55 protein-coding genes (1 of these 55 running past the window's edge) are annotated in these 55145 nt (G+C 64.6%); 20 read left to right on the forward strand and 35 right to left on the reverse strand.

All coding sequences use genetic code 11. The features are described from left to right. The 3 genes from OSH12_RS00005 to OSH12_RS00015 all read right to left on the reverse strand — a co-directional run. On the reverse strand, positions 1–939 hold a 939-nt coding region (locus tag OSH12_RS00005), incomplete at its 3' end, for a hypothetical protein (RefSeq protein ID WP_266341452.1). A gap of 45 nt (positions 940–984) precedes the next feature. Next, entirely contained in the window at positions 985–2076 is a 1092-nt protein-coding gene (gene mutY, locus OSH12_RS00010; protein ID WP_266341453.1) for an A/G-specific adenine glycosylase, read from the reverse strand. Between the two features lie 7 nt (positions 2077–2083). After that, positions 2084–3724: an ABC-F family ATP-binding cassette domain-containing protein gene (locus OSH12_RS00015; protein WP_266341454.1), complete on the reverse strand. Its 1641-nt coding sequence runs from the start codon at positions 3722–3724 to the stop codon at positions 2084–2086. Positions 3725–3972: 248 nt separating this feature from the next. On the opposite strand from OSH12_RS00015, the gene OSH12_RS00020 reads away from it, so the two are divergent. Further along, positions 3973–4788 carry a class I SAM-dependent methyltransferase gene (locus OSH12_RS00020; protein WP_266341455.1) on the forward strand — a complete coding sequence of 272 codons (816 nt, stop codon included), beginning with the start codon at positions 3973–3975 and terminating at the stop codon, positions 4786–4788. On the opposite strand, the gene OSH12_RS00025 is transcribed toward OSH12_RS00020, so the two are convergent. After that, positions 4785–5708, reverse strand: a complete 924-nt coding sequence (locus OSH12_RS00025; RefSeq protein WP_266341456.1) for a LysR family transcriptional regulator — start codon at positions 5706–5708, stop codon at positions 4785–4787. The genes OSH12_RS00020 and OSH12_RS00025 overlap by 4 nt on opposite strands. 110 nt (positions 5709–5818) lie before the next feature. Between OSH12_RS00025 and OSH12_RS00030 the strand changes: the two genes are divergently transcribed. Then, positions 5819–6535, forward strand: coding sequence for an SDR family oxidoreductase (locus OSH12_RS00030; RefSeq protein ID WP_266341457.1), 717 nt, complete (start codon positions 5819–5821; stop codon positions 6533–6535). Between the two features lie 130 nt (positions 6536–6665). Continuing rightward, the gene (ppk2, locus tag OSH12_RS00035) at positions 6666–7580 is read left to right on the forward strand and encodes a polyphosphate kinase 2 (RefSeq protein WP_266341458.1); all 915 of its coding nucleotides are present in this window, start codon (positions 6666–6668) and stop codon (positions 7578–7580) included. 142 nt (positions 7581–7722) lie between these two features. On the opposite strand, the gene smc is transcribed toward ppk2, so the two are convergent. The 3 genes from smc to OSH12_RS00050 form a co-directional block, all read right to left on the reverse strand. Then, complete coding sequence (gene smc / locus OSH12_RS00040; RefSeq protein ID WP_266341459.1) at positions 7723–11184, reverse strand: chromosome segregation protein SMC; 3462 nt, start codon at positions 11182–11184, stop codon at positions 7723–7725. Between the two features lie 162 nt (positions 11185–11346). Then, positions 11347–11985, reverse strand: a complete 639-nt coding sequence (locus tag OSH12_RS00045; RefSeq protein ID WP_266341460.1) for a DsbA family protein — start codon at positions 11983–11985, stop codon at positions 11347–11349. Positions 11986–12120: 135 nt separating this feature from the next. Beyond that, on the reverse strand, positions 12121–12627 hold the full coding sequence (locus tag OSH12_RS00050; protein ID WP_266341461.1) for a DUF721 domain-containing protein: 507 nt from the start codon (positions 12625–12627) through the stop codon (positions 12121–12123). Positions 12628–12786: 159 nt separating this feature from the next. Here OSH12_RS00050 and OSH12_RS00055 point away from each other — a divergent pair, with 159 nt between their 5' ends. From OSH12_RS00055 to atpF, 5 genes are all read left to right on the forward strand, one after another. After that, positions 12787–13248: an AtpZ/AtpI family protein gene (locus tag OSH12_RS00055; protein WP_380224072.1), complete on the forward strand. Its 462-nt coding sequence runs from the start codon at positions 12787–12789 to the stop codon at positions 13246–13248. 58 nt (positions 13249–13306) lie between these two features. Further along, positions 13307–14059 (forward strand): F0F1 ATP synthase subunit A, encoded by a 753-nt coding sequence (locus OSH12_RS00060; RefSeq protein WP_266341462.1) that lies wholly within the window; start codon positions 13307–13309, stop codon positions 14057–14059. A gap of 64 nt (positions 14060–14123) precedes the next feature. Further along, positions 14124–14351, forward strand: coding sequence for a F0F1 ATP synthase subunit C (locus tag OSH12_RS00065; protein ID WP_266332970.1), 228 nt, complete (start codon positions 14124–14126; stop codon positions 14349–14351). A 92-nt stretch (positions 14352–14443) separates the two neighbouring features. Then, the gene (locus OSH12_RS00070) at positions 14444–15055 is read left to right on the forward strand and encodes a F0F1 ATP synthase subunit B (RefSeq protein ID WP_266341463.1); all 612 of its coding nucleotides are present in this window, start codon (positions 14444–14446) and stop codon (positions 15053–15055) included. Positions 15056–15067: 12 nt separating this feature from the next. Next, complete coding sequence (gene atpF / locus OSH12_RS00075) at positions 15068–15553, forward strand: F0F1 ATP synthase subunit B (protein ID WP_266341464.1); 486 nt, start codon at positions 15068–15070, stop codon at positions 15551–15553. Here the strand turns inward: atpF and OSH12_RS00080 are convergent. From OSH12_RS00080 to OSH12_RS00095, 4 genes are all read right to left on the reverse strand, one after another. Next, entirely contained in the window at positions 15546–16262 is a 717-nt protein-coding gene (locus OSH12_RS00080; protein ID WP_266341465.1) for a ribonuclease HII, read from the reverse strand. The two genes, atpF and OSH12_RS00080, sit on opposite strands and share 8 nt — an antisense overlap. A 138-nt stretch (positions 16263–16400) precedes the next feature. Beyond that, positions 16401–17186, reverse strand: coding sequence for a hypothetical protein (locus OSH12_RS00085; RefSeq protein WP_266341466.1), 786 nt, complete (start codon positions 17184–17186; stop codon positions 16401–16403). Between the two features lie 103 nt (positions 17187–17289). Continuing rightward, positions 17290–18045: an NYN domain-containing protein gene (locus tag OSH12_RS00090; protein ID WP_266341467.1), complete on the reverse strand. Its 756-nt coding sequence runs from the start codon at positions 18043–18045 to the stop codon at positions 17290–17292. 112 nt (positions 18046–18157) lie between these two features. Further along, positions 18158–19252 (reverse strand): PA0069 family radical SAM protein, encoded by a 1095-nt coding sequence (locus tag OSH12_RS00095; RefSeq protein ID WP_266342408.1) that lies wholly within the window; start codon positions 19250–19252, stop codon positions 18158–18160. A gap of 157 nt (positions 19253–19409) precedes the next feature. On the opposite strand from OSH12_RS00095, the gene OSH12_RS00100 reads away from it, so the two are divergent. After that, entirely contained in the window at positions 19410–20003 is a 594-nt protein-coding gene (locus tag OSH12_RS00100; RefSeq protein ID WP_266341468.1) for a glycosyltransferase, read from the forward strand. A 6-nt stretch (positions 20004–20009) separates the two neighbouring features. Here OSH12_RS00100 and moaB read toward each other — a convergent pair whose 3' ends face one another. The 4 genes from moaB to OSH12_RS00120 all read right to left on the reverse strand — a co-directional run bounded on the left by moaB (position 20010) and on the right by OSH12_RS00120 (position 24708). Then, on the reverse strand, positions 20010–20564 hold the full coding sequence (moaB, locus tag OSH12_RS00105; RefSeq protein ID WP_266341469.1) for a molybdenum cofactor biosynthesis protein B: 555 nt from the start codon (positions 20562–20564) through the stop codon (positions 20010–20012). Positions 20565–20633: 69 nt separating this feature from the next. Further along, on the reverse strand, positions 20634–21509 hold the full coding sequence (locus OSH12_RS00110) for a 4-(cytidine 5'-diphospho)-2-C-methyl-D-erythritol kinase (protein WP_266341470.1): 876 nt from the start codon (positions 21507–21509) through the stop codon (positions 20634–20636). A gap of 29 nt (positions 21510–21538) precedes the next feature. Then, positions 21539–23542, reverse strand: a complete 2004-nt coding sequence (locus OSH12_RS00115) for a tetratricopeptide repeat protein (protein WP_266341471.1) — start codon at positions 23540–23542, stop codon at positions 21539–21541. A 146-nt stretch (positions 23543–23688) separates the two neighbouring features. After that, positions 23689–24708 carry a polyprenyl synthetase family protein gene (locus tag OSH12_RS00120; RefSeq protein WP_266341472.1) on the reverse strand — a complete coding sequence of 340 codons (1020 nt, stop codon included), beginning with the start codon at positions 24706–24708 and terminating at the stop codon, positions 23689–23691. A 223-nt stretch (positions 24709–24931) separates the two neighbouring features. On the opposite strand from OSH12_RS00120, the gene OSH12_RS00125 reads away from it, so the two are divergent. From OSH12_RS00125 to OSH12_RS00140, 4 genes are all read left to right on the forward strand, one after another. Continuing rightward, positions 24932–25162, forward strand: coding sequence for a putative signal transducing protein (locus OSH12_RS00125; protein ID WP_266341473.1), 231 nt, complete (start codon positions 24932–24934; stop codon positions 25160–25162). A 4-nt stretch (positions 25163–25166) separates the two neighbouring features. Then, positions 25167–25997 carry a tRNA1(Val) (adenine(37)-N6)-methyltransferase gene (locus tag OSH12_RS00130; protein WP_266341474.1) on the forward strand — a complete coding sequence of 277 codons (831 nt, stop codon included), beginning with the start codon at positions 25167–25169 and terminating at the stop codon, positions 25995–25997. Positions 25998–26009: 12 nt separating this feature from the next. Further along, positions 26010–26882: a S49 family peptidase gene (locus OSH12_RS00135; protein ID WP_266341475.1), complete on the forward strand. Its 873-nt coding sequence runs from the start codon at positions 26010–26012 to the stop codon at positions 26880–26882. A 75-nt stretch (positions 26883–26957) separates the two neighbouring features. Further along, complete coding sequence (locus OSH12_RS00140) at positions 26958–27146, forward strand: hypothetical protein (RefSeq protein WP_266341476.1); 189 nt, start codon at positions 26958–26960, stop codon at positions 27144–27146. A 43-nt stretch (positions 27147–27189) separates the two neighbouring features. Here OSH12_RS00140 and OSH12_RS00145 read toward each other — a convergent pair whose 3' ends face one another. From OSH12_RS00145 to OSH12_RS00155, 3 genes are all read right to left on the reverse strand, one after another. After that, positions 27190–27690, reverse strand: a complete 501-nt coding sequence (locus tag OSH12_RS00145; RefSeq protein WP_266341477.1) for a hypothetical protein — start codon at positions 27688–27690, stop codon at positions 27190–27192. A gap of 868 nt (positions 27691–28558) precedes the next feature. Then, complete coding sequence (glyS, locus tag OSH12_RS00150; RefSeq protein WP_266341478.1) at positions 28559–30769, reverse strand: glycine--tRNA ligase subunit beta; 2211 nt, start codon at positions 30767–30769, stop codon at positions 28559–28561. Then, positions 30770–31654 carry a glycine--tRNA ligase subunit alpha gene (locus OSH12_RS00155; RefSeq protein WP_380224348.1) on the reverse strand — a complete coding sequence of 295 codons (885 nt, stop codon included), beginning with the start codon at positions 31652–31654 and terminating at the stop codon, positions 30770–30772. Between the two features lie 269 nt (positions 31655–31923). On the opposite strand from OSH12_RS00155, the gene acuI reads away from it, so the two are divergent. Then, positions 31924–32913 carry an acrylyl-CoA reductase (NADPH) gene (acuI, locus tag OSH12_RS00160; RefSeq protein WP_266341480.1) on the forward strand — a complete coding sequence of 330 codons (990 nt, stop codon included), beginning with the start codon at positions 31924–31926 and terminating at the stop codon, positions 32911–32913. A 259-nt stretch (positions 32914–33172) separates the two neighbouring features. Here acuI and OSH12_RS00165 read toward each other — a convergent pair whose 3' ends face one another. The 5 genes from OSH12_RS00165 to ygfZ all read right to left on the reverse strand — a co-directional run bounded on the left by OSH12_RS00165 (position 33173) and on the right by ygfZ (position 39643). Further along, positions 33173–34471 carry a cell wall hydrolase gene (locus tag OSH12_RS00165; protein ID WP_266341481.1) on the reverse strand — a complete coding sequence of 433 codons (1299 nt, stop codon included), beginning with the start codon at positions 34469–34471 and terminating at the stop codon, positions 33173–33175. Positions 34472–34597: 126 nt separating this feature from the next. Beyond that, positions 34598–37318 (reverse strand): pyruvate, phosphate dikinase, encoded by a 2721-nt coding sequence (gene ppdK, locus OSH12_RS00170; RefSeq protein WP_266341482.1) that lies wholly within the window; start codon positions 37316–37318, stop codon positions 34598–34600. 193 nt (positions 37319–37511) lie between these two features. Then, entirely contained in the window at positions 37512–38033 is a 522-nt protein-coding gene (locus OSH12_RS00175) for a tyrosine phosphatase family protein (protein ID WP_266341483.1), read from the reverse strand. Positions 38034–38141: 108 nt separating this feature from the next. After that, entirely contained in the window at positions 38142–38765 is a 624-nt protein-coding gene (locus tag OSH12_RS00180; protein ID WP_266341484.1) for an HD family hydrolase, read from the reverse strand. Further along, entirely contained in the window at positions 38762–39643 is an 882-nt protein-coding gene (ygfZ, locus tag OSH12_RS00185; protein WP_266341485.1) for a CAF17-like 4Fe-4S cluster assembly/insertion protein YgfZ, read from the reverse strand. The genes OSH12_RS00180 and ygfZ overlap by 4 nt, the downstream gene beginning before the upstream one ends. A gap of 116 nt (positions 39644–39759) precedes the next feature. Here ygfZ and OSH12_RS00190 point away from each other — a divergent pair, with 116 nt between their 5' ends. Then, a complete protein-coding gene (locus tag OSH12_RS00190) occupies positions 39760–41094 on the forward strand; it encodes a dihydroorotase (protein WP_266341486.1) in 1335 nt (444 codons plus the stop codon). Positions 41095–41230: 136 nt separating this feature from the next. Here OSH12_RS00190 and OSH12_RS00195 read toward each other — a convergent pair whose 3' ends face one another. From OSH12_RS00195 to OSH12_RS00220, 6 genes are all read right to left on the reverse strand, one after another. Next, on the reverse strand, positions 41231–41641 hold the full coding sequence (locus OSH12_RS00195; protein ID WP_266341487.1) for a VOC family protein: 411 nt from the start codon (positions 41639–41641) through the stop codon (positions 41231–41233). 73 nt (positions 41642–41714) lie between these two features. Beyond that, positions 41715–42398, reverse strand: coding sequence for a hypothetical protein (locus OSH12_RS00200; protein ID WP_266341488.1), 684 nt, complete (start codon positions 42396–42398; stop codon positions 41715–41717). Positions 42399–42566: 168 nt separating this feature from the next. Next, entirely contained in the window at positions 42567–42815 is a 249-nt protein-coding gene (locus OSH12_RS00205; protein WP_266333004.1) for a hypothetical protein, read from the reverse strand. Positions 42816–42963: 148 nt separating this feature from the next. Then, positions 42964–43392, reverse strand: a complete 429-nt coding sequence (locus OSH12_RS00210; protein WP_266341489.1) for a TIGR02301 family protein — start codon at positions 43390–43392, stop codon at positions 42964–42966. A gap of 109 nt (positions 43393–43501) precedes the next feature. Further along, the gene (locus OSH12_RS00215; protein ID WP_266341490.1) at positions 43502–43933 is read right to left on the reverse strand and encodes an NUDIX hydrolase; all 432 of its coding nucleotides are present in this window, start codon (positions 43931–43933) and stop codon (positions 43502–43504) included. Next, positions 43908–44387 carry a hypothetical protein gene (locus tag OSH12_RS00220; protein WP_266341491.1) on the reverse strand — a complete coding sequence of 160 codons (480 nt, stop codon included), beginning with the start codon at positions 44385–44387 and terminating at the stop codon, positions 43908–43910. The genes OSH12_RS00215 and OSH12_RS00220 overlap by 26 nt, the downstream gene beginning before the upstream one ends. 139 nt (positions 44388–44526) lie before the next feature. Here OSH12_RS00220 and OSH12_RS00225 point away from each other — a divergent pair, with 139 nt between their 5' ends. Together OSH12_RS00225 and OSH12_RS00230 are read left to right on the forward strand one after the other, a co-directional pair. Next, positions 44527–45270: an SOS response-associated peptidase gene (locus OSH12_RS00225; protein ID WP_266341492.1), complete on the forward strand. Its 744-nt coding sequence runs from the start codon at positions 44527–44529 to the stop codon at positions 45268–45270. 115 nt (positions 45271–45385) lie between these two features. Beyond that, a complete protein-coding gene (locus tag OSH12_RS00230; RefSeq protein ID WP_266342409.1) occupies positions 45386–45997 on the forward strand; it encodes a LysE/ArgO family amino acid transporter in 612 nt (203 codons plus the stop codon). A 173-nt stretch (positions 45998–46170) separates the two neighbouring features. Here OSH12_RS00230 and OSH12_RS00235 read toward each other — a convergent pair whose 3' ends face one another. Continuing rightward, positions 46171–46443, reverse strand: a complete 273-nt coding sequence (locus OSH12_RS00235; RefSeq protein WP_266341493.1) for a hypothetical protein — start codon at positions 46441–46443, stop codon at positions 46171–46173. A 149-nt stretch (positions 46444–46592) separates the two neighbouring features. Here OSH12_RS00235 and OSH12_RS00240 point away from each other — a divergent pair, with 149 nt between their 5' ends. Then, positions 46593–47411, forward strand: coding sequence for a DUF1499 domain-containing protein (locus OSH12_RS00240; protein WP_266341494.1), 819 nt, complete (start codon positions 46593–46595; stop codon positions 47409–47411). Here OSH12_RS00240 and OSH12_RS00245 read toward each other — a convergent pair whose 3' ends face one another. Further along, positions 47412–48320: an MBL fold metallo-hydrolase gene (locus tag OSH12_RS00245; protein ID WP_266341495.1), complete on the reverse strand. Its 909-nt coding sequence runs from the start codon at positions 48318–48320 to the stop codon at positions 47412–47414. 139 nt (positions 48321–48459) lie between these two features. Beyond that, positions 48460–49077, reverse strand: coding sequence for an NAD(P)H:quinone oxidoreductase type IV (gene wrbA, locus OSH12_RS00250; protein WP_266341496.1), 618 nt, complete (start codon positions 49075–49077; stop codon positions 48460–48462). A gap of 185 nt (positions 49078–49262) precedes the next feature. Here wrbA and OSH12_RS00255 point away from each other — a divergent pair, with 185 nt between their 5' ends. Further along, positions 49263–50186, forward strand: a complete 924-nt coding sequence (locus tag OSH12_RS00255; RefSeq protein ID WP_266341497.1) for an SMP-30/gluconolactonase/LRE family protein — start codon at positions 49263–49265, stop codon at positions 50184–50186. Positions 50187–50311: 125 nt separating this feature from the next. On the opposite strand, the gene OSH12_RS00260 is transcribed toward OSH12_RS00255, so the two are convergent. Together OSH12_RS00260 and OSH12_RS00265 are read right to left on the reverse strand one after the other, a co-directional pair. Next, the gene (locus OSH12_RS00260; protein WP_323180571.1) at positions 50312–50635 is read right to left on the reverse strand and encodes a GIY-YIG nuclease family protein; all 324 of its coding nucleotides are present in this window, start codon (positions 50633–50635) and stop codon (positions 50312–50314) included. 110 nt (positions 50636–50745) lie between these two features. Then, positions 50746–51171, reverse strand: a complete 426-nt coding sequence (locus OSH12_RS00265) for a MerR family transcriptional regulator (RefSeq protein ID WP_266341499.1) — start codon at positions 51169–51171, stop codon at positions 50746–50748. 98 nt (positions 51172–51269) lie between these two features. On the opposite strand from OSH12_RS00265, the gene OSH12_RS00270 reads away from it, so the two are divergent. Beyond that, a complete protein-coding gene (locus tag OSH12_RS00270; RefSeq protein WP_266341500.1) occupies positions 51270–53558 on the forward strand; it encodes a heavy metal translocating P-type ATPase in 2289 nt (762 codons plus the stop codon). 191 nt (positions 53559–53749) lie between these two features. Here OSH12_RS00270 and OSH12_RS00275 read toward each other — a convergent pair whose 3' ends face one another. Next, positions 53750–55145 carry the 3' portion of a S8 family peptidase gene (locus tag OSH12_RS00275; RefSeq protein WP_266341501.1) on the reverse strand. 137 nt of this gene lie beyond the right edge of the window, so 1396 of the gene's 1533 nt are visible here — the last part of the coding sequence; the start codon falls outside the window, past its right edge; its stop codon occupies positions 53750–53752.

Below are 55145 nucleotides of genomic sequence, written 5' to 3' on the forward strand. Positions count from 1 at the left end.
AACAACGGCCGGTGTGTCCCGCCGCAGGGCGAATGCCGTCCGCCGCTGATCCGCGACAACAACGGTCGGTGCGTACCGCCGCAGGGCGAGTGCCGTCCGCCGCTGATCCGCGACAACAATGGCCGGTGTGTCCCGCCGCAGGGCGAGTGCCGTCGACCGATGATCCGTGATGACAACGGTCGTTGCGTGACGCCGCCGGGAGTTCGTCCTTGCCCGCGTGGCCAGGAGCGGGCCGACAACGGACGCTGCCGCCCGATCGCTGCCGTGGAATGCGGCGATGGACAGATCCGCCGGGGCGGCCGCTGCATCGATGCGCCGGTGCGGCCAAATCCCGACACGCCGAACTGCCGCCGTGGTCAGCGCCTTGTAGACGGTGTCTGCGTCGACGCGCGTCGTCCGCCGGTGCAGGAGTGCGCCGAGGGGGCCGTCTTGCGTCGCGGCCGTTGTGTGCCGGTTCAGCCGGACAAGCCGGATCGTCCGGTGCGGCCGGCTCCGGTCGAATGCGGCGCGGATCAGCGCCTGCGCAATGGGCGCTGCGTCGACATCAACCGCAAGCCGCCACAGACGCAGGATTGCCCGGACGGGACGGTCTCGCGTCGGGGCCGCTGCGTGCCGGTGAAGGCCGAGCAGCCGGATCGGGTTCGCCCGGCGCCGGTCGAGTGCGGGCCAAATCAGCGCCTGCGCAATGGGCGCTGTGTCGACGCGCAGCCCCAGCGCCAGCGGGATAACCAGCCGCAGCGGGATAACAACCGCCAGCAGCGGGATAACCCGCCGCAAAGGGATGCGCAGCCGGAACGGAAGCGGCCGGACTGCCCCGAGGGGACCACTTTCCGGCGCGGCCAATGCGTGCAGAACCAGCCGCAGGGTGGCGGCGATAACCAGCGGCCGCTGAACCGCATGCGCGAGCAGCTGGAAAAACTTCAGCAGCAACAGCAGCAATAGGCTGGGGTTCGGACCTGAAGAATGACGGCCGGCATCCGGCCGTCATTTTCGTTTGCAGGTCGCTCCCGGCGCGGCGGCCTCGATCGCCTTTTTCATCACGCTGGGCAGCGCCTCATGCGGCAGGTCTGCCGAACTTGCCCACCAGGCATCGCCCGGCGCCGGATGCGTATCCGGCAGGCGGGCATGCCAGATGTCGAGCGTCAGCCGGAAATGGGTGAAGACATGGATGACGGGCGCGGCGACGCGCTGCCAGTCGGCGGCGAGCGGCGCCGCTTCCGGTCCCTGTACCGTCTTTGCGCCCTGGATCCAGTCGGAGCCCGGCACCTCGGTCATGCCGCCGAGCAGGCCGCGTTCGGGCCGCTTGCGAAGCAAGATGGCGCCATCGGCGCGGATGGCGACGAAGGCAGCGCCGGCGCGCTCCGGCCTATCGGCCTTCTGCGCCTTGCGTGGATAGAGCTCTTCCGTGCCGCGCGCATGGGCGACGCAGGCTGTCTCCCAAGGGCAGAGCGAACAGGCGGGTCGCTTCGGCGTGCAGAGCGTGGCGCCGAGATCCATCATCGCCTGTGCATAGTCGCCTGCGCGCTTCGATGGCGTCAGTTGCGCCTGCAGTGCGGATATTTCCTTTTTGGCCCCCGGCAGCGGAGTGTCGACGGCAAAAATCCGCGACAACACGCGCTCGACATTGCCATCGACGACGGCGGCCGGCTCGTCATGGGCAATCGCGGCGATGGCGGCCGACGTATAGGCGCCGATGCCGGGCAGTTCGCGCAGGCCAGCCGATGTTTCGGGAAAGCGGCCGCCATGGTCGCGCAAAACCGTATCGGCGCAGGCCTTCAGGTTTCGGGCGCGCGAATAATAGCCGAGCCCGGCCCAGGCCTTCATGACATCCTCGGTCGGCGCGGCCGCAAGGTCGGCCACCGTCGGCCAGCGCGCGAGGAAGGCCTCGAAATAGGGCTTCACCGTCGTCACATTGGTCTGCTGCAGCATGATTTCCGACAGCCAGACCCGATAGGGATCCGGCTTCACGCCGGCGCGGCGCTCGGCCGGCGGCGTCCGCCAAGGCAGGCGGCGGGCATGGCGGTCATACCAGGCGAGAAGGTCGGCGGGGCGGGGCGGGCTGACGGACGGAATCATGCGCGGATCATGGTTGAAACGCCGCCATCGCGCCAGCATCAGCGCTTTTGAGCGGGAAGGCGATCCGACGCTCGATCCCGACCGCGTCGAGAAAGTCCTCGTCATGGCTGGCAATCAGCAACGCGCCGTCGAAATCCCGCAGGGCCGCCTCTATCGCCGCGATCGAATCAAGGTCGAGATGGTTGGTCGGCTCGTCGAGGATGAGCAGGCCCGGTGGCGTCGTGCCGCCGAGCACGCAGGCGAGCCCCGCTCGCAGCATCTCGCCGCCCGAAAGCGCATGAACCGGCTTCAGTGCCGCCTGGTTGCGATAGAGAAAGCGCGCCAGCACGGCATGGGCATGGTTGAGGCTGGCATCCGGGTTGAGGCGGCGGAAATTTTCGACGATCGATAGCGACGGATCGAGGAAACCGACGCTCTGGTCGAGCATGGCGCTGGCAATCGGGCGCTGCACGGTTCCTCTGGTCGGCTCAATGTCGCCTGCTGCAAGCCGCAGCACTGTCGATTTTCCGGCGCCGTTCGCACCGACCAGCGCGATCCGTTCCGGGCCGCTGATGGTCAGGCTGAATTCCTGGATCAAGGCCGGGCGGTCGGGATAGGCGAACTCGACTCCTTCGAAAGCAAGCACGATCCGACCCGCCGGCAGGTTGGTCGACGGTAGGCGCAGCGCAAGAGTCTCGACGCGCTCGAATTCCGCCTCGGCGCCGGAAAGTGCCGTCGCTGCCTCCTGTCGTTGGCGCTCGGCGCGCTGGCCGATCGCCCCGGCCGTGCGTTCGCTTCGATCGCGTTTGGCGTCGAGCAGGATTTTCGGCTGGTCATTTTTCGCGCGGTTCTTCGCGCCGCGACCGTCGCGCTTCTGCTGGCGCTCGACACTGGCCTGGATTCGGCGCTCGGTCGCTTTCGCATCGTGCCGTGCGATCTCGAGATCGCGCGCGGCGGTCTCCCGCTCGGCCGTCTTGCGCTCGGCATAGAGGTCGTAATTGCCGCCATAGATCCGCGCGCCGAGCGTCGAAAGCTCGACGATGCGGTCCATGTCGCGCAGCAGCGTTCGGTCATGGCTGACGACGATCGCGCCCTTCCTCCAGCCGGCAAGGATGCGCGCCACGGCAGAGCGTCCTTCGGCGTCGAGATTGTTGGTGGGCTCGTCGAGCAGGATCAGGTCCGGCTCGGCCAGCAACAAGGCCGCCAGCCCAAGCCGGGTGCGTTGACCGCCGCTCAGGCTGTCTATGGCGCGGGCCAGATCCAGTCCGGCGAGATCGACGGCGGCAAGCGCTTCGGCGAGGCGCGCTTCCAGCGTCCAGTCGGCGTTCGAAAAATCCTCGGCCGTGCCGAGCCCGCGTTCCAATCGGTCGAGCCGTTCGAGATCGGCGGCTATGCCGAGCGCGTTGACGACGGCCTCGCCGGGCAAGGGTTGCACGACCTGCCGCAGCAGGCCGATCCGACCGGCGCGATCGACGGTTCCGCCAGAAGGCAGAGCTTCGCCGGTGATGATCTTCAGCAGGGTCGATTTGCCGACGCCGTTGCGGCCGACGAGGCCGGTGCGTTCTGGCCCGAAGGAAATGTCGATGTGATCGAGGAGAAGGCGGCCGTCGGGAGTTGCGAACGACACATCATGCAGGGCCACGAGCGACGTGGCGGAGCGAATAGACATGAGAAATACCAGGAAATGGAGCGGGGCGCGGATAGGCGCGCCAAAACAGGCGGGATACGGCGGTTACGCCGTCGCGGTGGCCTGCTGCTTCATTGTCCTGAACTCCTGTCCTGTCGGTTCGCGATACATAGTCAATTTGCGGGGGATCGCCAAGGGCGGATTGCATGGCCGCCAAGGTGAAGATGCAGGCGCATCTTGCCGCTTTGAAACGGCCTTCTATCTACCCTTGGAACCGTTGTGGGGTGATCATGGCCAGCGACGTTGCACGTTTCGTCGGCGATATTCCCGAACACTACGATCTAGGTCTCGGTCCGGTTATTTTCGCAGGCCATGCGGAAGACCTCGCCCAGCGCGTCGAGGTCCATAATCCGACACTGCTGCTGGAAATCGCGGCGGGGACGGGCATTCTATCAAGGCAGCTTCGCGATCGATTGCCGGCCAGCGTGCGGATGACGGTAACGGATCTGAATGCGCCGATGCTCGAAAGAGCGCAGACGAAATTCCGGCCCGGCGAGCAGGTCGAATTCCAGACCGCCGATGCCATGGTGCTGCCGTTCCGAGACAATTCCTTCGATGCGGTCGTCTGCCAGTTCGGCGTGATGTTTTTTCCGGACAAGGACCGCTGCAATCGCGAGGTTCTTCGCGTTCTGGAGCCCGGCGGTAGCTATCTCTTCAACACCTGGGGCTCGCACGCCGACAATCCGTACGGCCGGATTGCGCATGAGACTGTCGCCAGTTTCTTCCCCGATGACCCGCCGCAGTTCTACAAGGTGCCGTTTTCCTGCCCCGACCCGGAGCCGATCCGCGCGTCGCTGGCGGAGGCAGGTTTCGTCGACATCGAGACCGTCTTCGTCGAGCGGCAAGGCGTGATATCCGACGCACGCGCCTTTGCGCGCGGGCTGGTCTACGGCAATCCGGCCATCGCCGAGATCCGGGGGCGCGGCGGCGTTGATCCCGACAAGATTGTCGAACGGATCGCGACAGCGCTTCGCCATGAGTTCGGCCCTGATCCCGGCCATGCGCGTCTCAAGGCGCTGGTGTTCGAGGCCCGGAAGCCGGACTAGCCGGTCACGTCCCAGGGGGCGACGGGCAGGAATTTCTCCACCAGAGCATCGACCACCACCCGCAGCTTGAGCGGCAAGGGACGCTGTGCTGGCCAGAGCGCGTGGATCGGCAGGGCATCGCTGGAAACCTCCGGCAATACCGTTTCGAGCGTGCCGGCCCGCAGCGCCGTCGCCACCAGCCAGCCCGGCAGGCAGCCAATGCCATGGCCGGCAAGCACGGCATCGGCAACCGCGTCCGAACGGTCGAGCGCGAGCCGGGACGAGACGGGTATGGTCCGGACCTTGCCGGCATGGTCCGTCAGCCGCCAGCCTGATGGCAGGCCGCGCCGGCGTTCCGTGATGCAGGCATGTTGCGCCAGATCGTCGATCGTCCGCGGCCGGCCGGCCCGCGCCAGATAGGCGGGAGCGGCGCAAAGCTGCGTCGTCTGCGTGCCCAGCCGGCGTGCGATCAGGCCGGAGGCATCGTCGAGCGCGCCGATGCGGACGCCGAGATCGATGCCCTCGGCGGTCAGGTCGGCCACGCGGTTGGAGAAACCGATGTCGAGTTCCAGCCGGGGGTGCCGGGCGGAGAGGTCGAGCAGCAGCGGCAGGATCCATTGCCGGCCGAACAGCACGGGGATCTCAATCCGCAGCAGCCCGGCGGGCTCGTCGGACCGCGCGGCGAGATTGGCCTCGGCTCCATCCAGTTCGGCCAGCGCCAGCAGGCAGCTTTCGCGGAAACGAACGCCTTCGTCGGTCAGGCTCAGGCTGCGGGTGGTGCGGTGAAACAGCCGCGTGCCGAGCCGTGCCTCCAGCCGTGCAATGCTCTTGCCGACGGCCGAGCGCGTCAGGCCAAGCCGTTCGGCGGCGGCGGTAAAGCTGCCGGCCTCGGCAGTTTCGACAAAGGCCACGATGCCTTCAAAGCGCGATGCGGAGAACATGTCTCATCATTCGGGAACTTCAATCCCGAGTAAAGGGAATGCTAGCCTGCATACGATCGCGGGGTGCGCGAATAATCTGTCCGGATGCTTCGCTTCGAAAGGACAGCACCTTGGCATTTCAGGACAGGACGGTTGCGATCATTGGCGGCGGCTCCGGCTTCGGCCTTCGCGTCGCGCATGGCGTGATCGCCGGCGGTGGCTCCGTCGTCATCGGCGGGCGGTCGGAAACGCGGCTCGCGCAAGCGGCGGCGCAACTCGGCCCCTCGGCGCGCGCAAAGACCGTCGATCTGGAAGACCGGGCCTCGATCGCCGACTTTTTCGAGGCGGTGGGTTCGCTGGATCATCTCTTCGTTCCGGCCGCGACCTACAAGGTCGGGCCCATCACGGCGCTTTCTGACGAGGATGCCGAGAGCCCGTTCCGGACCAAGTTCTGGGGCCAATACCACGCGGTGAAGGCGGCCATCCCGCGGATTTCGCAGGATGGCTCGATCGTGTTGATGGCGGGTGCTGCCGGCGCGCGGCCGCTGAAGGGCGCTGCCGCCTATGCCGCCTGCAACAGCGCGATCGAATCGCTTGGACGCGCGCTGTCGCTGGAACTGGCGCCGGTTCGCATCAATACGGTGTCGCCGGGCACGATCGACGGCCATCTCTGGCGCAGCCGCCCGGCCGAGGTCTACGAGTCGGCCTTCGCCCACTATTCGACGCTCACCGCGCTGGGTCGTCCGGGTACCGAGGATGAGGTGGCTGAGACGGTGCTGTTCCTGATGCAGAGCAGCTACATCACCGGATCGACGCTCTATCCCGACGGCGGCTACGCGCTGCGCTGAGCGGCTTCGCGGGGCTCGAAAAACGTTGGCGGCGGCTGATGTCATCCGGTGCTGTCACAATGCCGAAGTGGCTGTCACAAAACTGAAGCATGGACCTGTTCCTGTCGCCGCAAACAACAGGATATTGCCCATGTCTGAACGCGATCTGGAACAGCTTGCCCGCATCAAGGCGGAAATCGCCGATAGCTTCGACGAGGAACTGGAACTCCAGATGGAGGAGGACAGGCTCGACGAGCTGGTTGCCGAGGGCATGTCGGCCCCGGCCGAGTCGACGGTCGACCGGAAGATCTATTTCCGCGAGTTGTTCCGCCTGCAGCACGAACTCGTCCGGCTGCAGGATTGGGTCCAGCACAACAAGCTCAAGGTCGTCGTGCTGTTCGAGGGCCGGGACTCGGCCGGCAAGGGCGGCGCGATCAAGCGCGTCACCCAGCGGCTCAATCCGCGTGTCTGCCGGACTGTCGCCCTGCCTGCGCCGACCGAACGCGAGCGCAATCAATGGTATTTCCAGCGCTATGTTCCCCATCTGCCTACGGCCGGCGAGATCGTGCTGTTCGATCGCAGCTGGTACAACCGCGCCGGCGTCGAGCGGGTCATGGGCTTCTGCACCAAGGACGAACTCGACGAGTTCTTCCGTTCCGTGCCGGAATTCGAGCGCATGCTGGTTCGCTCGGGCATCATCCTGATCAAGTACTGGTTCTCGATCACCGACGAGGAACAGGAATTCCGCTTCAAGATGCGGATCCACGACCCGCTGAAGCAGTGGAAGCTCTCGCCGATGGACATGGAGAGCCGCGTCCATTGGGAGGACTACACGAAGGCCAAGGAAGAAATGCTGGCGCGCACGCATACGGCGGATGCGCCCTGGTGGGTGGTGCAGGCGGTCGACAAGAAGAAGGCCCGCCTCAACTGCATCGCGCACCTGCTGAACCAGATTCCCTATGGCGACGTCCCGAAGCCGGAAATCGAACTGCCGGGCCGCGTGCGCCACGACGATTATATCCGTCATCCGGTTCCGGCCGAACTCTACGTGCCGGAAATCTATTGATCGCAGCGCATGCCGGCGCCACGGGCGCCGGCATCGGACCCTAGAGCCGTTCATCGTTTCACGGAAACGCTGGACGGCTCTAATTCCTTGTTGGATCGCGTTTTCTTCACGCGAACCGGAGCCCACTTCGCTCGAAAACGCTCTAGACGGCCTCGCGGAACTGCTCGGCCGTTTCGAGATCGACCGAGACCAACTGGCTGACGCCGCGCTCGCCCATCGTCACGCCGAACAGCCGGTTCATCCGCGCCATGGTGATCGGGTTGTGGGTGATGGTGACGAAGCGGGTGTCGGTCGTCCGCGCCATCTCGTCGAGCAGGTTGCAGAAGCGCTCCACATTGTGGTCGTCGAGCGGGGCATCGACCTCGTCGAGCACGCAGATTGGCGCGGGATTGGTCAGGAACACCGCGAAGATCAGCGCCATCGCCGTCAGCGCCTGCTCGCCGCCGGAAAGCAGCGTCATCGTCTGCGGCTTCTTGCCGGGCGGGCTGGCCATGATTTCGAGGCCGGCTTCCAGCGGATCGTCGGATTCGGTCAGCTGCAGTTCGGCAGCGCCGCCGCCGAAGAGATGGGTGAACAGCCGCTGGAAATGAGCGTTCACGACATCGAAGGCGGCGAGCAGGCGCTCGCGGCCCTCGCGGTTCAAACTGGCGATGCCTTGGCGGAGACGGCGAATCGCTTCGATCAGGTCGTCGCGGTCCTTGATCAGCGCCTCGCGCCGCCCTGCCACTTCGACCGCCTCGTCATCGGCGCGCAGATTGACGCCGCCCAGCTTTTCGCGCTCCTGCCGGAGGCGGTCGAGACGAGTCTCCAACTGGCCCAGGTCCGGCATGGGAGCCGAGGGATCGATCTCGGCGAGCTTCACCACTTCATGCGGTTCGCAATCGAGGATCTCGAGGATGCGCGCCTCGATCTCTAGGCGACGTTCCTGCACCGCCTTCAGCCGTTCCTCGCCGCGCCCGCGCTGTTCGCGTGCCTCGGAAAGGGCGGTCATCGCGTCCTGGGACGCCTTGTCGAAGCCGGCCAAGGCCTTCTCGCCTTCGCGCAGCGCGTCGGCGGCGTCGCGCTTGGCGGCTTCCGCCTTGGTGATTTCGGAAAGCAGCGCCCGCCGCTTCTGCTCGATCGCGGCCGGAGCGTCAGCAAGTCCGGTGCGCTCGGTCTCGATCTCCTTGCGGCGGCCGGCGAGAATGCGGCCCTGGCTCTCGGCATTGATCGCGCGTTCCTGCCAGTTCTTCCGTTCTACCGCCATCGCCTCGAGACGGCGCCTGCGCACCTCCGTTTCCCGCGCAAGACCGTCGGCGGCGGCGCGGGCTTCGGAAAGCGCGCCACGTTCTTCGGCGACGGTGCCGCGCAGGATCATGACTTCCTGCTGGGCTGCGAGCGGATCGGCTGTTGCGGCGAGGGCGGCTTCCGCCCCCACGCGGTGAGCTTCGGCCTCTTCGACCGTCGAGGCGACGCGCTGGCGGGATTCCTCGACCGCCGTGCGGCGGCTGGTCAGGCGGCCGGCGTCGCGCTCAACCTGCGCCAGACGGCTTCGCGCTTCATCCAGCGTGCGCTGGGCGGCGCGGCCGGTTTCGCGGACCATGCGCTCCTGTTCCTGCGCGGTACGGGCGGCAAGGGCTGCCTGCGCCAGCACGGCCTGATGTCGTTCCACCTCGCCTCGCGCGCCGATCGCGGCTTCCTCCAGTTCAGCGAGGCGGTTGCGGTTGGCAAGCCGCATGGCGGCCGCCGTCGGCGCCTCGGCTGTCGCTACAAAACCATCCCAGCGCCAGAGGTCGCCTTCGCGCGAAACGAGAAGCTGGCCGGTCTTCAGCAGCTTTTGCAGAACCGGGCCGTCATCGCGGGAAACCAGGCCGGTCTGCGCCAGCGCACGGCTGAGCAGATCCGGCGCCTTGACCTTGGCGCCAAGCGGCTCAGCTCCGGCGGGAAGGGCGGGGTCGTCGCCCAGCGCGAAAACGCCGCGCCAGTGCGCCGCCATCGCCGAATCGTCGGAAGCATCGAGCGAATCGCCAAAGGCAGCGGCCAGTGCTGCCTCAAAACCCTTGGCGACAGAAAGCGTGTCGAGAAGCGGCGGGCGCTTACCGCCAGGTGCGCCCGAGCCGAGGATTTTGGCCAGAGTCCGCGCTTCGGTCTCGATGCCGGAAAGCGCACGCTCAGCCTCAGCCAGCGGTGCGCGCGTCGCGGTCTCGTTCTCGCGGGCCTGGGCGGATTGCCGCTCGGCAGCTTGTGCCTTGGCGTCGGCGGCCGAAACCGCCGCCTCGCCGACGGCGACAGCTTCCTGAGCCGGTGCGACGCCGGGTAGCTCCGCGATCTGGCGAACCAGCGTTGCAAGCTCGCGATCGACCTCGGCAAGCTGGCTTCGCGCACGCTCGGTGCGTTCGCCCGCCTCGCGATTCGTGCGCTCCAGTTCCGATTTTCGCGCCGCGATCACGGCATGCGTCGCGGTCGCTTCGGCCAGCTTGCGCTCGGTATCGGCCAGTTTGACCTCGGCCAATCTGCGCGCTTCGTTGGCCAGGGACTGCTTGTCGGCCGCGTCCTTGTCCTCGTTGCGAATTCCTTGCTCTTCGGCGTCGAGCCGCGTCAGGATTTCCGCGTTTTCGCGCACCATGCGCTCCTCGCGCAGAATGTCTTCGTTGAGCTGGGCGAGGCGGCGGTCGAGATCGACCAGCCGTTCCTTCATCCGCTTTTCGTCCGTGTCGAGCGCCTCGCGGGCAAGCGTGAGGCGTTGCAACGCGGCAGCGGATCCAGCCTCGGCTTCGCGCAGGCCCGGCAGGCCGCTGGCGGCGACAGCCTGGTCGCGCGCGGCCTTGGCCTGCGCCTCGCTACGCGTCACGACCGTTTCTCCGGCAGCCTGGAGAGCGGCTTCGGCCTCGCGCATCTGCAGCGCGGCGGCCAGCATGCGCAGATAAAGGACCGTCGCCTCCGTCTTGCGGATGTCGGCGGAGAGATTGCGGTAGCGATTCGCCTGCCGGGCCTGACGCTTCAGCGCTTCCAGCTGGTTTTCCAGCTCCGAGAGCACGTCTTCCAGCCGCTCAAGGTTCTGCTCGGCAGCGCGCAGGCGAAGCTCGGCCTCATTGCGGCGGGAATACAGGCCGGAAATGCCGGCGGCTTCTTCCAGTACGGCGCGGCGGGCCTGCGGCTTGGCCGAAATCAGTTCGCCGATCCGCCCCTGTCCCACCATGGCGGGCGAGCGGGCGCCGGTCGACGCGTCGGCAAACAGCAGCTGGACGTCGCGGGCGCGCACATCCTTGCCGTTGATCTTGTAGACCGAACCCGATTCGCGCTCGATCCGGCGCGTCACTTCGAGAATGTCGGCGTCATTGAAGGCGGCCGGCGCCATCCGGTCGTGATTGTCGACGACAAGCGTGACTTCGGCGGTGTTGCGGGCAGGGCGCTTGCCGCTGCCGGCGAAGATGACGTCGTCCATCCCGGACGCGCGCATGTTCTTGTACGAGCTCTCGCCCATCACCCAGCGCAGCGCTTCGACGAGGTTGGATTTTCCACAGCCATTCGGCCCGACGACGCCGGTCAGCCCCGGCTCGATCAGGAAGTCAGTGCCTTCGACGAAGGATTTGAAGCCGTGGACGCGGAGCCGCGTGAATTTCATGACGCGGGACCGGACCTGGAGGGGAGGGACTGCAAGCGGAGAAACTGCATAGGAAAAACCCTCCCCTGGTGGGGAGGGCCAATAGTCAGGACAAGCGAAAGACCGATCTCGCGAAATCGCGGCTGCGGCTTCGCGGGTCGGGTTGCGATCCGGTGCTGCCGATCAACCGGCCAGCAGCTTGTCCATTTCCTCGATCGAGAGAGCACCCGGATGCCTGGCCCCGTTGATGAAGAAGGTCGGGGTGGAATTGACGCCGAATTCGTTCGCGCCGCGATCCTTCACCGCATTCACGCCATCGAGCAGAGCCTGATTCTTCAGGGTGAGCTCGAACGTCTCCTGCGTGAAACCAACCTGCTTGGACAGCTCGAGCAGCGCCGGAACGGGGTTCTCGACGAAAGCCCACTTTTCCTGCTGGTCGAACAGCAGGTCGACCATCGGGAAGAAATTATTGTTGGGGGCCGAGTGCGCCAGCATGATCGCGGCGGTCGCCAGCGGATCGAGCGGGAAGTCGCGGAGAATGAAGTGAACCTTGCCCGTGTCGATGTACTTCTCTTTGAAGGGCTTCCAGGTCGTGTCGTGGAAATGCTTGCAGTGCGAGCAGGTCAGCGACATGTACTCGACGACGGTGATGGGAGCCTTCGGGTCGCCCATCGTGTTGTCACCGAGCGGGCCGGGCTTCAGCAAGGCCGCGAGATCTACCGTGTCGGCGGCGTGGGCCGAGCGCGGCAGCATCGAAACGGCGCCGATGGCCAGCGAACCGGCCCCGACCTGACCGAGAAACTGTCTGCGATTGAACTTCAAGATCCTGCATCTCCTATTGCCCCGGCGCTCAATGGCGTCCGGACAGCGGAATGAATGACACGCCTGACGCGAAACCTACCACATCAAATATGGCGTTTCTCAGTTTGTTGATCGCCCGGCCACAGCCTGCGGTCGTCACGGCCGCCTGGCGGAACCGTAGACGCCGCGACCCAGCCGAGCCAGCGCCTCCCGCAAGCCGTCGCTCTCCACGGAGGCTACGGTGTCGGCGACGATCGCCTCGTCGGCCCGTGAGAGAGGCGGCGGGGCTGTGACCGCCTTGCGCGGCGCCGAGACGACGCCCTGGACGATCTTCAGCTGCGACACGGCGCCGAAGCCGAGGAAGCCGTTGATCCGGTCCAGCATCACGCTGGTTTCATGCTGCAGATAGATGGCCATGCCCGAATCGACCCGGATGACCAGCGTCGCGCCGGCCGGCGCCTTCGTCTGGTCTCGGCGTGGCCAGGTGATCTTTTCCGGCATCGTCGTCGTGGCATAGCGGGGACCGACGATGTCGGCCCAGGCCGAAATCAGGTCGGCGGTCGCGAATCCGCGCTTGGCGCAAATTGGCGCTATGACACTGCCGATCAGCGCTCCGATCGATCGGGCGCTGCGATTGCCCTTGGGGTTCGAATTGTCACTCATGGTTATCTTGTCGCACGATGGCGAGCCGCTGTGAACGTGCCGCCCGTCAGGGATTCGCTGATTCCGTCAAAATGTCTCAGTAGCGATTTGATTAAGTCAAATGATATCAATGGGTTGCGATCGCCTTCCGGCTTCTTGACACGGGTTGGAGGCGTCACTATGGTGCGCGCGGTTTCGGGGCGGAACAAGCTTTGTGAGGCTTTCTCGACACTTGGCAAGGATGACGCGATGAGCGACACAGGTTCGCCGGGTGACGGAGAGAAGATCAGGCGGATGGCCGAGGACGAAGCTGCGCTATCTGCAAGGTTGCGCGCGCTCGGTCAAAAGCTCGACAAGGTCCAGGAAGAAGCGAAAGCTGCTGAACGGGCCCAGCCGTCGAACGATGTCAATGCGCAGGGTATGCGTCTGGCGTTTCGTATCGTCGGCGAGTTCGTATCGGGCGTGTTGGTCGGTGCCGGTCTTGGCTGGCTGATCGACTACTGGCTGGGTACGGCTCCTTGGGGGATGATCGTGCTCTTGCTGCTCGGTTTCGTCGCAGGCGTTCTGAACGTGTTGCGCGCGGTCGGCAAAGTGGCGCCGCCAGAGGCTCGGCAGGTATCGAGCCGTGGCAAGAAGCAGTAGTTACCAATAGGGTCGCGGCACAGGCTGCGGTCAGACTCAGGCGAAGAAGGCGGGCTCGGTGGCTAACGATCCGATCCATCAGTTTCACGTTAAGGAATACTTCCCGCTCGGCACGTTCGGCGGAATGGAATTCCATTTCACCAATTCTGCCTTCGCCATGGGTGCGACGGTTGCGATTGTGGTGGGTTTTCTGACCCTCGCTACTGCGAAGCGGAGCCTGATTCCGGGTCGTCTGCAGTCGGTCGCGGAACTCGCTTATGAGTTTGTCGCCGGAACGCTTCGGTCGAGCGCCGGCAAGGAGGGGATGCGGTTCTTCCCCCTCGTGTTCTCGCTGTTCATGTTCATCCTGGTGGCGAACTTCTTCGGAATGTTCCCCTATTTCATGACGGCTACCAGTCAGATCATCGTGACATTCGCCCTCGCCATGACGGTCATGTTGACCGTCGTCGTCTATGGCTTCATGCGTCACGGCTTTGGTTTCCTCGGCCTTTTCGTGCCGAGCGGCGTTCCGATGGCGGTCGTTCCGCTGGTATCGGCGATCGAGGTCATCTCGTTCCTTTCCCGTCCGATCAGCCTTTCGGTTCGTCTCTTCGGCAACATGCTTGCCGGACATATCACGCTCAAGGTTTTTGCCGGCTTCGTCGCCAGCATGGCCTCGCTCGGCGCGCTTGGCGTCGGCGGAGCGATCCTGCCGCTGGTCATGACGGTCGGCCTGACGGCTCTCGAATTCCTGGTGGCGTTCCTCCAGGCCTACATCTTCACGGTCCTTACCTGCATGTATCTGAACGACGCCCTCCATCCCGGGCATTGATCAGCAGGTCGGCGAAGGTACACACGTTCTTCCAACCCGAAATTACGACTTCAAGGAGCATAAAATGGAAGCGGAAGCTGCAAAGTTCATCGGTGCTGGTCTTGCCTGCTTCGGCATGGCCGGAACGGCTCTCGCCCTCGGTAACATCTTCTCGAGCTACCTGACGGGCGCACTGCGCAATCCGTCGGCTGCTGACGGCCAGTTCGGCCGCCTCATCCTCGGCTTCGCCGTGACTGAAGCGCTCGGCATCTTCTCGCTGCTCGTCGCTCTGCTCCTGCTCTTCGTGGTCTGATCCCGTCAGGCCGCCTTCGGGCGGCCGGGTGAAGCCTCATGCGGCGGCCTCGTGCCGTCGCATGTGTTTTATATTACGATCTGGGGTCTTCGATGACTTGGTTCATCTCGCCTGCCCACGCCGAGGATGCCGCGCCCGCGTTGGCTCCTGCCGTCGTTTCGCCGGCGCCGACTGAGACACATACCGAGGTCGGGCACGAAGCAGGCGTGAAGGCACCTTTCCCGCCCTTCGACACGCAGAAGTACCCGTCGCAGATCTTTTGGTACGTAATCTGCTTCGGTCTGCTGTATCTCCTGATGAAGCGCTTCCTGGTGCCGCGTCTCAGCACCATCGTTGAGGGCCGCGCCACGCGGATCGCCAACGATGTGGAAGAAGCGCAGCGCCTTCGTGTCGAGTCCGACAAGGCTCTCGGCACCTATGAGAAGGCTCTGGCCGACGCTCGTTCCTCCGCCCATGCCATTGCACAGGCCGGAACGGACGAGGCGAAGGCTGCTGCTGTGAAGCAGCGCGCCGATATCGAGTCCTCGCTGACCGCGAAGCTCGATGCCGCTGAAGCGCGGATTGGCGAGATCAAGGCGAAGGCACTCGGCGACGTCGGCTCGATTGCCGAAGAAGCCGCTGCGGCCGTTGTCACGGCTCTGTCGGGTAATCAGCCGAGCGCGGATGAGGTGGCAGCTGCCGTCTCCGCCGTCTCGTCGAAGTAGGGGCACACGAGCATGTCTATTGATGCTTCCTTTTTTGCCCTTGTCGGCCTGATCCTTTTCTTCGTGCTGCTGGCATTTGTCGGCGTACACACGAGCATCGGCAAGGCACTCGATAAGCGCTCCGAGAGCATTGCCAAGGACCTCGACGACGCCAAGCGTCTCCGCGAGGAAGCGGCGGCTCTGCTCGCCGACTACCAGAAGCGGGCACAAGAGGCGGAAGCCGAGGCCCAGACCATCGTCGAGAAGGCACGCCGCGAAGCCGCGGCGCTGGCCGACGAGGCGAAGGTCCAGATGGAAGATTACGTCACGCGCCGCACCAAGATGGCCGAGGACAAGATCACCCAGGCCGAACATCAGGCTCTGCAGGAAGTGAAGGCGCTGTCTGCCGATGTCGCGATCGCAGCTGCGGAAAAGATCCTGGCGGCCAAGCTCAAGGGCACGGCCGGCGCTGATCTGGTTGCCTCGTCGATCGCCGACGTGAAGAACCGCCTCAACTAACGAGGAATTCCTCGTCGAAGCATTCAACGCCGTCGGCTCTGCCGGCGGCGTTTTCGTTTGTGAGGACAGCGCGGACGGGCGCGAAGCTCGTGCGGTGCAGCGGGCAGGCGCCGAGGCTCGTCAATGCAGCCATGTGCACGGCTGTCCCGTAGCCGACATGCCTCTCGAAGCCATAGTCGGGATAGTGAAGTGCCGCCCGCACCATCATCCGGTCGCGCGTCACCTTGGCGACGATCGAGGCAGCGGCGATGGATACCGAGCGTCCGTCGCCCTTGACGAAGGCCTCGCCCCGGCAGCCGAGGCCGGGCGGAACGTCGATGCCGTCGACGATGACATGATCCGCCACATGGGGCAGGCCATTCACCGCTCGCGCCATCGCCCAGAGCGTTGCCTGACGGATGTTGGTCGTATCGATACGAAGCACGGACGCCGCGACGACGGAGACATGGGCGGATGCCATGATCTGCTCGAATAGCGCTTCACGCGCCGCTGCAGACAGCTTCTTCGAATCGTTCAGTCCGTCCGGAATCTTCTTCGGATCGAGGATCACGGCGGCCGCGACCACAGGGCCGGCAAGCGGCCCGCGTCCGACTTCGTCGACGCCGGCAATGGCCTTGTGGCCAGCCCGGCGCAGGCGCCGCTCGATGGCGTCCGTGGGGACGGGCGGTAGCTCGAACAGGAGCTGCGATTCGGTTGTGCGACGTGCCATCCGGGCAAGTTCCTCGACGCGGCAACCGAATGCAAGCATGTGCCGCTGGCGCCGACGCCGCACTGTGTCAGGCAAACCAAAAAAAGGCGCCGGGTTGCCCCAGCGCCTGGATCTCGAAGCGTGCCTGAACGCTGGCCATCAGCCGGCCAGTTGGCGGAACTCGTTCTTCAGGAAGTTGCCGACCCGCTTGCCGCGGTTCCGCATTTTCTCGAAGGCGGTCTGGTCGACGAAGTAGGTGTGCAGGATGCTGTCGCGCGAGGTCGGCAGCACGCCGGTCGGGTCAACCGAATGCCAGGTGTTGTCGCCGACCGCGAACGCATAGCCATGGTTCGGGACGAAATCCATCTGCTTCACGCGAGTGAAGCCACCCTCGGGCTCTTTCGAGGAAAACACCGTCCCAACGCCGTTCAGCGCTTCATCGCGCGGCAGATAGAGCTGGACCGTGATGCCCTTCCAGCGCGTATCGGTGTGTTCGGGGATGCGGTAGCCGGACGTATCGCGGGTCAGCATCGGGATCGGGAAGAAATCGCTGGCCTTGTAGGCGGTGCCGAAGCGCCGCTTCAGGCCCGGCTCCAACCGCTCGACGAAGGCGTCACGGACGGGGACGGAGCAGAGCGCCGCGCCGATCATGTTCCAGAGTTCCTTGCGCCGCCCCTCAAGGTGACGCAGGTATTCCGGGAAAAGGTCGACCTTGACGCGGGTCGCGCTGCCGTCGTCGCGGATGTTGACATTGCCACGTCCTGCAAGGGCGCGGAAATGTCCGGCGGACGGCATCAGTTCCTGCATCTCGGCATAAATGTCGGCCGGGAAGATTCCGTCCAGGACGAGGTGATAGAAGGGATCGTCGTAGGCTTCGGCCGCGCGGATCGCCTGCGCGATGTGGCTGACCAGATAGTCGAGATCCGATTTGGTGGACTTGAGCACGGGCGCCCCGCTGCGATGGATATAATTGTGAGTATTTTACTCAGCAAAGCGCCACGCCGCAATGGCATCGGGGGCGCAGGTATCTCCCGATACGCGACGGCGGCTATTTGACCTTCAACCGGATCATCACAGCGCGCCCACCGGCCTGCAGGTCGACCCGACGCACTTCAACACCGGCAACCGTCTCCATCAGATCGACAAGCTTGCGGAAGCCGTAATTGCGCGGATCGAAGTCGGGCATGCGCTTGAACAGGATTTGCCCCACAGGGCCGAGATGCGCCCAGCCGTCGTCGCCGGAGACGTCCTCGATAGCGGCGAAAATTTCATCGCGGGGCAGGCGAGGGGCCGTCTTGGTCGGCTCCTTCGCAGCCTTGGCTGCCGGACTGCCGTTCTTTTCCTGCCGCTCTTCCGCCAGCAGCAGGTCGCAATAGAAGAAGCGGTCGCAGGCGGCGACATAGGGCTTGGTCGATTTTTGCTCGCCAAAGCCATAGACGACGAGGCCGTCTTCACGGATGCGGCTGGCAAGCGTCGTGAAATCGCTGTCGCTGGAGGCGATGCAGAAGCCGTCCAGGCCCTTTTCGTGCAGCATGTCCATCGCTTCGATGGCGAGTTTCATGTCGGTCGCGTTCTTGCCGACAGCGGCCGGCGGAACGTGGACGGGGGTGAGTGCATGGGAGTGCAGCAGGGGCTGCCACTGGTTCATCGCGCTGGAGGCGAAGTGACCGTAGACGCGCCGGATGACGATGCGGCCGATGGTCGAGGCCTCGCGAATGATGATCGGCAGGAAGTCTGCCCGAACATTGTCGGCGTCGATAAGCAAAGCGAGTTTTTGCGTTGCCCCGGGAACTTGATCCGCCAATTCTCACTCCGATCGTCGCGATGGCGGCGGCTGTCGGACTTCGACGCAGAGCGCCTGTCACCAGCGCGCCAGATGCCCTCTTCTTAGCACAGAAGCCCTTCTCCGGCGCAGCCTAGAACAGGCTGAGCTGAGCGGGCTGATGCACAGGCGGGGAAAACAGGTCGGTGCGAAGCTTCAGATGACGCCGGTTGAGTTCGAGGCGCTGCGCCGCGATCTCGAAACGGCGACCGATCTGCCAGGCATAGGGGCCTTCGCCCTTCTGCCGCTTGCCGAACTCCGCGTCATAATCCTTGCCACCGCGCATGGAACGCAGCACCGAAAGAACGTGGCGGAAGCGGTCGGGATGGTGCCGCAGCAGCCATTCCTTGAAGATCTCGCTGACTTCGAGCGGCAGGCGCAGCAGCACATAACCGGCCTCCGTCGCGCCGGCGGCGGCAGCGGCGTCGAGGATGCGCTCGATCTCCGAATCATTCAGCGCCGGAATGACCGGAGCGACCAGAACCCCTACGGGAATGCCGGCGTCGGCCAGGCCGCGCACCGCGTCGAGCCGCCGCCCGGGCGTCGCCGCCCTCGGCTCCATCTCGCGCGCCAGCTTGCGGTCGAGCGTGGTAATCGAAAGCGCAACCTTGGCCAGGCCTCGCTCCGCCATGCGGCCGAGAATATCGATGTCGCGCAGCACCAGCGCCGACTTCGTGACGATGCCTACCGGATGGTTGAACCGCTCCAGCACTTCGAGGAGATCGCGCATCATGCGGTGCTGGCGTTCGATCGGCTGGTAGGGATCCGTATTGGTACCGATGGCGATCGTGCGCGGCTTGTAGTTTGGATCCGACAGCTCTTTCTCGAGCAGCTTGGCGGCGTCGGGCTTGTAGAAGAGCTTCGATTCGAAATCGAGCCCCGGCGACAGACCCATATAGGCGTGGGTCGGACGAGCGAAGCAGTACGAGCAGCCATGCTCGCAACCCCGATACGGATTGATCGAACGGTCGAAGGCGATATCCGGCGACTCGTTGCGCGTGATGATCGTCTTCGCCTTCTCCGGCATCACTTCCGTCTTGAACGGCGGCAATTCGTCCAGCGTCTGCCAGCCATCGTCGAACGGCATCGACTGGAAGCGCTCAAAGCGCCCAGAGCTGTTGCTCTGGGCGCCTCGTCCGCGTCGACGGTCAGGATCAATCGACGCGGCAAGAGCCTTATCCGCCGGCATGAGCAGCGGGTCGAGATGCGGCGGAAGGGAGCGAGCGAGCGACATGAAACGACTCATACGCCCAAGTTGAGAACAAAACAAGAACGCTGCGCCTTGCGACGCAACGTCTCGGCGGATTCACCTCGCAGTTGCACAAAACTCGGCCTAAAGTCGCGGGATGATCAGCGTCATTCTTCCAACCCACAATGACGAATTGGTGCTGGCGCACGCGCTGGCGGCGCTTGTGCCGGCGGCTGCCGACGGCATGGTGCGGGAAGTGATCGTCGTCGACTGTGGGTCGACTGACGGCACGATCGCCGTGGCCGATGCGGCAGGTTGCCGGATCCTGGACGGCACGGGCGTGCGTGGCACGGACCTCGCGGCGGGAGCGGCCAAGGCACGATCCGACTGGCTGTTGTTCCTGTCGCCTGAAGTCATGCTCGAGCCGGGCTGGCAGCGCGAGGCGCGCGAGTTCATCGACCGGCTGGCCATGGCAGGAGGGGGAAACGACAGGGCGGCCGCGTTCCGGCACGCGAACGCCGGTTTCGGCTGGCGCGCGCGATTCTCGGAAGTCAAGGCGTCGGTCCGCTCACGCCTGTTGGCATCGCCCTCCTTGAAGGAGGGGCTGCTCGTACCGGCCGCGCTCTATCGCGCCGTGGGTGGTCACCGCCCGAAGCTCGGCAATATTGAAGGTGATCTTGCCCGTCGTATCGGCCGCGGTCGGCTATCGTTCCTGCGCGCCCGTGCCGTATCGCGCGGCGTCGTCGCCTGAGCCGCCTCAGGCCTTCAGCTTGCCGCGCTTCAGATGCTCGTCCAGGCGGGGCATGATCTCGACGAAATTGCAGGGCCGGCTGCGATAGTCGAATTGCACGCGGAGGATGCTATCCCAGGCATCCTTGCAGGCGCCCGGCGAACCCGGAATCGCGAAAATAAAGGTCGAGTTGGCGACGCCCGCCGTGGCGCGTGACTGAATCGTCGACGTGCCGATCTTGTCGTAGCTGATGCGATGGAAGATCGCGGAAAATCCGTCCATGCGCTTCTCAAACAGCGGCTCGACCGCCTCCGGCGTCACGTCGCGGCCGGTGAAGCCGGTGCCACCGGTGCTGATGATGACGTCAATCTCGGGATCGTCGATCCAGCAGGAGACGATGGTGCGGATCTCCTCGACGTCGTCAGGGACGATAGCGCGTTCGGACAGGATATGGCCGGCGGCCCCGATGCGGTCGGCGAGTGTCTTGCCGGACTGGTCGTTTTCCAGCGATCGCGTATCCGAGACCGTCAGGACGGCAAAGCGGACGGGAATGAAGGGAAGGCTTTCGTCGGTGGTGGCCATGGCCGAATCCTCATCATTCGCGCTGAAGCCAGACAGACATAACGCTCGGCGCGAGGCGAGGAAAGGGTGTCAGGCGCCCTCGGCCGTGGTGGCGACGACCCACCATTCGGGATGCTGGGCGGCAATGCGTTCTGCGGCGAGTTTTGCCATGGTGGCGTCTGCGAAAAGGCCGAACACGGTTGCGCCGGAGCCTGACATGCGCGCCAACAGGCAGCCAGTGGTCGCGTTCAGCGCCGCGAGTGCATCCGCGATCACGGGCAGCGCTCCGACGGCCCCGGCTTCAAGGTCGTTACGGGTCTGAATCAGCCACTCGGCCAGGGCGGCGGCATCAGCGAAGGCAAGCGGGAACTCGGGCAGGGGCAGGTTGTCTGCATGCTCGAGCCGCTTGAAAACGCTGGGCGTCGAGACGGCTACACCGGGGTTGACCAGCACCATCGGCAGCGTCGGGAAGTGGCGCAACGGTTCGATCCGTTCGCCAATGCCGGTCGCTCGCAAGGGGGTCGAGCGCAGGCACATTGGGACGTCGGCACCGAGGCGCGTCGCCATGGCCAACCGTGTGTCGGCGCCGGCGGAGGGCAGGGGGGCGATTGTGTCCAGTAAGCGGAGCGTCGCGGCTGCATCGGCGGATCCGCCGCCAATGCCGGAAGCGACAGGCAGGCGTTTGATCAGGCGAAGCGCCAGGCCGTCGATCCGGCCGCCCGCCGCCGCGTGAGCGCGGGCCGCGCGCAGCACGAGATTGTCGGAACCGCTATCTAACCCGGCCGCGAACGGCCCGACGATATCGAGTGTCGGCTCGGTGGTGTCGGGAGCCGCGATGGCCTCGATCGTGTCGCCAATGGCGGCGAACACAACAAGGCTGTCGAGCCGATGATATCCATCGGCGCGACGACCGGTGATGTGCAGCGCAAGGTTGATCTTCGCCGGAGCGAAGGCCGACCCGAGCAAGATGCCCGGATCCGCCCCGGACCCCGAGGTCATTGCGCCGTGTCGAACTGCGGAATGTCGATGACCAGGCCCGGAACGATGACGTTCGGGTTGGGCAGCTTGTCACGATTCGCTTCGATCAGGCGGCTGTAGAGCTCTCCGTCGCCATAGATCTCAAGCGCGATCTTCCAAAGACTATCGCCTGTGGTGATCGTGAAATGGCTGACATCCTTGGCGCCCGACTCGGCTGCCTTGGCAGCGCTGCCGGGCTTGGTCTCGTTCGGCTGGGTGGAGTCCACTTTCACCGGCGCGGATTTTTCCTCCGCTTCGACTTTGTCGAGGCCCTTGGCGAGCTTGGCAAGGATGCGTTCCTTATCGGCCGGCTCGGGATTGAGATCGCGGGCGTGGGCCCACTGGAACGTTGCCTCGAGCTTGCGTCCGACTTTCCAGTAGGCGTCGCCGAGGTGGTCGTTGATCGTCGCGTCATCGGCCTTCAGCGAGATGGCGCGCTCGAGATGGCCGACTGCCTCTTCGTACTTTTCCTGCTTGTAGTAAGCCCAGCCGAGGCTATCGACGATGTAGCCGTCGTTCGAGCGGAGCTCGACGGCCTTCTTGATCATGTCGGTGGCGCGTTCGAGATTGAGCCCGCGGTCAATCCAGCTATAGCCGAGATAGTTCAAGACCTGCGGCTCATCCGGCGCAATCTCCAGCGCCTTCAGGAAATCGACCTCGGCCTTCGACCATTGCTGGGCGCGCTCATAGGCGATGCCACGGAAATAGTAGATCAGCCAGTTGCGCGGATTGTCTTCGGTGATCGCGTCGATCGCCTTGGTGTAGAGCTTGGCGGATTCGGCGTAACGCTTGCCGGTGCGAGCGATCGTGGCGAGCGTCGTCAGGGCGTCGATATCGCGCGGATTGCTGGCGATCAGTCGCTTGAGGCGCTTGACGGCTTCGTCCGACTTGCCGGCGGCATCCAGACTCAGCGCGACCTGGAGGTCGGCATTGCGACGTAGCGGCGAAGCCTTGGGAACCTTGTCGAAAATCGGGATCGAGCGTTCGAAGCGCTGCGCGTTCTGCGTCAGGTCGCCGAGCGCCATGATCACCAGATCGTTCGTCGGCTGCAGGTAGTTTGCCAGCCGCAAATAGATGGTGGCGAGATCGGCGCCGCCGTTTTCGCCGCCGAGCGCCGAACCCAGCCCGTAGAGTACTTCGCCGGCGCCCTCCTGGGCGTTGCGGACGAGCGGCGCGGGCTTCTTGCCGGCGTTGACTTCTTTCTGAAGCGCGGCGACCAGGGGGTGGCCGACGCTGTTCTGCGTGAAGCGGTCGAGCGCCTGCTTCGCTTCGTCGATCTTGCCAGCTCTTGCCATCATCCGGGCGTAGGCCTCGGTGATGCGCAGCGAGCCGCCTTCGGCCTCATAGGCAGCGGTGATAGCCTTCAACGCCGCATCGGTGCGACCTGCATTTTCGTTGATCAGCGCGGCATTGAAGTTCTTGAACACCGAATACCATTCGGGGCCCTGCATCGTTTCGACGATCTTGAGGGCCGCGTCGGTCTGGCCCTGTCCTTGCGCTGCCCAGGCGGACAGCAGCCCTGACGAGATGTTGGCGAGGGGCCCACGGTCGCTCTTGCCGAGATGCTTGCTGGCATCGACGAAATTCTTGGTCTTCAGCGCCTTCACGCCCAGAACCAATTGGCCCATTCGCATGTCGGGATTTAGCTCGACAAGCTGCTCCGCCAGCGGAATGGCGCGATCGATGTGGCCGTTGGCGAGCAGCAGCGTGAACGTGCGCTCGATCAGAATCGGATTTTCCGGATCCTGGCTCAACGCTTCTTCGAACAGAGCCGTGGCCGAATCATAGTCCTGCGCGTTGACCGCGCTCAGGGCAGCCAGATAGCTGCCGGACAATGTCGGCATGGCGTCGTCGAGCAATTCATTGATCGACGTTTCGCCTGGGGTTGTCGCACCGGCGAGCAGGCTGGTGCTGGCGAGAAGGGCCAGACAGATCGCGGCCGTGCGAAGCGGTCGGGCGTAGGGAGCAAGCGTGCGGCGCATCGAAATCCTGTCTGATACCGAGTGTTGGTATAGAACCTCGATCCCGAGGCTGAACAAAGAGGATGGCGCTTTTAGGACCACCCGGCAAGCGAAGGCGCAGGGAGAGCCGACAGCGTAGCCGCCGCGCACCCTCTGCGCCACATCTGTCAGTGCGCGCGCTCGATGCAGAAGTCGATGACTTCCAGCAGGGCTGCTTTCCAGGCCGTGTTCGGGAAGGTCGCCAACGCGTCGCGGGCCACCGAGCCAAAATGACGCGCCCGTTCGATCGTCTCATCGATCGTGTCGTGCGAGCGAAGCAGCGCGATCGCCTTTTCGAGGTCTCCTTCGTTGATCTCGCCCTTTTCGAGCGTGCGCTGCCAGAAGGCGCGCTCGGCTTCGGAGCCGCGCCGGTAAGCGAGCACGACGGGGAGCGTGATCTTGCCTTCGTGAAAATCGTCGCCGACATTCTTGCCGAGATCGGCGGAATTGCCGCCGTAATCGAGCGCGTCGTCGATCAGCTGGAAGGCGAGGCCGAGATTGGTGCCATAGGAACGGAACGCAGCGCGGGCGTCGCGCCCCTTGTCGGCGATGATCGGGCCGACTTCGGCCGCGGCCGAGAACAGCGCCGCCGTCTTGGCCTTGATCACGGCGAGATACTCATCCTCGGTGGTCGCCATGTTCTTGGCGGCCGAGAGCTGCATAACTTCACCTTCGGCGATCACCGTGGCGGCAGTCGACAGCACGTCGAGCGCATCCATAGAGCCGACTTCCACCATCATGCGGAAGGCCTGGCCGAGCAGGAAATCGCCGACGAGGACGCTGGCCTGGTTGCCCCAGACCATGCGCGCCGTCTGCTTGCCGCGCCGGAGCTCGCTCTCATCCACCACGTCGTCATGCAGCAACGTCGCCGTATGCATGAACTCGACGCTGGCCGCCAGCTTCACATGCCCGTCGCCGTGATAGCCGGACATCCGCGCCGCGGCGAGCGTCAGCATCGGGCGCAGGCGTTTGCCGCCAGACGATATGAGATGCTGGGCGACCTCGGGGATCATCTCCACATCAGATCCGGCTTTCGACAGGATGATCTGGTTCACCAGATCCATGTCAGCCGATACTAGCGCGACGAGAGGCTCGATCCGGGCTGCGCCCTTCTTCTTGCTCTCGTCGAGCGGAACTACCAATCCCACGGGCAACGCTCCCGGTTCGCCTCTGTTTCGCCGGGGACAATAGGGGGGGAGAGAGATCGGAACAAGTGACACGATGGCTCGGGGATGCAACCAAGTTGCCGAGCGGGGCATTTATGCTGCATTGCGAGACAATCGAGGTCGCAGCACGCCTCATTGCCGCCGCGCCCGGCCGGCCTTAGGCTCGGCAGGGTGGGACATTGCCGACAACAGCCCTTGAGGGGACATGGAAGAACTCATCCGTACCAACGACATCGTCATGATTTCCTTCGTCGAGGCCCTTTTGAAGGATGCCGGCATTGAACATCTGGTGGTCGATCAGAACATGAGCGTCATGGAGGGCTCGCTTGGCGTGCTGCCCCGCCGTGTCCTAGTCCTGACCGAACAACTGGAAGAAGCCAGGACATTGCTGGTGGATGCAGGCGTCGGCGGCGAACTTCGGCCGGAGGCGCTCTAGCATCATGCTGGACACAGCGTTCGAGACAACGACGGATGCCTTCCTAGGCGGATTGGTGGAAGCCGTCCAGCCGGCGCGAGGGCATCATCGCTCGGGTCTCGATGCCATCATCTTGGCGGCAGCGCTGGGGCGTGGCGTTCGTGGCCGTGTTGTCGATATGGGCGCGGGAGCCGGCGTCGCGGGATTTTCGCTCGCCGCGCGCGCCAGAGCGGCGCATGTGGTGCTGGTAGAGCGCGAAGTTGAGCTTGTCGCCTGCGCCCGCGAGGCGCTCGCTCGACCTGGCAATGCGGATTTCGCGGACAGGGTCGATGTCGTTTGCGCGGATCTCCTGGCCGGGGAGGCTCGCAAGGCGGCAGGGTTGCTGCCGGGAAGCTTCGACCACGCGTTGATGAACCCGCCTTTTCACGACCGCGGCAGCGTCCGCGCCTCGCCGGATGATTTTCGGGCCCGCGCCCATGTGCTGGGCGATGGTGGTCTGGACGACTGGTTCCGCGCCGCCGCGGCACTCATCCGGCCACAGGGGACGCTCGCCGCGATTCTTCCGGCCGACAGGCTGCCGGCTGTTCTTACCGCCTGCGACGGTCGATTCGGCGGGTTGGCGGTCTTGCCGCTCCATCCCCGGGCCGAGGAGCCCGCCACGCGGGTTTTGGTGCGGGGCGTCAAGGGAAGCCGCGCCACGATGCGGCTCTTGCCGGGCCTGATCCTGCATGGCATGGCGGGCTCCGCCTTTCTGCCCGGTCTGGTCGCTATTCTGCGCGATGGCGCGTCGCTTGCCGATATTCACCCCGTCTGGTCCGACCCGCTCTGGGGCGAGGCCGCAATCAATCCCACCTGAAGGTTAGTCGCCGTGTTCCAGGATCTCAAAGCAACGATTTTGAAGCGGCTGCCGGCTCGTTTCCGCAAGGAAGAGGTCGTGGTGCCTGTCGTGCGTCTTGCCGGGGTGATCGGCGCCGTCTCGCAGTTTCGCGCCGGCATGACGCTGTCGAGCGTCGCACCGCAGCTGGAGCGGGCCTTTGCCATGAAGCAGGCGCCGGTCGTAGCGATCCTGATTAATTCGCCGGGCGGGTCGCCGGTGCAGTCGCACCTGATCTTCAAGCGGATCCGGGCTCTCGCCGAGGAGAACAAGAAGGACGTGATCGTCGCCGTCGAGGATGTCGCGGCCTCGGGCGGGTATCTGATCGCGCTGGCTGGCGACGTTATCATCGTCGACCAAAGCTCGGTCGTCGGTTCGATCGGCGTTGTCTCGGCCGGCTTCGGTTTCGAGAAGCTGATCGAAAAGATCGGCATCGAGCGTCGCGTCTATACGGCGGGAGAGAGCAAGGCGATGCTCGATCCGTTCAAGCCCGAGAAGGAAGCCGATATCCAGCACCTGAAGTCGCTGCAACGCGACGTGCATGACATGTTCATCGACCTGGTGCGGGCGCGCCGTGGCGAGCGGCTCTCCGATGATCCGACGCTTTTCTCCGGCGCATTCTGGTCCGGCACACGAGGACTGGAGCTGGGCTTGGTCGACCGAGTCGGCGACCTGCGTTCCTATTTGCGCGGTCGGCTCGGTGACAAGATGCGCATGGTTTTGGTTGCGCCGAAGCGCGGCGTCTTGGCGCGGTTCGGCGGTGGTGGCGCGGGAGGCCTTGCCTCCGCCGCTATTGCGTCCAATATGGTGGACAGTGCGGTCTCCACGCTGGAGGAACGCGCGCATTGGAGTCGCTTCGGGCTCTAGTCGCGGGCCGGGTTTTCCCGGCGGTTCTCCGGCACGTCGATCGAGCGAGCCTTGGGCTCGAGAGGGAAGGAATGGATGATGCCGCAGGTATTGATGTTCGCGCTTCTGGGCACTTTGGGCGTGGTCGCCGCCCGGACCTTCATGAAGACGCGCGAGCGCGTCGCGGTTCGGGTTCGGGAAGCCGAGCGCGCCATGGCAAATCGGCCGATGGCGACTCTGGTTCAGGATCCCGCGACCGGCATCTATCGCCCGCGCGACCTCTGACGGCTTCTGCCTTCCTGGTAGCGGGCGCGATTTCGCGCCCGACCTAGTCGACCTGGCGCATCGCGCTCCGGTGAATGGCGCATTGCCGTTCTGCCGCACGACGGACGTTGCGGTGAATTCCCTCGCAGCTTGATGGGGCCCGATAGTTCGGGTCGCTGTCATTCGGGCAAATGCAGGACATGGCCTGGGAAATGCAGCTGCCGGGCATGTTGGCGTAGCCAAATTCCCCGCAGCCAATCGACCGCATACCACCATCGCCACTGCCACCACCACCATTCGGGCCACCGGGAACGGTCGAGGACGGCGTGCGTGACGGCGCTGCCTGCTGAGCGACAGCCGGGGCGATGTCTGCAATGAAAAGAGATGCGACGGCGAAGGCCGCCAGCGAAATGGAAATGCGCTTGGTCATCATGGTGCTCCTCTGAGCTTGCCATCGATGACGACGCGATATCCGGACCGACATCGTGTCGGCCGCGCGCTTCATGCGTTCCCGTTCGGGATCCTGCGTCGGGATCGAAGTCCCGGCCGACGGCAGGTGCACCATCTGCCATTCCCTTACGGAGCTCTATGACCGGGGTCACATTTACGCGACCCCGGAAATTTCAGGCTTCAAGCTCAGTTCCGCCCTATTGGATCAGGCCTACCGGCGGCGGATTGCAATACCAGGGCGTGTTTGCGTAGCCATATTGAGAACAATCGTAGTTCGGCATGCTGCTGCTACTGCCGCCTCCAGTGCTGCTGAACAGGTTGAGCAATGGCGTGCGGACGGGCGGTGTCGGCGGGGTTGGACCGCCGCCGCCGCCGCCACCACCTCCGCCTCCGCCGCCCCCGCCACCACCTCCGCCGCCGCCGCTAGGAGGCCAGGAGCCGTGACCGTGGTCATGGCTGTGCCCATGCTCATGGCTGCCATTATTCGCCGACATACCATTTCCGGCGCCCCAGCCGCCATGTTCGGAGCCTCTACCGCCGCCATAACCTAGACCGCCACTGGAGCCCATGCCGCCGGGCCTGGAGAGGCCGCCCCCGCCGTAGCTTTTCGATGTGCTCCTTGAGGGGCCGTCATTCGCAAAAGCCGGCAGCACGGCGAGGGAAAAGACGGCAGCAAGAGCAAGCGAGACATATTTGGTTTGGTTCTGCATGATGGTGTGCTCCTTGAGCCCATGCCATCGGCAGCGACGTGCAACTCGAGAGACCTCACAGTCGCTCGCGCCTCGCATTTAACCTTGCAGTTCTTTTATTCGGGACAGGTAGCCCCAGCCGAGGGCATCCCACAAGGTTCGCGCTTTCGCGTCGGAGATTCAATCATCCCGAGTGTCAAAACGCTGTTACGTGGCGTGAACGAATTGCCACCTTTTGGAGAGGTTTGTTGCTGCCCTCCCCCTGGGCGGGGGAGGGCAGGTCGTTCCAAAAGATCAGCCGCTGACCTTGGAGAAATCGGCAACGGCCAGCGTGGCGCTGCGGATGGCGTTCAGCAGGCGAAGGCGATTTGTCCGAACATCCGCCTCTTCCGCATTGACCAGCACCTTCTCGAAGAAGGCATCGACCGGAACCCGCAGACGGGCGAGGGCGGCGATGGCGCCTTCGAAGTCTTCTCGGGCAACCGCTGCCTCGGCTTCTGCGCGGGCGCTGGCGATCGCCACATGCAGCGTGCGCTCTTCCGAAAGCTTGAGGTACGAGGCATCGACAATACCGTCGAAGCTGTCGCCCTTCTTTTCCTCGGCCTTCAGGATGTTGGCCGCACGGCGGTAGCCGGCGAGCAGGTTCTTGCCATCCTCGGTATCGAGGAATTTGCCCAGCGCCTCGACGCGACGGGCGATCAACTGCACGTCGTCCTGATTGCCGAGTGCGAAAACCGCATCGACGAGATCGTGACGGGCACCCTGATCGCGCAGCTGGACCTTGAGGCGATCGGCGAAGAAGGCGATCAGGTCGGCGATGATCTCGGGCGTCTTGGCGTCGAGATCGCGGCGCAACCGGCGGCCAAAGCTCTCCAGTGCGATATCGAGATCCTGTTCGCCATCGACGTCTTCGGTCGAAACCTTGCTCTGCGCGATCTCGTAGACCGTCAGCGCGTCGGCTTCCGTCTGGTCGTTGTAGCCTTCGATAGCCTTGGCGAGCGCCGTGTTCAGCGGCAGCTTGGCATCGATCGACAGCGCAACGCGGATGACGCCCAGGGCTGCGCGACGCAGCGCATAGGGGTCCTTGCTGCCGGTCGGCTTTTCGTCGATCGCCCAGAAGCCGGTGAGCGTGTCGAGCTTGTCGGCCAAAGCCACGGCGATGGCGACCGGATCGGTCGGCACGCGGTCGCCCGGTCCCTGCGGCTTGTAGTGATCCTCGATCGCGGCGGCGACCGAAGCATCCTCGCCCTGCGCGAGCGCGTAGTAGCGGCCCATCAGTCCCTGGACTTCCGGGAACTCGCCGACGACCTCGGTGACGAGATCGGTCTTGGCGAGCAGTGCTGCGCGCTTGGCCTTCTCGACATCGGCGCCGACCAGCGGTGCGATGGCGGCAGCCAGCTTCTGTAGGCGCAGGATGCGTTCCGACTGGGTGCCAAGCTTCTCGTGGAAGACGATCTGATCGAACTTCGGCAGCCGGTCTTCGAGGCGGGTTTTCAGGTCCGTGTCATAGAAGAACTTGGCGTCCGACAGGCGGGCGCGGATGACGCGGCCATTGCCGGCCGTGATCGCCTCGCCGCCGTCGATCGCCTCGATGTTCGAGATCAGCACGAAGCGGTTCGCGAGCTCAGTCGTGCCCGGCTTGCGGACGACGAAGCACTTCTGGTTGGCGCGGATGGTGGCGCGGATCACTTCCGGCGGGATCGAGAGGAATTCTTCCTCGAAGGTTCCAACCAGCACGACCGGCCATTCGACCAGGCCGGATACTTCTTCCAGCAGGCCTTCGTCCTCGACCAGCTCCAGCCCGAGCGCGAACACGCGGTCGCGCGCGTCATGCAGGATGACGTCCTTGCGGCGGTCGGCATCGAGGATGACGGAGGCGTTGTCGAGCTTGTCGATATAGTCGTCGAAGCGCTTCACCCGGATCGCGCTCGGCGCGATGAAGCGGTGGCCGTGGGTGATGTTGCTCGAACGGATGCCATCGACTTCGAAATCGATGACCTCAGGCTCTTCCGTCTCGGGACCGAAAGTGCAGACGATGCCCTGTAGCGGGCGCACCCATTGCAGCTTGCCGGTACCCCAATGCATCGACTTCGGCCAGGGGAACGAGCGGATGATGGCGGGGATCGCGGTGGCGATCACGTCCTTGGTGTCGCTGCCCGGCTTGTGGATATGGGCAACGTAGAAATCGCCCTTCTTGGGGTCCGAATGAATATGCGCCTGGTCAAGCGAGGTCAGCCCCGCGCCGCGCAAAAATCCCTGGATGGCGGCGTCGGGTGCGCCGACCTTCGGTCCCTTGCGATCCTCATGGGTCGCGGCCGAATGCGTCGGGATGCCGGTGACGGTCAAGGCAAGGCGGCGCGGCGTCGAGAACGCCTTGGCGCCCTCGTAATGCAGGCCGGCCTCGACCAGCGCGTCGGTGACGAGCTTCTTCAGGTCTTCCGCCGCCTTGCGCTGCATGCGGGCGGGGATTTCCTCGGAGAAGAGTTCAAGCAGAAGATCGGGCATTTATTCTTTTCCCCCGGCTGCGGTTTCCAGCCAGTCTGCACCGCAGGCCTTGGCCAGTTCGCGGACGCGCAGGATGTAGCTCTGGCGTTCGGTGACCGAGATCACGCCCCGCGCGTCGAGCAGGTTGAAGGCGTGGCCTGCCTTGAGGCACTGGTCATAGGCGGGCATGGTCATACCGCCGGCGGCGAGTAGCGCCAGGCATTCCCGCTCGCAGTCCGCGAAGCGGCGAAACAGCGTATCCGTGTCGGCGAATTCGAAATTGTGCCGCGAATATTCCTGCTCGGCCTGCTTGAAGACGTCGCCATAGGTGACCTTGTCGTCGCCTTCGCGGCCGTTGAAGTTCAGGTCATAGACGTTGTCGACGCCCTGCACATACATGGCCAGGCGCTCGAGGCCGTAGGTCAGCTCGCCCGAGACCGGATTGCACTCGATGCCGGCGACCTGCTGGAAATAGGTGAACTGCGACACTTCCATGCCGTCGCACCAGCATTCCCAGCCGAGGCCCCAGGCGCCGAGCGTCGGGTTTTCCCAATCGTCCTCGACAAAGCGCACGTCATGCAGCGCCATGTTGATGCCGATGGCGCGCAGCGAGTCGAGATAGAGCTCCTGCAGGTTCGGCGGGTTCGGCTTCAGGATGACCTGGAACTGATAATAGTGCTGCATCCGGTTCGGGTTCTCGCCATAGCGACCGTCCTTCGGCCGGCGGGACGGCTGCACATAGGCGGCTTTCCACGGCTTCGGACCGAGCGACCGCAGCATGGTCGAGGGATGCGAGGTACCTGCGCCGACTTCCATGTCGTAGGGCTGCAGGATCGCGCAGCCATAATCGGCCCAGAAGCGCTGCAGCGTCAGGATCAGGCCCTGGAAGGACCGGTCGGGGCGCATGTGGGGAGGAAGCGTGTCGAACACCGGCAAACCTTGAGAAAATCGAACGCGCGCATGATGCAACGCGAAGGCGGCGCACCCTAATCGCCCGGCGCCTGCCCGGTCAAGGAAGGGCAGGCCGCACAGAAGGTGGGTAGGTGGTGGGAAGGGGCGGACGCATGGATCTTTCCGACCGGCCGCCGCGTTCCAACCTTATCGAACCCGCCTCGACTTCCTATGATTGGGAAGGTGATTTTCATCCCGGCCGAAACACCTGCAGGAGAATTCGCATGCCCGGCTTCAAGGCCGTCCTGATCCAGAAGGACGAGAACGGAACCCAGTCCGTCGGCTTTGCCGCGCTGGCCGACTCGGACCTGATGGAAGGCGACGTCACCGTTCGCATCGAGCGATCGACGGTCAATTACAAGGACGGGTTGGCGATCACCGGCCGGGCGCCGGTTGTGCGCCGCTTCCCGATGGTGCCAGGCGTCGACGGGGTCGGCATCGTCGAGCAATCGGCAGCGCCGGGCTTCAAGCCGGGTGACCGGGTTTTGCTGAACGGGTGGGGCGTTGGCGAACTGCATCTCGGCGCCTGGGCGGAACGCGCGCGCTGGAAGGGCGACTGGTTGATTTCGTTGCCGTCGGGCTTTTCGCCCGACGAAGGCATGGCGATCGGCACCGCCGGCTACACGGCGATGATGGCTGTGATGGCGCTCGAGCGTCACGGCATCCACCCGTCCTCGGGACCGATCCTCGTCACGGGCGCCGCCGGCGGCGTTGGCTCAGTCGCTGTCGCCCTTCTGGCCGGCCTTGGCTACCACGTCGTCGCCTCGACCGGCAGGCCGGAAGAGGAGGACTATCTGAAGGGTATCGGCGCCAGCGAGATCATCGAACGCTCGGAGTTGGACGGTCCCGGCAAGCCGCTTGCTCGCGAGCGCTGGATCGGAGCGATCGATGTCGTCGGCGGCCAGACGCTCGCCAATCTCCTCTCGCAGATCCGATATGACGGCGCGGTGGCGGCTTGCGGACTGGCCGGAGGCCTGGCGTTTCCGGCAACGGTCGCGCCGTTCATCCTGCGCGGCGTGACGCTTTACGGCATCGATTCCGTCTACGTGCCGAAGCCGATCCGCATTGCGGCCTGGGAACGGCTGGACCGGGATCTTGACCGGGCGAAGCTCGCCGCGATGACGAAGCGAATCCCGTTCGACGACGTGCTCGACGCAGCGAGGCAGATCGTCGAGGGCAAGGTGCGGGGTCGGCTGGTGGTCGAGATCGGGTAGGCGAGGTGCGGTCGGGCCGTCTGGGACTAGACTCTCGATTGCCCCACGCTCACCGTCATCCCTCGCAAGCAGGGATCCACCTTTAGACCCGTTGTGGCCGGCAAGTTCTCCTGGCCATGATCCACGTGTGAAATGGAAGTCTGGGGGGGGAAAGACCTCGGCTGCATGGATCCCTGCTTTCGCAGGGATGACGCTGGAGGTATGGCTGGCCCGATGGCTTTCCGGCGCGCGGCCCTGTCAGGACCGACGCCTCTCCGCCTCAGATCCAGCCGCCGCCATAGGTCTTGTAGAAAATGTGGTGGCCGACCTTCTGCATCTTCTTCATCGTCCGGGCCCAGCGCGGCTTCACGTAATTGGCGTGATAATGCGTCGAGGAACCGACATCGGCGTTCCACCAATTGTCTTCGTTAAGCACGCGCTTCGCCAGCATCTGCGCCCGCGTCCAGGATGTGGCGTCGGTGATGCGGTCGGGGATGCCGTCGCAGGCAAACGAGAACTGGCAGGCGTTGCGCATGTTCTTGTTCTGGTAAACGACGCCGCAGACCGTGTTCGGATAGGCCGGGTTCTTCAGGCGGTTGATGACGACCTGGGCGACAGCCAGTTCGCCCTTCATCGATTCCCCGCGCGCCTCGAAGTAGATCGCCGTCGCAAGGCACTTCTGCTCGGTGGCAGAACGCGCATTGTTCGGGATCTTGTTCATCACCCAGGCATGATCCGGCTTGCCGTCCTTGCCGATCGCCATCGGCCGGTTCAGGAGCGCCGTGAAGGGCGCGCTGAGCGCCTTGTCCTGATCGGGATTGGCGTAGGCCGAGATAACGGCACTGCCGGTCGGGGCGGAGAGGGCCGCTGCGCTATCCGGCTCGTTCGCTTTGCCACGGCCATTGCTCAACAAATTGCGGCGCGGCAGCGGCGCGATCGAAGCGAGCGCGACGACCGGCTTCGCGACTTCCGCAGCCTTCGAGGCATCGAGGCTTGTGGCGCTGGACGCGTATTGCAGCGGTTGGTCGGGCTTGGCGACATCGTGCGCCATCAGGAACGCCGTCTTCGGAAGAGCGTTGGCGTTGCTGAACACGCTGTCGAGATCGGCTGTCTTGAGAACACCGGCCTTGAAGCGGGCAGCGGCCGTCTTGACCGGCTCGGGCTTGCGCTGCGCGACGGTGATGTTCTGCTTGATGCTGCGATTGACAACCGGCGGCGTGAAGTCAGGCGCCGATACCGGCCCTCGCGCCGCGACGTCGAGCGTGGGTTCGATCAGGATGCCGTCGCTGATGGCGTTGCCGGCCACCAGCCGCGCGCTGGGCGGCGGGGAAAGGAAGGTCGGCTGATAGGCTTCGCCGGACGGCGTGGGCTTCAGCCGCGCCAGCCAGCGCTGCGAAACCGGAAGATCCTTGCCATAGAGGCTGGCAACGTCCTGCAACGCCACGGTGGTGGAGGAAAGCGCGAGAACGCCGCTCGCCAAAATGCCGGAAAGCAGCGCGAGACGACGGACGGACAGACGCGGCCGACGGCGCTTCAGCACGAACTGCGCATCGCTGCCCGAATGGGCGCGGGGGGACATTCCTGACGTCGGACGCCGATTGGATCCAGCCATGAGGTACGCAACTCCACGCGCACGGAACAAAACTGACCAGTGTGGTTCGCTGGTCACTTGGCTGGAATCTGCGGCATTAACCTTGAAACTCGGTTAACGAGCCGTTGGGTCGGTGACGGGAGTTCGAAGCGGGAAGGAAAAATCGGCTCGGTCTCTGTTTTGCAAGGCGGCCTGAGCGGCCGCGAGGCGGGCGACAGGCACCCGGAACGGGGAACACGAGACGTAATCAAGGTTAATTTCGGCGAAAAAGTGGATCGAGGCGGGGTCGCCGCCGTGCTCGCCGCACACACCGAGCTTCAAATCCGGCCGCGTCGCCCGCCCGCGATCGCAAGCGATCCGGATCAATTCGCCGACACCCTCGCGGTCGATCGAGGCGAAAGGATCGTGCGGGAGAATGCCCTTGGCGAGATAGGTGTTCAGGTAAGTCGCCGCGTCGTCACGCGAAATTCCAAAAGTCGTCTGCGTGAGATCATTGGTGCCGAACGAAAAGAACGTCGCGCTCTTCGCCAGTTCGCCGGCGGCAAGCGCTGCGCGCGGCAGCTCGATCATCGTGCCCAACTGATAGCTCGGCGCCCGGCCGTGAATCTTGCGAACGAGCGATTCTGCCGCACGTATGTGGCTGTTGACCAGATCGAGTTCCGACTTGCTGGCGATCAGCGGCACCATGATTTCGAGATCGACCGGCGTCCCCGTCTGGTCGGCGACGTCGAGCGCCGCCTCCAGGATGGCGCGCGCCTGCATCTCGACGATCTCGGGGAAGGAGATGGCCAGCCGCACACCGCGATGACCGAGCATTGGGTTCGCTTCTGAAAGAGCGTGGGTGCTGGCTCGGATCTTCGCCGGCGAAATCCCCATCACGGAAGCAAGTTCGGCGATCTCCGCTTCGCCCTTTGGCAGGAATTCATGCAGCGGCGGATCGAGCAGGCGGATCGTCACCGGCAGGCCCGACATGATCTCGAACAGCGACGCGAAATCGCTGCGCTGCATCGGAAGCAGTTTAGCCAGTGCCTCGGCGCGGGTGGAGCGGGTCTCGGCCAAGATCATCTCGCGCACGGCGACGATGCGGCGTGCGTCAAAGAACATGTGCTCGGTGCGGCAAAGGCCGATGCCTTCGGCGCCAAAGCCGCGCGCGGCGCGCGCATCGGACGGCGTGTCGACATTGGTGCGGATCTTCAGGACGCGGAACGTGTCGGCCCATTCCATCAACTCGGCGAAGGCGCCGGAAAGTTCCGGCTCGCGCAGCGGCACCGCGCCCAGCAGCACCTGGCCGGTGCCGCCATCGATGGTGATGGTGTCGCCACGATGGATCGTGCGGCCGCCGGCCGACATCGTGCCGGCGTGGAAATCGACGCGGATGGTGCCGGCGCCGGAAACGCAGGGCTTGCCCATGCCGCGCGCCACCACCGCCGCGTGGCTGGTCATGCCGCCGCGCGTCGTCAGGATGCCACGTGCCGCATGCATGCCGTGCACGTCTTCCGGGCTGGTCTCTACCCGTACCAGGATTACCTTGCGGCCCTGGGTGCGGGCGATCTCGGCCTCTTCCGAGGTGAACACGACCGTGCCGCTGGCAGCACCCGGCGATGCCGGAAGCCCGCGGGCAAAAATGTCGCCGCCCGATTCGGGATCGATGGTCGGGTGCAGGAGCTGTTCGAGCGTGCGCGGCTCGATCCGGGCGACGGCTTCGGCGCGCGTGATCAACCCTTCATGCGCCATGTCGACGGCAGTCTTGAGCGCGGCGTGGATGGTGCGCTTGGCGGGGCGAGCCTGCAGCATCCAGAGCCGGCCGCGCTCCACCGTGAATTCAAGGTCCAGCACGTCGCGATGGTGCTTTTCGAGCGCGTCGCAGACGGCGCGAAACTCCGCGAACACCGCCGGCATGGCGGTTTCCATCGATGGCAGTTCGGAGCCGGTTTCGCAGCGCGCGAATTCGGTCAGGTCCTGCGGCGTGCGCATGCCGGAGACGACATCCTCGCCCTGTGCGTTGGGCAAGTATTCGCCCCACAGGATCTTCTCGCCCGTCGAGGGGTGGCGGGTGAAGGCGACACCCGTCGCCGAGGTCTCGCCGAGATTGCCGAACACCATGGCTTGGACGGTAACGGCGGTGCCGCCACCATCGGGCAAGCTATTGATGCGTCGGTAGGCTTTGGCGCGCGGGTTGTTCCACGAGCGGATGACGGCCGAGATCGCACCCCAGAGCTGTTCGTGCGGCGTCTGGGGGAAGGGGGCTTCCAGTTCTTCAGCGACCAGCGCCTTGAACAGGTCGCATACCGCCTGCCAATCGCCGGCATCCAGATCGGTATCGAGTGTGAAGCCGCGCTCGAGCTTGTAGTCCTCAAGCCTCTCCTCGAACACGGAATGATCGAGGCCAAGCACGACGTCGCCATACATCTGGATGAAACGGCGATAGCTGTCGAAGGCAAAGCGGCGATCGTCCGAGACCTGCGCCAGCCCTTCGACCGTCTCGTCGTTGAGGCCGAGATTGAGGACGGTGTCCATCATGCCGGGCATCGACACGGCGGCGCCGGAACGCACGGAAACGAGTAGCGGGTGCTCTGCGTCGCCAAATTGATGGCCGGCGACCTTGGCTATGCCGTCGAGGGCGGCGGCAACCTGGCGTTCGAGTTCGGCCGGAAAGGCGCCCTCGGTCGCGAGAAAATGGCGGCAGATTTCGGTCGAGATGGTGAAGCCCGGCGGCACGGGCAGGCCGAGCGCACTCATCTCGGCGAGGCCGGCACCCTTGGCGCCAAGGATCTCCTTCAGCGCGCCGTCGCCCTCGGCGCGGCCTCCCCCAAAGGTGTAGACCCATTTCGTCATGACGCACGCTCCTGCGACAGGCGGCATCGACCGTCGCACCTCTAGCTAGATCAAGCTCTTAGTGCGCTGCAACACGAAAATATTGGAATATCGACAAGCATGGGTGGTGCGTCGATTGGCGCGCACCCGATGGCGAGCGCGTGCCAATCCATCCAAGGGATGCGGGAGAGTACAGGGAGCCCCCCGCCGCCCCTTATCGCGCAACGTCGAGGTCGAGCGAGAAGGGGTGGCCCTCGAACGCGTCGCGACCGCGGCCGATCGCCTCGATGGCGCTGACCATGCGGCCACGACGACCAAGGACTTCATCGGCAAACCGAACCAGCCGCAGGTTCGGCGTCGCGGAAGGCGAGCCGGCGCGGATCAACTGGGCGATCTCGGCCTCGTCGCGTTCGGGACGTAGTGCGCAGACCGTGATGAAGGCGGCGGCGGTCGAGCGGCTGATACCGGCGAAGCAGTGGATGACGATCGGCTTCTCCGGCTTCCAGGCTTCAACGAAATCGAGCAGGGCGGTGACATGCTCTTGCGCCGGCGGCGTCATGCCTTCCATCGGCTCCAGGATGTCGTTGAAGGCGAGGAAGAGGTGGCGATCCTCGGGAATGGCGACGGGGCGTTCGACCGGCGTGCCGGCATTGATCAGGGTCACGAGATGGCTGGCGCCGGTCTGGGCGACGGTGGCGCCGATACGGGTGAGCGAGCAGACATGAATACGGGACATCGTTGTTCTCCTTGCACCGTCTCGGTGTGTGTTTCGTCGGTGCGGGCGACAGGCCCATCAGGCCGTGCTGGCATATCGGATGGTATGTAGTGGCTCACGTCCGCCGGGTCACGCCGAAACGGTCTCGCCCGCGAGCGCATCGGCGAGCGCTGTGAAGCGTTCGAGAAACTTGCGCTGCGCCTCGGCCGTCGGCCAGGGATCGAGCGGCAGTTGTTCCTTGTGCACGCCGCGCGGTCGGCCGAAGAATTTGGCCGCTTCGGTCGCGGTGAAGCCGGCGAGCTCCGTCGCTTCAAAATAGGCGGCCACCCGGTCCGCCGCCTTGATCGCATCGGTAAGCGCGATCGGACGGTCTGCGGGCAGGCCGAAGCGCAGATGGATCGCTGCCTGTAGCCTCGCCTCGACCACCTTGTATTCGCCGCCGACCAACGCCTTGAACGGCGAGATCATGTCGCCGACGACATATTCCGGAGCGTCATGCAGCAGGGCTGCCAGCCGTCCGGCAGCCGAGAGCGTCGGATCGGCAATACCCGCTATCTGCTCGACCAGCACGGAATGCTGCGCTACCGAAAAGGCATGCGCGCCGCTGGTCTGGCCGTTCCACCGAGCGACGCGGGCAAGCCCATGCGCGATGTCGCTGATCTCGATGTCGAATGGCGACGGGTCGGCGAGGTCGAGCCGGCGACCGGAGAGCATGCGCTGCCAGACGCGCGGCGGGGCCGACCTGGCGCTCATGCGTCGTCCCCGGCATCTTTCGGCCAGTCGAATTTCGCGAAGGACGGCAGCGTGATGGTGAGCGGGACGCCACCTGCCGTCACCGGCGTGCCCTGGTCGAGCGCGCGCTTGGCCCGGTCGAGCCGGATCAGCCCAATGCCGGCGCTTCCTGCCGTGCCGCCCACGGTGCCGAGCGGCTTGCCGTCGGCCTCGATCGGCGTGCCGACCGCGGGCAGGGCGCTTTCACCGGCAATGGCGACGGCGCGACGACGGGCCGTGCCACGATGCTCCATGCGCGAGACGATCTCCTGGCCGACATAGCAGCCCTTGCGGAAATCGAGCCCGCCGAGATCGTCCATGTCGACATCATGGGGAAACGCGTCGCCGAACGGGAAGTCCCGTCCGCCTTCGGGCACCGTCAGGCCTGTGCGCCAGGCGTGATAATCCGCCTCGGTCGCTGCCTCATAGCCCGAGGTGTCCAGCGGCGAATCGACCGGTACGATCGCGCGAAATCCGAGCGCGGCCAGGCGCGGATCGCGCGCGACAGCGCCCGAGAGATTCGGAACGGTCTCGCTGCCCCAGAAGGCGACGATCTGATCGCTCTCGCTTCGATTGGCGATCTCGACCTTGGCGCGCAGCCGATAGAGCGTCATCCGCTTCTGGAAGTCGGCCACCAGCCCGCGCGGCAGATCAAAAAGAAAGCCGCCTTCCGTTGCCAGCACGATGAAGTCGAACAGGATCTTGCCCTGCGGCGACAGCAGCGCGCCAAATCCCGCACCGCTCGAAACCACGCGACCCATGTCGGTCGTGATGATATTCTGCAGGAACGTCTCGGCCTCCGGGCCGCCGATGAAGATGGAGCCTCGGTCGGCAAGGCTGGCATATGACCCATTACTCATAGACATGGTTCCCATGCATAGGACGCGCTTGTGAAGTTCGTCCGCCTTCCTTAATCCGAAGCCAGCATTCCGTCTTCATGCTTCGACGGATTGTGCGGACATTGGGGAGGGCGGCCATGTCGGATACCTACGAGTTTCTCTTTCGGAACGGAACGGTCGTCAATCAGGACGGCACCGGGACGCTCGACATCGCGGTTCGGGACGGTCGGATCGCCGCCATTGGCGATGTCGATCCGCGCCGCGCCGGCAAGGTGATCGATTGTACTAGCCTGCATATATTGCCTGGAGTCGTCGATACCCAGGTTCATTTTCGCGAGCCGGGCGCCGAGCAGAAGGAAGATCTCGAAACCGGATCGCGCGGCGCTGTTCTGGGCGGCGTGACCGGCGTCTTCGAGATGCCGAACACCAACCCGACGACGACGACCGCCGCAGCGCTGGCCGACAAGGTTTCGCGCGCCCATCACCGCATGCATTGCGATTTTGCCTTCTGGGTCGGCGGCACGCGCGAAAATGTCGACGACATTCCGGAACTGGAGCGTCTGCCGGGTGCCGCAGGCATCAAGGTGTTCATCGGCTCCTCGACCGGCAATCTGCTTGTGGCCGACGATGACGGCATTGCCGCCATCCTCTCCAAGACCCGTCGCCGTGCTGCCTTCCATTCCGAAGACGAGATGCGCCTCGAATCGCGAAAGTCGTTTCGCGTCGAGGGAGATCCGTCGTCGCATCCGATCTGGCGCGATGAAATCGCTGCCATGCAGGCGACGGAGCGGCTCGTGGCGATTGCCCGTCGTACCGGCGCGCGCATCCACGTTCTTCACATCTCGACCGCCGAAGAGATCGACTTCCTGGCGCTGCACAAGGATGTCGCCACCGCCGAGGCGACGCCGCATCACCTGACGCTGTCGTCCGATGACTATGCAAAGCTCGGAACGCTCTTGCAGATGAACCCGCCGATCCGCGATGCCCGCCATCGCACGGGTGTCTGGAAGGGTGTCTCGCAGGGCGTCATCGATGTGCTCGGCTCCGACCACGCGCCGCATACGCTGGAAGAAAAGGCCAAGCCCTATCCGGCCTCGCCCTCCGGCATGACTGGCGTGCAGACGCTGGTGCCGATCATGCTGGATCACGTCAACAACGGTCGCCTGACGCTGGAGCGCCTCGTCGATTTGACCTCGGCGGGTCCCGCCCGGATCTTCGGCATGGCGCGCAAGGGCCGTATCGCCGTGGGCTATGACGCGGACCTCACCATCGTCGACATGAAGCGGCGCGAGACGATCACCAACAAATGGATCGCATCGCGCGCCGGCTGGACCCCCTATGACGGCAAGCGCGTCATCGGCTGGCCGGTCGGAACAGTTGTGCGCGGTCGCCGCGTGATGTGGGAAGGCGAGATCACCGAACCTTCGACCGGCGAAGCGATCCAGTTCCTCGAGACGCTGCGTCCGGTCTGATAGATCGCAAGGCATCATCGGGCGGTAGCTCCCTGCCAACTCGCGGCGCTTCCGCCCGATCTCCATGTCCTGTTTTCAAGCCCGGAGCCATGGTCCGCGAGTTTCGACGCTCGCGCCTTGGAACCCGACTTCCGGATCAGATCGCCTCGATCACCACGGATTCCGCCGAACGCCTGGCGGGGCCGTGGTTGACGGCTTCAATATTGTTTCCGGCAGGGTCGATCAGAAAAGCGGCGTAGTAGTTCGGGTGATAGTCGCGCGGGCCGGGGGCGCCATTATCGCGTCCGCCTGCCGCGAGCCCCGCCGCGTGGAACGCGTCCACAGTCGACGGATCCTTGGCCTGGAAGGCGATATGGCAACGTCCGGTCGTCTGCGTGCCTTGGCTGACCATGAAGTCGTCGGCGTAGAGGAAGCTCTCTCCGTAGACGACAGGAATGCCCAGCGTTCCAAAAACCGCCTCGTAAAAGCGGCGGTTCGCCTCGTAGTCGCTGACGACAAACTGAATGTGATCGATGAGCCGTCCGCGATGGAACTGCATATTGTCCATGATGTTCCCTCCGTTATGAAGAGAACAAAGCATGAACCGATGTGGTGGTCAATCGGGCAGCAGCAGGGTCCGTTCAGTCGCCGGCTTCGAAGTGGGTCCAGGTGCCGTCCGGCGCGATGCCGACGCGATAGAACATGTAGGCGCCGAAGTTCTTCATCTCTTCAAAGTCGGATGAGGTCAGAATGCGGAACAGTTCGACCATCTGCGGCGGCGTCAGCGCGTTGATCGGGTAGCGCGCGAAATAGGGCCAGACATAGGATTCCTGCGGCGTGCCGATATCGACATGCACATAGCCGGCATCCAGCACCTCGCTCAGGATCGCAAGGATCTCACGGCCTTCGGGATCGCCTGACAGCGACTTCAGAAAGGCGATCGGATCCTGGTCCTGATCCTCGTCAGCGCCGAGGTTCGGCGGTGACTTGTTGGCATCGATGATCGGCTTCAGTTGCGTGATGTCGCCGGTCTTGGCGGCTTCAAGCAGCTTTTCGCGCAACTGTCTGACAGGTTCGGGCAGCTTCGAGACGTCATACTCGATGACGGGCAGGGGCTCGTCGGGCGAGATCTTGGCGGCGGGCTTGACGTTCGCGGGCTGTACGTCGGCGGAATCGTCGGCGCCGTCGTCTTCGGGGTCCGGTGGAATCGTGATGCTCATTGTCGGCACGGATTTCGTCTCGCCGGCGACGAGCGCATGCGACGGGCTCGTCCCGATCATCATCATCGCGATAGCGATTGCCGCGATTGTCCAGCGATCGAGCATGCCTGTCTCCTACCTGCGTTTGTCAGTCATACCCGACAGGCCGGAAACGGCCAAGCCACGGTGTCCTGCGATCCGGCGTCTGAAGTCCGGCGTGCGCCAGACATGATAAAGCCCCGCCGGCGTCACCGCCGCGGGGCTTCGGCTTGAAATGACGTTGCCGCCAGTCTGCTATTGAATCGTACGCTGCAGCGTGAATTCGCCGCGACGGACGCGGTCCGGCAGCGAAACGGCGAGATCCGCGACGGCATCCTCGCCATAGGTGTCGATCAGGTCCGACAGAGCAGCGAACAGCGCAGCGTGCGCGAGAATGTCCGGCTCGATGCCTTCGGCGATCGCCTCATCCCAGGCTTCCGTCAGATAGGCGAGGGCCGCACGCTTCTGTTCGGCAATCTCGATCTCGTCGGGATCGTGTTCCATGGGGTCGCCTGCTTTCCGCATCATGAATGGGCAGAAATCGAATCGCCCTCATCCGCAGGGTAGCACGAGCGGCGGGAACCGGGCCGAGATCCTGAAGGGGAGGTTAAGATGTCGATAACAATTCGCTGCGACTGGTTAACACAGGTGATCAGCGACCGTAGCGCGCCGTGATGTCGCGGGTCAGCTTCGTTCCTTCCGCCATGTAGCGGTCGACTGCCGTAAGAGCCGCCGGGGTGCAGCTTCGATATATTGTCGCGAAACTTGAATAGCCGCGGTTGAACTGCGAGACGATCCGCGCCCGGCGCTCGGGCGTCGGGTCTTCGGCGGTGAGGATCTGGTCCATCTGGTCGCGCCAGACACTGGGCTCCTCCGCGCCGCAAAGCGGCCGGAGATAGTGTAGCGCGCCGAGAATTTCCGAAAGTCGCTGGAGTTGCTGTTCGTAGGGTGGATCGGCGGCGCCTGTGCCGGCACCGGCGCCAGCAGTTGCCTGGGCAAGAGCCGCGAGAGGCGAGGCAGCCAGCAGCAGCGCCAGCGAGATCCCCGCCATCCGTCCAGAAATGCGTCTTGGCTTGGTCACGCCGATCCTGCTTGCCGTTTTGCCCGTTCGACCGGGAGATCGGACGGGATCATGATTTGCCCGGCGTCGCGCCGCAAGGTGAACCGGCGTCGCGGCGACGAATACGCGGTCAAGTCGGCGCAGAGAGCGCGACGATGCGCTTCAACCCTGGCGTTGTTTTCACAGAGTCGATGCCGTCCAGGGTGAACCAGCCGAAGGCGTCCGCATCGGAGGATGCGACCGGCGTGCCTGTCGCTTCCGCCGTGAAGACGATGATGACGAAATGACCGCGCACCGTGCCGTCTTCTGCCCGATCGATCGCATCCAGTGTTTCGACGAGGCGAGGGGACGCGATGACGAGCCCTGTTTCTTCCATCAGTTCGCGGGCTGCCGCTTCGGCCAAGGTTTCGCCGCGTTCGACCCGACCGCCGGGCAGGGACCAGGCGCCGCGCCAGGGATCATGCCCGCGCTGGATCAGCAAGACCTTGTCATCGCGCCAGACGGCTACGCTGACGCCGAGAACCGGCCCTGCCGGATCAGGCTGTGCGGGCAAGGCGGTCATGGCGGGCAAGGCGGTCATGGGGGGCAAGGCGGTCATGGGGGGCAAGAGGGTCGCGGTGGGCAAGCGTGTCATGCGGTTCGTTCGAAGCGGGAGATTGCATCGCCGGTCCCGAATGCGCGATGGCGTCGCGCGCCTCGGCGATGACGGGTCGGATCTCTTTCATGGCCAGGGAAGCGATTGGCCAGAGCAGGTCGAGCTTTCCGGTTCGCACCGCCTCGCGGACGGCGTCCTGCGCCGCGGCGGCCTTCCGGTCAAGCAGCGTCGCCAGTCGATCGAGCCGCACGCGGTCGCTATGACCGGCGGCGGTCGCGAGCACATGCCTCTGGTGTTCCGGCCTCCAGGCCAGAACGCCGTCGACGAGGTCGAGCCGGTGCGGCAATGTCTCGAGAAGCAGCGCCAGATCCTCGGCGTGATTCAGATAATTGCTTTCCGGCGGCGCCGGCCCGAACTGCATGCGTGTCTCCCAGGATGCGATAGCGGCACGCGACATCGCAAATACGCGGCGAGAAAATGATACGATGCTGATCGTTAGCGGTGCTTCCTTACGAAGTCTTTACCAAAGCGCCGCGGCGGCCTGAGTTGGAGAAATTTGGATGTGTGGACGCTACGCCCTCGCGGTGCAGCCGGAGGATGTCGAAGCCGAATTCTCGATGATCCGCATCGAGTGGTTTCCTCCGCGCTACAACATTGCGCCGACGCAGCCGATCCTGATCGTGCGCGGCGAAAGAGGGCAGCGGCGGCCGGCGCTGGTGCGGTGGGGGCTGATCCCGTCATGGACCAAAGACATGGCCGCCATGCCGCTCCTGTTCAATGCCCGCTCGGAAACGGCGGCCGAAAAGCCGGCCTTTCGCGGTGCCTATCGCCATCGGCGGTGCCTGATTCCGGCGACGGGCTTTTATGAATGGCGCAAGGACGCCAACGGCCGGAAGCAGCCCTTCTATCTGCAGCCAGCCAGCGGCGGCGTCATCGCCTTTGCCGGGCTCTGGGACGAGTGGGCTGACGACAAGGGCAACATCATCGATACGGCGACGATCCTGACGACCGCCGCCAATCGCGAGCTGGCGCCGATCCATGAGCGGATGCCGGTGGTGGTCCGCCGGGAGCAATATGATCTTTGGCTCGGTCTCGACGCCGAAAGAGACGCGAATGCCGGGCAGGTGCTGTTGCCGCCACCGGATGGCACCTTCGAGCCGATCCCGATCGGCGCCGGCGTCAACAGCTTTCGCAATGATGATCCGGCAATCCAGGCGCGCGCGGTCCTGGACGTCGTGCCGGAGGCTTCCAGTAAGAAGAAGTCGGAAAAGCCAGTCGATAGCGGGCAGCTCAAACTATTCTGACCACGACAAGAGGCGGGCGGCCGGGTTTCTAGCGTGACGACGAGGGCGTCGTCGCCTAAAGCTTCCCGGAAGTCCCGCCGCATCCCGTCTGCCCGAAAGCCTGCCAATGACCGAAATTCTCCAGCCTGCCATCGAGGGCTTTCTTCTTGGCGGGAGTTTGATCGTCGCCATCGGGGCGCAGAACGCTTTTGTGCTTCGGCAGGGTTTGGCGCGACGTCATGTCTTTCCGATCGCGACCTTCTGCTTCCTGGCGGATGCTCTGCTGATCGCGGCCGGCGTCGGCGGCCTGGGCTCGCTGGTTCAGGCGATGCCGCGCCTTCTGTTCATCGTGACGCTGGCCGGGGCGGCGTTCCTGACCGTCTACGGTGCGATGGCGATCCGGCGCGCCTCCCAGATCGAGGGGCTCTCGGTAGTCGGCGCGGCGGAATCACGGCTCGGACCGGCGTTGGCAACGGTCGCTGCGCTCACCTTCCTCAATCCGCATGTCTATCTCGACACCGTCGTGCTGCTCGGTTCGCTGTCGGCGCGGCATGCGGGGGAGGCGCGGCTCGCCTTCGGGCTCGGCGCGATGATGGCGTCCTGCGTCTGGTTCTATGCGCTGGGCTATGGCGCCCGGCTGCTGGCGCCGCTGTTTGCCCGGCCTATCGCCTGGCAGATCCTCGACATCGTGATCGGCCTGGTGATGTTTTCGATCGCCGCGTCGCTGCTTTGGCAGGCGTTTGGGTAACGCCGGCCAGCTCGCCATATCCCGTCGTGGTATCGCGCGGCCGCCCGGCAACAGGCAAGGCAGCCACTATCGAGCGATCCGGCCACACCGGAGTCGCAAAGACCACGCCACAGCGTTGCCGCTGTTGATTTTCGAAAAGATTCGGCGAGACAACCTTCAGGTCGTCTCGGAGATCAATCCCGATCGCTGGGTGTCAGAGCAGCATGCATCTGGTCAGACTTCTGCTGTTCCAGCTTCTTTTTCTGCAGGATCGCCGCGACGATCTCGGGGTTGCCGAGTTCGCCATACTTGGCCTGCAGGTCTTGATCCATCTCGCGTTGAGCTTTGGATCGGAAGGGGGGGTGCTTCAAAGTGGTCATGACAGTCTCGAAATCCTGAGCGTTTCCGCCGGATGCCGTACCGATCTTTGCCGGCTGGCACCCGAGGATGCGCGTATGAAATTCCATTATGGCGGATTCGTGGTTTATAAAATGGTTAAAGAGCCACGCCTGAGGACAATGATTGTTAAAGGAGTTTGCAGGATAGGAATGCCCGCTGGCTGCGCTAGACTTGTCGTCCCAAGTTCCCGGAAGCAGCGTGGCTGCGGAGAGACAGCATGACCGCGCGCCCTTTCGAGCGTCAGGCCAGGACCGCTCGGTGGTCATTGCGCCTCGCGCTGCTCCCGATCCCCCTCCTGATCGTCGCCGCGGTTATGCATCGCTATGGGCAGATCGACACCGCGCCGCTCTTCATCGTGATCGCCATTGCCTGGGCGCTCGCCCTGGCGGCGTTGGTGCTGGGTGGGCTGGCGATGCACGCCATCTGGAAGGACGGGCTGCTCGGCTTCGCGCCGGCTCTGACCGGTTCGCTGCTGGCCATCGCCACGCTCGCCATGCCGGGGCTCGTGGTGGAAGAGATGATCCGTCTACCGCGCCTCGCCGATATTTCAACCGATACGATCGATTCGCCGGTCCTCGGCCTTGTGGCGCCGAACGCGCTGGCCGCCCGAGATCCACTCGATAACACCGAGCAGGCCGCGGCCTATCCCGATATCCTGCCGCGCCACTATCCGCTGTCGCCGGAACGGGTTTTTGACGCGGCAATGGCGCTGGTCGTTTCGCGGGGATGGGTGGTCGGGTCTGTGACGTCGCCGGACCTGGAAAACACCGATGCGTCCATCGAGGCCGTCGCCAGGACGCTGGTCCTTGCCTTGCCGGTCGATGTCGCGATCCGCATCCTGGCCGATGATGACGGCTCGCTGGTCGACATGCGCTCGGCATCGCGGATCGGTGCGCATGACCTGGGCGATAATGCCCGCCGAATCCGCTCGTTTTTCCGTGATCTGGACGCGGCGCTGCAGGGCGTTACCGAGCCGGCGGAAGCTGACGAATCCGACCTGCCGCCCTTGCCGCCGGCTTCACCCCGACCGCGCTGATCACACCGGCTCGAAGATGCCGTCCAATGTGACGCCATTTGGCGCGCGTAGCCTTTCCCGCGCGACCAGATCTTCCAGATGCGCAAGCACGGAGAGCGCGGCGGCGCCATGCAGCGCCTTTGGCGTTTCGCGGTAGATGGCGGCGACGACCTCGGCGATCGTCCGGTCGCCACGACCGATGCGGTGGACGATAGCCACCTCGCGCATGCGCCGATGCGCCTTCAACCCGCGAACGAAGGCGGGTGCGTCCTCGACCGGACCGCCATGGCCGGGCAGGTAGATCGTCTCGGGCCGCTCGGCCAGCCGGTCGAGCGAGGCCATATAGTCGGCCATCGAACCATCGGGCGGCGCGACGATGGTTGTCGCCCATTTCATCACATGGTCACCGGAGAACAGCAGGGGCGTGCCCTCCAATGCGAAGGCCAGATGGTTCGCCGCGTGACCGGGGGTGGCGATCGCCGTCAGCGCCCAATCGCCGCCATCGATCCGCTCGCCATCGACCAGCGCCCGGTCGGGCACGAAATCCATGTCGCCGCTGGCATCCATCCGGTTGGTTTCGCCTGTTGCCAGCGGTCTCGCCAGCCGGTGCGGGCCTTCGCCAAGCAGGGTCGCGCCGGTTCGCGCCTTGAGGCGTGCCGCGCCCGGCGAGTGGTCGCGATGCGTGTGGGTGATGATGATGTGGCGGATCCGCTCGCCTTCGGTGGCGCGCAGCAGCGCTTCGATATGGGCTGGATCGTCCGGGCCGGGATCAATGATCGCCACGTCGCCGTGCCCGACAATGTAGCTGTTGGTGCCATGAAAGGTGAACGGTCCGCCATTGGGAACCGTCATGCGGCGGACCTGATCGCCAATCGGGACGGCGCAGCCATAGGCGGGATCGTAGTCGCGTTCGAAGGATATGGAAGCCATACGCATGAGCTAGCGGCATAGGCGAGACGGTTCAAGCACCTGGCTCGAATTCCAACCCCGGATGCGAAAACGCCCCGGCAAAGGCCGGGGCGTCTCCAAGCGCCACGCCGGAAGGCGGACGCGGCAGCTTTGGTGCAGCTTATGCCGGCTGCAGGACCTTGCCGGCAACCTTGGCGGCGATGGCGGCGACATGGGCGCCCTGGTACCGGGCAGCCTCGAGCTCGATAGCCGAAGGCTGGCGGCTGCCGTCACCATCGGTGATGGTCGAGGCACCGTAGGGCGAGCCGCCCTTCACTTCTTCGACGCCCGTCTGGCCCTGGAAGGCGTAGGGCAGGCCGACATAGGCCAGGCCGTGATGCAGGAAGGTCGGGATGAAGCCGAGGATGGTCGACTCCTGGCCGCCATGCTGGGTCGCCGACGAAGTGAACATCGAGCCGACCTTGCCGACGAGCTGACCCTTGGCCCACAGACCGCCGGTCTGGTCCCAGAAATTGCGCATCTGCGAGGCGACCGTGCCGAAGCGGGTGCCGGCGCCGACGATGATCGCATCGTAGTCCGCCAGATCGGCCGGGGTGGCGATCGGAGCTGCCTGGTCCATCTTGTAATACGATGCCTTGGCGACTTCATCGGATACCAGCTCGGGCACACGCTTGATGTCGACCTTGGCGCCGGTGGAGCGGGCGCCTTCCGCGACGGCTTCCGCCATCTGCTCGATGTGGCCATAAGCGGAATAATAGAGAACGAGAACCTTGGTCATTGGGTAGCCTTCCTTCATTTGCACCGCAGCATATTTCGGCTGCCCATGCATTTTTTGAAAGACGACTCCTGGTGAACAGTCTGTCTATGCACGGATATGCGTTGACGTGCTGCTAGCAAGCCCTTGCGGCAGAGGTTGCTTCGCCTATGCTTCGGCATCTTTCGTGTGTCGATAGTGGAGGGGACATGCTCGATAAGGATTTCGTGGTCTATGACGACCGCTTCAAGCGCCTGGCGATGGGGAACGTGCACGTCGAAAAGCTGGCGGAGGGTTGCCGCTGGGCTGAGGGACCCGCTTACTTTCCGGCCGGCAAGTATCTGATCTGGTCGGATATTCCGAACGATCGGCTGATGCGCTACGACGAGACCGATGGTTCCGTCTCGGTTTTTGCCACGCCTTGCAACAACCAGAATGGCCACACGGTCGATCTCGAGGGGCGTCTCGTCGCCTGCGAGCATCTCGGCCGCGCCGTCACCCGCATCGAGCATGACGGCTCGCGAAAAGTTCTTGCCGATCGTTTCGAAGGCAAGAAGCTGAACGCGCCCAACGACGTCGTCGTCAAGTCGGACGGCTCGATCTGGTTCACCGATCCGAGCTACGGCATCGACGGCGAATATGAGGGCGACAAGGCCGAGTCCGAGATTGGCGCCTGCAACGTCTATCGTATTGACCCGGCCACCGGCGCTGTCACGGCCGTCATCACCGATATGGTGCGCCCGAATGGCATCGCCTTCTCGCCGGATGAGTCGATTCTTTACGTGGCCGACACCGGCGCCACGCACAAGGCCGATTGCTCGCCCGATATTCGCGCCTATCCGGTCGCGGCCGACGGCAAGTCTGTCGGCTCGGGCCGCACCTTCGCCACCAGCGACATCGGCCTGTTCGATGGTTTCCGGGTCGACATCAGCGGCAACATCTGGAGCTCTTGTGGCGACGGCGTGAACTGCTATGCGCCGGACGGCGTCCTAATCGGCAAGATCAGGATTCCGGAAGTGGTGGCCAATGTCGAGTTCGGCGCCCGCAAGCGCAACCGCCTCTACATCTGCGGCACGACGAGCCTCTATGCCGTCTACCTCAACACCCAGGCGGCGAAGCGGCCGAAGGCGTAGGTCTTTCTGGATTTAACGCGGATCCCGGGTACGCCCGGGATCCGGTTGTCCTGCTTCCGCATAGACGGTCGGCAACCCGGCTGAGTGGATCCCTGCTTTCGCAGGGATGACGGTAGAGCGAGTTGTTACAACGCGATCGTGTCGTACAGGTCGAGCCAGTTCGGATTATTCCGCTCGATCAATTCGATCTTCCAGGACCGCTTCCAAAGCTTCATCTGCTTTTCGCGACCGATTGCCGATTCCATCGTGTCATGGATCTCGCGGTAGATCAGCGTCTTGACGCCGTAGCGTTTGGTGAACCCATCAAACAGGCCCTCTCGATGTTGCCAGACGCGTTGCGGTAGATTGCTCGTCACTCCAATATAGAGGGTGCCATTGTATGAACTTGCGAGAATGTAGACGCAGGGAGTCATGCAATTAAGGATTGCAGAATTACCCTCAGTCGTCATCCCTGCGAAAGCAGGGATCCATCCAGCCGAAGCATAGGGAAGTCTGGTGCTGGCGCCCTAATGTGAGAGGAGCGCCGCAAAGTTCCGCGACGTGGCGAAAGTCGGCATTCTCAATGCCTGTCGTGCAGGCACGAACCGTGGTCGCCCAGCACCTCGATGACCCGGCATTCGGCGACGCGGCCGTGTTCGCCTTCATCGACCATGCGCTGCACTTCGGAGCGGAGCGCGGTCAGCCTGGCGATCTTCTCGTCGATCTCGGCCAGATGGCTGCGCGCAATCACATCGACATCGGCGCAGGAACGGTCCGGCTGGTCGGAGAGCGTCAGCAACTGTCGGATCGCCTCGACTTCAAACCCCAGTTCCCTTGCGTGCCGAATGAAGCGCAGCCGCTGTACCGCAGCAGCGTCATAGCTGCGCCGATTGCTGTCGGTGCGCGCCGGCGAGGGCAGCAGACCGACCTCTTCATAATAGCGGATGGTGGGAACCTTGATGCCGGTCTCGCGAGAAACCGTGCCGATCGGAACCGTCCGGCTCATGAAAATTACCTCTTGATCCTCTAGTTGCTAGAGCATGTAGGCTCATTCTCGAAACACGCAAGAGCCTTGCGCCACGAGGCTGAAATCGAGAGCAGATCATGGGTATTCAAGACCGCTATCGCATCACCGGCATGGATTGCGCTTCGTGCGCGCAGAAGATCGACACCGCCGTGCGTCGCATTGCCGGCGTCGAGGATGTCTCCGTTTCCGTGTCGGCCGGCACGATGACCGTACAGCGCGGCGATGCGGCAGATCCGGCCGATCCGATCCAGACGATTGTGACGAAGCTTGGTTATGGCATCGCTCCGCTCGTGGGCCGCTCAGCCCCGTCCGAGCCGGCGCATCCACACAATGACCAGGGTGATGGCCATCACGATCACGATGCGTCTTGTGGCGGCCATTCCCATGATCACGGCTCTCATGATCATGACCACGCCCCTGGTCATGAACTCGCGACGCCGGCTGTTCCGGCCAAGGCGGCGCCACCTCTCGATCTGCATGGCCATGATGCCGGCGAGGATGACGGCGCCTGGTGGCAGTCGAAGAAGGCGCGCCTGACGCTGACGGCGGGCGCGGCGATCGTCGTCGCCTTCATCGTCGCGCAGTTCTTCCCGGACGTTCGCCAGATTGCTTTCGCGGTCGCCATGCTGGTCGGACTGGTGCCGATCGCCCGCCGCGCCTTCATGGCGGCGCGCTATGGCACGCCGTTTTCCATCGAGATGTTGATGACGATCGCTGCCGTCGGCGCTGTGCTGATCGGTGCGGGCGAGGAAGCGGCGATGGTCGTCTTCCTGTTCCTGATCGGCGAACTGCTGGAAGGCGTTGCCGCCCGCCGGGCGCGCTCCAGCATTCGGGGCCTTGCCACCTTGCTTCCGGAGACCGCCCGCGTCGAGGAAGCCGGCGGCACGCGTGAAATTCCGGCGGCCGAGCTCACGCTCGGCTCGATCATCCAGATCCGTCCTGGCGATCGTATCGCCGCCGATGGCCTGATCATCGAGGGCGAGAGCGCCATCGATGAAGCGCCGGTAACGGGCGAAAGCGTGCCGAAGCGCAAGGGCGTCGGCGATACCGTCTTCGCCGGCACGATCAACGCCGATGGTGTCATCCGCGTCGAAGTAACGGCGGTTGCCTCCGACAACACGATTGCCCGCATCGTCCGGCTGGTCGAGGAGGCGCAGGAATCTAAGGCACCGACCGAGCGCTTTATCGATCGCTTCTCGCGCTGGTACACCCCGGCCGTGCTGGTCGTTGGCGCGCTGGTGGCGGTCGGTCCGCCGCTGGTCGTCGGCGCTAGCTGGAGCGAATGGATCTACAAGGGCCTCGCCATTCTGCTGATCGGCTGCCCCTGCGCGCTGGTGATCTCGACGCCGGCGGCCATCGCTGCCGGGCTTGCGGCCGGTGCGCGCCAGGGCCTATTGATGAAGGGCGGCGCCGTGCTGGAAACGCTCGCCAGCATCAACCGCGTCGCGTTTGACAAGACAGGAACGCTGACGCTCGGCCGCCCCGTCGTCAGTGATATCATCGGCTATGGTCGCTCGGAGGTCGAGGTGATTGCCCTCGCGGCCTCGCTTGAAACCGGCTCCAACCATCCGCTCGCCCGCGCCATTTTAGGCAAGGCGACCGACATGGCAGCGCCGACAATCGCCGCCGAGGCGATCGCCGCGGTCGCTGGCAAGGGCATGACCGGCAAGGTCGGCGCCGATGCGCTGCTGCTGGGTTCGGCCGCCGCTGCCGCCGAGCAGACGACGCTGACCGCCGAGCAGGACAGCGCCATCGCCGCGCTCAGCGGCGAGGGCAAGAGCGTATCGGTGCTGCTGGTCAACGGCGCCATCGTCGGCATCGTCGCTATGCGCGACGGCCCGCGCGCCGACGCGAAGCAGGGACTGGCGGCCCTGGCGGCGCTTGATGTCTCGCCGATCATGCTGACTGGCGACAACGCGCGCGCGGCCAAGGCGGTTGGCGGCGATCTCGGCATCGAAGTTCGGGCCGAACTGTTGCCGCAGGATAAGCAACGCATCATCCGCGAGCTTCAGGCGGGCGGCGCCAAGGTTGCCAAGGTCGGCGATGGCATCAACGACGCGCCGGCGCTGGCCGCCGCCGATGTCGGTATCGCCATGGGCGGTGGCACCGACGTGGCGCTGGAAACGGCCGATGCGGCGATCCTCAACAACAATGTCGGCGACGTCGCCCGGTTGATCCGGCTGGCGCGGCGGACGATGACGAACATCCACCAGAATATCGTCATCGCGCTCGGCTTGAAGGCGGTCTTCCTGGTGACGACGATTGTCGGCATCACCGGTCTTTGGCCGGCCATCCTCGCCGATACCGGCGCGACGGTGCTGGTGACGATCAACGCGCTGACGTTGCTGGTGGTGAAGAAGGCGTAGGGCGCGTCTCCTGGAAGCCAAATCGGGCTATCCATGGTCTCCCGCTACCCAGGAAAATCCCGTCATCCCTGCGAAAGCAGGGATCCATTCAGCTGGGTTCGCGGCGGCGCGAGCCTCCCTGACTCTCGGCTGAATGGATCCCGGGTCAAGCCCGGGATGACGGAGAGAAAGGCTTGTTTTCAACGAGATAGCTACTGCAGCGCGGCACTGGCTGTTGCCTCGGAGACTGCCAAAAGCGCCGCCGCCGCATCGACGAGTCCCGCGCCAAAAATGTCGTCGCGGCCGGGCTTGCCGAGGTCGCGGGCCGATCGGGTCAGGATGGAGCGAACCGCATCGGGCGAAAGCTGCGGTGCGCGCTGGAGGAGGAGGGCTGCGACACCGGTTACCTGCGCCGCCGCGAAAGAGGTGCCGGAGAACTGGGCATAGGTCGCGCCGGGGGCTGCCGTCAGAATGTCGACGCCGGGGGCCGAAAGCGCGACATAGGCGCCGCGATTGGCCGATTTATAGATGGCGTCGGCCGGGTCGGTCGCCGTCACCGCGATGACCGCGGGGTGCGCGGCCGGGTAAGCGGGCGCGGCTTTTGGGCCGCCATTGCCGGCCGCCGCGATCAGGACCATGCCTTTTTCACGGGCGGCGGTGAGGCCGGCGGCCAAGAGCACGTCGCTGGGACCAGCAAAACTCAGATTGACGATGCGCGCCCCCGCGCTCGCCGCTTTGTCGAGGCTTTTCAATATGTCGAGCGTCGAGCCTCGTGCAGCGCTCCCCTCGGGTCCGAGGAAGCTGTCGAAGGCCAGAATCCTCACTTTTGGCGATACGCTGGTCAGGCGCTGGTGCGCGGCGATGACACCGGCGATCGCCGTGCCGTGCGGGCCAACGGTCGTCGTGCGGCTGGCCGGGTCGAGGGTGCCGGCCAGTTCGGGGTGGCTGCCGTCAACGCCGGAATCGATCACCGCGACCAGCACCGCGCTGCCATCGGCAAGCGCATGCGCCTCATCCAGACGCATCTTGGCGGGGGCATATTGCACAGCGGCGAGGTCGCCAGCGGCGGCCTTCGTCTCATCGGTCTGCAAGGCGTACAGGTGGTTCAACTCGCTGGAAATCAATGATTTTTCGGCACGCAGCGCGCGCAAGGTTGCGACCGAATTGCCGCCCTTGGCGACACGCGCACGGACGACGGTCGTGCCGGTCAGCGCCAGTTCGGCCGTCTCCAGCCGGGTCAGGCGGTAACGCTTCAGGATGGTGTCGGTGATCTCTGGAGATGGCGCCGCGAACAGTACTTCGCCTTCGACATAGGTGCCGGCAACCGCTTGCGGGATCGGTGGAGTCCGCTTTGGCGCGGGCGTTTTTGCCTTTATTGTCTTGGGCTTGGTGACACGCTGCTGGGCGGCTTTCGGCTTGCTGGTCTTCGTCTTAGTTGCCGCTTGCGGCCGGGGGCGGCGGGTTTCCGGGCGCTCGTAGCCGGGCGGCGGCGCGACCTCGCGCTCGCCCGCCGGATAGACCATTGTCGGGATGAACTGGATGACCGGGCCGAAATCCGGGCGGCGCGGTCGGTCGGGGCGGTCCTGACCCGGTTGCTTGGGTCGTCTC

The organism is Kaistia terrae, assembly GCF_026344005.1.
Taxonomy (GTDB): domain Bacteria; phylum Pseudomonadota; class Alphaproteobacteria; order Rhizobiales; family Kaistiaceae; genus Kaistia; species Kaistia terrae.

Excerpts from the sequence above, each read along its gene's own strand:
- mutY (WP_266341453.1), bottom strand. The coding sequence starts at position 2,076 with ATGATTCCGTCCGTCAGCCCGCCCCGCCCCGCCGACCTTCTCGCCTGG.
- OSH12_RS00015 (WP_266341454.1), bottom strand. The coding sequence starts at position 3,724 with ATGTCTATTCGCTCCGCCACGTCGCTCGTGGCCCTGCATGATGTGTCG.
- OSH12_RS00020 (WP_266341455.1), top strand. The coding sequence starts at position 3,973 with ATGGCCAGCGACGTTGCACGTTTCGTCGGCGATATTCCCGAACACTAC.
- OSH12_RS00025 (WP_266341456.1), bottom strand. The coding sequence starts at position 5,708 with ATGTTCTCCGCATCGCGCTTTGAAGGCATCGTGGCCTTTGTCGAAACT.
- ppk2 (WP_266341458.1), top strand. The coding sequence starts at position 6,666 with ATGTCTGAACGCGATCTGGAACAGCTTGCCCGCATCAAGGCGGAAATC.
- smc (WP_266341459.1), bottom strand. The coding sequence starts at position 11,184 with ATGAAATTCACGCGGCTCCGCGTCCACGGCTTCAAATCCTTCGTCGAA.
- OSH12_RS00050 (WP_266341461.1), bottom strand. The coding sequence starts at position 12,627 with ATGAGTGACAATTCGAACCCCAAGGGCAATCGCAGCGCCCGATCGATC.
- OSH12_RS00055 (WP_380224072.1), top strand. The coding sequence starts at position 12,787 with ATGGTGCGCGCGGTTTCGGGGCGGAACAAGCTTTGTGAGGCTTTCTCG.
- OSH12_RS00065 (WP_266332970.1), top strand. The coding sequence starts at position 14,124 with ATGGAAGCGGAAGCTGCAAAGTTCATCGGTGCTGGTCTTGCCTGCTTC.
- OSH12_RS00070 (WP_266341463.1), top strand. The coding sequence starts at position 14,444 with ATGACTTGGTTCATCTCGCCTGCCCACGCCGAGGATGCCGCGCCCGCG.
- atpF (WP_266341464.1), top strand. The coding sequence starts at position 15,068 with ATGTCTATTGATGCTTCCTTTTTTGCCCTTGTCGGCCTGATCCTTTTC.
- OSH12_RS00080 (WP_266341465.1), bottom strand. The coding sequence starts at position 16,262 with ATGGCACGTCGCACAACCGAATCGCAGCTCCTGTTCGAGCTACCGCCC.
- OSH12_RS00095 (WP_266342408.1), bottom strand. The coding sequence starts at position 19,252 with ATGCCGGCGGATAAGGCTCTTGCCGCGTCGATTGATCCTGACCGTCGA.
- OSH12_RS00100 (WP_266341468.1), top strand. The coding sequence starts at position 19,410 with ATGATCAGCGTCATTCTTCCAACCCACAATGACGAATTGGTGCTGGCG.
- moaB (WP_266341469.1), bottom strand. The coding sequence starts at position 20,564 with ATGGCCACCACCGACGAAAGCCTTCCCTTCATTCCCGTCCGCTTTGCC.
- OSH12_RS00115 (WP_266341471.1), bottom strand. The coding sequence starts at position 23,542 with ATGCGCCGCACGCTTGCTCCCTACGCCCGACCGCTTCGCACGGCCGCG.
- OSH12_RS00125 (WP_266341473.1), top strand. The coding sequence starts at position 24,932 with ATGGAAGAACTCATCCGTACCAACGACATCGTCATGATTTCCTTCGTC.
- OSH12_RS00130 (WP_266341474.1), top strand. The coding sequence starts at position 25,167 with ATGCTGGACACAGCGTTCGAGACAACGACGGATGCCTTCCTAGGCGGA.
- OSH12_RS00140 (WP_266341476.1), top strand. The coding sequence starts at position 26,958 with ATGATGCCGCAGGTATTGATGTTCGCGCTTCTGGGCACTTTGGGCGTG.
- OSH12_RS00145 (WP_266341477.1), bottom strand. The coding sequence starts at position 27,690 with ATGGTGCACCTGCCGTCGGCCGGGACTTCGATCCCGACGCAGGATCCC.
- glyS (WP_266341478.1), bottom strand. The coding sequence starts at position 30,769 with ATGCCCGATCTTCTGCTTGAACTCTTCTCCGAGGAAATCCCCGCCCGC.
- OSH12_RS00155 (WP_380224348.1), bottom strand. The coding sequence starts at position 31,654 with ATGCGCCCCGACCGGTCCTTCCAGGGCCTGATCCTGACGCTGCAGCGC.
- acuI (WP_266341480.1), top strand. The coding sequence starts at position 31,924 with ATGCCCGGCTTCAAGGCCGTCCTGATCCAGAAGGACGAGAACGGAACC.
- OSH12_RS00165 (WP_266341481.1), bottom strand. The coding sequence starts at position 34,471 with ATGTCCCCCCGCGCCCATTCGGGCAGCGATGCGCAGTTCGTGCTGAAG.
- ppdK (WP_266341482.1), bottom strand. The coding sequence starts at position 37,318 with ATGACGAAATGGGTCTACACCTTTGGGGGAGGCCGCGCCGAGGGCGAC.
- OSH12_RS00175 (WP_266341483.1), bottom strand. The coding sequence starts at position 38,033 with ATGTCCCGTATTCATGTCTGCTCGCTCACCCGTATCGGCGCCACCGTC.
- OSH12_RS00180 (WP_266341484.1), bottom strand. The coding sequence starts at position 38,765 with ATGAGCGCCAGGTCGGCCCCGCCGCGCGTCTGGCAGCGCATGCTCTCC.
- ygfZ (WP_266341485.1), bottom strand. The coding sequence starts at position 39,643 with ATGAGTAATGGGTCATATGCCAGCCTTGCCGACCGAGGCTCCATCTTC.
- OSH12_RS00190 (WP_266341486.1), top strand. The coding sequence starts at position 39,760 with ATGTCGGATACCTACGAGTTTCTCTTTCGGAACGGAACGGTCGTCAAT.
- OSH12_RS00195 (WP_266341487.1), bottom strand. The coding sequence starts at position 41,641 with ATGGACAATATGCAGTTCCATCGCGGACGGCTCATCGATCACATTCAG.
- OSH12_RS00200 (WP_266341488.1), bottom strand. The coding sequence starts at position 42,398 with ATGCTCGATCGCTGGACAATCGCGGCAATCGCTATCGCGATGATGATG.
- OSH12_RS00205 (WP_266333004.1), bottom strand. The coding sequence starts at position 42,815 with ATGGAACACGATCCCGACGAGATCGAGATTGCCGAACAGAAGCGTGCG.
- OSH12_RS00215 (WP_266341490.1), bottom strand. The coding sequence starts at position 43,933 with ATGACCGCCTTGCCCGCACAGCCTGATCCGGCAGGGCCGGTTCTCGGC.
- OSH12_RS00220 (WP_266341491.1), bottom strand. The coding sequence starts at position 44,387 with ATGCAGTTCGGGCCGGCGCCGCCGGAAAGCAATTATCTGAATCACGCC.
- OSH12_RS00225 (WP_266341492.1), top strand. The coding sequence starts at position 44,527 with ATGTGTGGACGCTACGCCCTCGCGGTGCAGCCGGAGGATGTCGAAGCC.
- OSH12_RS00235 (WP_266341493.1), bottom strand. The coding sequence starts at position 46,443 with ATGGAATTTCATACGCGCATCCTCGGGTGCCAGCCGGCAAAGATCGGT.
- OSH12_RS00240 (WP_266341494.1), top strand. The coding sequence starts at position 46,593 with ATGACCGCGCGCCCTTTCGAGCGTCAGGCCAGGACCGCTCGGTGGTCA.
- OSH12_RS00245 (WP_266341495.1), bottom strand. The coding sequence starts at position 48,320 with ATGGCTTCCATATCCTTCGAACGCGACTACGATCCCGCCTATGGCTGC.
- wrbA (WP_266341496.1), bottom strand. The coding sequence starts at position 49,077 with ATGACCAAGGTTCTCGTTCTCTATTATTCCGCTTATGGCCACATCGAG.
- OSH12_RS00255 (WP_266341497.1), top strand. The coding sequence starts at position 49,263 with ATGCTCGATAAGGATTTCGTGGTCTATGACGACCGCTTCAAGCGCCTG.
- OSH12_RS00260 (WP_323180571.1), bottom strand. The coding sequence starts at position 50,635 with ATGACGACTGAGGGTAATTCTGCAATCCTTAATTGCATGACTCCCTGC.
- OSH12_RS00265 (WP_266341499.1), bottom strand. The coding sequence starts at position 51,171 with ATGAGCCGGACGGTTCCGATCGGCACGGTTTCTCGCGAGACCGGCATC.
- OSH12_RS00270 (WP_266341500.1), top strand. The coding sequence starts at position 51,270 with ATGGGTATTCAAGACCGCTATCGCATCACCGGCATGGATTGCGCTTCG.